The 57,671-nt window shown below is 63.3% G+C and carries 45 protein-coding genes and 4 pseudogenes (1 of these 49 running past the window's edge); 19 read left to right on the forward strand and 30 right to left on the reverse strand.

Going from position 1 to position 57,671, the window contains the following annotated elements; all coding sequences use genetic code 11:
* Nucleotides 1–319: 319 nt before the first annotated feature.
* Nucleotides 320–469 (forward strand): annotated as a pseudogene (locus MUU54_RS06810) (IS3 family transposase); the annotation flags it as partial.
* 168 nt (nt 470–637) lie between these two features.
* Here MUU54_RS06810 and MUU54_RS06815 read toward each other — a convergent pair.
* From MUU54_RS06815 to tssA, 14 genes are all read right to left on the reverse strand, one after another.
* The gene (locus MUU54_RS06815) at nt 638–1,693 is read right to left on the reverse strand and encodes a serine/threonine-protein kinase (protein WP_247243284.1); all 1,056 of its coding nucleotides are present in this window, start codon (nt 1,691–1,693) and stop codon (nt 638–640) included.
* On the reverse strand, nt 1,602–2,291 hold the full coding sequence (locus MUU54_RS06820) for a PP2C family protein-serine/threonine phosphatase (RefSeq protein WP_247243285.1): 690 nt from the start codon (nt 2,289–2,291) through the stop codon (nt 1,602–1,604). The genes MUU54_RS06815 and MUU54_RS06820 overlap by 92 nt, the downstream gene beginning before the upstream one ends.
* Nucleotides 2,292–2,295: 4 nt before the next feature.
* The gene (gene tagF / locus MUU54_RS06825) at nt 2,296–3,030 is read right to left on the reverse strand and encodes a type VI secretion system-associated protein TagF (RefSeq protein ID WP_247243286.1); all 735 of its coding nucleotides are present in this window, start codon (nt 3,028–3,030) and stop codon (nt 2,296–2,298) included.
* Nucleotides 3,031–3,042: 12 nt separating this feature from the next.
* Entirely contained in the window at nt 3,043–6,648 is a 3,606-nt protein-coding gene (gene tssM, locus MUU54_RS06830; protein ID WP_247243287.1) for a type VI secretion system membrane subunit TssM, read from the reverse strand.
* 9 nt (nt 6,649–6,657) lie between these two features.
* Entirely contained in the window at nt 6,658–7,548 is an 891-nt protein-coding gene (gene icmH / locus MUU54_RS06835) for a type IVB secretion system protein IcmH/DotU (protein WP_247243288.1), read from the reverse strand.
* Nucleotides 7,545–8,939, reverse strand: a complete 1,395-nt coding sequence (tssK, locus tag MUU54_RS06840) for a type VI secretion system baseplate subunit TssK (RefSeq protein ID WP_247243289.1) — start codon at nt 8,937–8,939, stop codon at nt 7,545–7,547. The genes icmH and tssK overlap by 4 nt, the downstream gene beginning before the upstream one ends.
* Nucleotides 8,936–9,430 carry a type VI secretion system lipoprotein TssJ gene (tssJ, locus tag MUU54_RS06845; protein ID WP_247243290.1) on the reverse strand — a complete coding sequence of 165 codons (495 nt, stop codon included), beginning with the start codon at nt 9,428–9,430 and terminating at the stop codon, nt 8,936–8,938. The genes tssK and tssJ overlap by 4 nt, the downstream gene beginning before the upstream one ends.
* Nucleotides 9,427–11,178, reverse strand: a complete 1,752-nt coding sequence (gene tagH, locus MUU54_RS06850; protein ID WP_247243291.1) for a type VI secretion system-associated FHA domain protein TagH — start codon at nt 11,176–11,178, stop codon at nt 9,427–9,429. Before tagH ends, tssJ begins: the two co-directional genes overlap by 4 nt.
* Complete coding sequence (gene tssG, locus MUU54_RS06855; protein ID WP_247243292.1) at nt 11,175–12,236, reverse strand: type VI secretion system baseplate subunit TssG; 1,062 nt, start codon at nt 12,234–12,236, stop codon at nt 11,175–11,177. Before tssG ends, tagH begins: the two co-directional genes overlap by 4 nt.
* Complete coding sequence (tssF, locus tag MUU54_RS06860) at nt 12,233–13,981, reverse strand: type VI secretion system baseplate subunit TssF (protein WP_247243293.1); 1,749 nt, start codon at nt 13,979–13,981, stop codon at nt 12,233–12,235. Before tssF ends, tssG begins: the two co-directional genes overlap by 4 nt.
* A 13-nt stretch (nt 13,982–13,994) precedes the next feature.
* Nucleotides 13,995–14,405, reverse strand: a complete 411-nt coding sequence (gene tssE, locus MUU54_RS06865; RefSeq protein WP_247243294.1) for a type VI secretion system baseplate subunit TssE — start codon at nt 14,403–14,405, stop codon at nt 13,995–13,997.
* A gap of 80 nt (nt 14,406–14,485) precedes the next feature.
* Entirely contained in the window at nt 14,486–15,967 is a 1,482-nt protein-coding gene (gene tssC / locus MUU54_RS06870; RefSeq protein ID WP_247243295.1) for a type VI secretion system contractile sheath large subunit, read from the reverse strand.
* A 91-nt stretch (nt 15,968–16,058) separates the two neighbouring features.
* Nucleotides 16,059–16,565 (reverse strand): type VI secretion system contractile sheath small subunit, encoded by a 507-nt coding sequence (gene tssB, locus MUU54_RS06875; RefSeq protein ID WP_247243296.1) that lies wholly within the window; start codon nt 16,563–16,565, stop codon nt 16,059–16,061.
* 168 nt (nt 16,566–16,733) lie between these two features.
* Nucleotides 16,734–18,407 carry a type VI secretion system protein TssA gene (tssA, locus tag MUU54_RS06880; RefSeq protein ID WP_247243297.1) on the reverse strand — a complete coding sequence of 558 codons (1,674 nt, stop codon included), beginning with the start codon at nt 18,405–18,407 and terminating at the stop codon, nt 16,734–16,736.
* A 180-nt stretch (nt 18,408–18,587) separates the two neighbouring features.
* Here tssA and MUU54_RS06885 point away from each other — a divergent pair, with 180 nt between their 5' ends.
* From MUU54_RS06885 to MUU54_RS06900, 4 genes are read left to right on the forward strand one after another with little or no spacing between them, the layout of a single operon-like run.
* Nucleotides 18,588–18,968, forward strand: a complete 381-nt coding sequence (locus MUU54_RS06885; protein ID WP_247243298.1) for an STAS domain-containing protein — start codon at nt 18,588–18,590, stop codon at nt 18,966–18,968.
* Between the two features lie 10 nt (nt 18,969–18,978).
* Nucleotides 18,979–19,416 carry an ATP-binding protein gene (locus MUU54_RS06890; protein ID WP_247243299.1) on the forward strand — a complete coding sequence of 146 codons (438 nt, stop codon included), beginning with the start codon at nt 18,979–18,981 and terminating at the stop codon, nt 19,414–19,416.
* 33 nt (nt 19,417–19,449) lie between these two features.
* Nucleotides 19,450–19,893 (forward strand): hypothetical protein, encoded by a 444-nt coding sequence (locus MUU54_RS06895; RefSeq protein WP_247243300.1) that lies wholly within the window; start codon nt 19,450–19,452, stop codon nt 19,891–19,893.
* Between the two features lie 56 nt (nt 19,894–19,949).
* Nucleotides 19,950–20,726, forward strand: a complete 777-nt coding sequence (locus tag MUU54_RS06900; RefSeq protein ID WP_247243301.1) for a MinD/ParA family ATP-binding protein — start codon at nt 19,950–19,952, stop codon at nt 20,724–20,726.
* Here MUU54_RS06900 and MUU54_RS06905 read toward each other — a convergent pair.
* The 4 genes from MUU54_RS06905 to MUU54_RS06920 form a co-directional block, all read right to left on the reverse strand.
* Nucleotides 20,723–22,024, reverse strand: coding sequence for a serine/threonine-protein kinase (locus MUU54_RS06905; protein ID WP_247243302.1), 1,302 nt, complete (start codon nt 22,022–22,024; stop codon nt 20,723–20,725). The genes MUU54_RS06900 and MUU54_RS06905 overlap by 4 nt on opposite strands.
* A 223-nt stretch (nt 22,025–22,247) precedes the next feature.
* Nucleotides 22,248–23,903 (reverse strand): sigma 54-interacting transcriptional regulator, encoded by a 1,656-nt coding sequence (locus MUU54_RS06910; RefSeq protein WP_247243303.1) that lies wholly within the window; start codon nt 23,901–23,903, stop codon nt 22,248–22,250.
* Between the two features lie 112 nt (nt 23,904–24,015).
* Complete coding sequence (gene tssH, locus MUU54_RS06915; protein ID WP_247243304.1) at nt 24,016–26,706, reverse strand: type VI secretion system ATPase TssH; 2,691 nt, start codon at nt 26,704–26,706, stop codon at nt 24,016–24,018.
* 389 nt (nt 26,707–27,095) lie between these two features.
* Entirely contained in the window at nt 27,096–27,608 is a 513-nt protein-coding gene (locus MUU54_RS06920; RefSeq protein WP_247243305.1) for an Hcp family type VI secretion system effector, read from the reverse strand.
* 426 nt (nt 27,609–28,034) lie between these two features.
* On the opposite strand from MUU54_RS06920, the gene MUU54_RS06925 reads away from it, so the two are divergent.
* The 13 genes from MUU54_RS06925 (at nt 28,035) to MUU54_RS06985 (ending at nt 46,164) form a co-directional block, all read left to right on the forward strand.
* Nucleotides 28,035–31,217, forward strand: a complete 3,183-nt coding sequence (locus MUU54_RS06925; protein ID WP_247243306.1) for a DUF2169 family type VI secretion system accessory protein — start codon at nt 28,035–28,037, stop codon at nt 31,215–31,217.
* Nucleotides 31,210–32,322, forward strand: a complete 1,113-nt coding sequence (locus tag MUU54_RS06930) for a pentapeptide repeat-containing protein (protein ID WP_247243307.1) — start codon at nt 31,210–31,212, stop codon at nt 32,320–32,322. Before MUU54_RS06925 ends, MUU54_RS06930 begins: the two co-directional genes overlap by 8 nt.
* Before the next feature lies 1 nt (nt 32,323).
* On the forward strand, nt 32,324–32,728 hold the full coding sequence (locus MUU54_RS06935) for a PAAR-like domain-containing protein (protein ID WP_247243308.1): 405 nt from the start codon (nt 32,324–32,326) through the stop codon (nt 32,726–32,728).
* A 40-nt stretch (nt 32,729–32,768) separates the two neighbouring features.
* Nucleotides 32,769–34,295, forward strand: a complete 1,527-nt coding sequence (locus tag MUU54_RS06940) for a type VI secretion system Vgr family protein (RefSeq protein ID WP_247243309.1) — start codon at nt 32,769–32,771, stop codon at nt 34,293–34,295.
* A gap of 43 nt (nt 34,296–34,338) precedes the next feature.
* A complete protein-coding gene (locus tag MUU54_RS06945) occupies nt 34,339–35,385 on the forward strand; it encodes a hypothetical protein (RefSeq protein WP_247243310.1) in 1,047 nt (348 codons plus the stop codon).
* Between the two features lie 37 nt (nt 35,386–35,422).
* Nucleotides 35,423–36,073 (forward strand): DUF3540 domain-containing protein, encoded by a 651-nt coding sequence (locus tag MUU54_RS06950; protein ID WP_247243311.1) that lies wholly within the window; start codon nt 35,423–35,425, stop codon nt 36,071–36,073.
* A gap of 9 nt (nt 36,074–36,082) precedes the next feature.
* The gene (locus MUU54_RS06955; protein ID WP_247243312.1) at nt 36,083–37,948 is read left to right on the forward strand and encodes a tetratricopeptide repeat protein; all 1,866 of its coding nucleotides are present in this window, start codon (nt 36,083–36,085) and stop codon (nt 37,946–37,948) included.
* Nucleotide 37,949: 1 nt separating this feature from the next.
* Nucleotides 37,950–38,312, forward strand: coding sequence for a hypothetical protein (locus MUU54_RS06960; protein ID WP_247243313.1), 363 nt, complete (start codon nt 37,950–37,952; stop codon nt 38,310–38,312).
* 90 nt (nt 38,313–38,402) lie between these two features.
* On the forward strand, nt 38,403–39,191 hold the full coding sequence (locus MUU54_RS06965) for a hypothetical protein (RefSeq protein WP_247243314.1): 789 nt from the start codon (nt 38,403–38,405) through the stop codon (nt 39,189–39,191).
* Nucleotides 39,181–41,343, forward strand: a complete 2,163-nt coding sequence (locus MUU54_RS06970; RefSeq protein WP_247243315.1) for an MFS transporter — start codon at nt 39,181–39,183, stop codon at nt 41,341–41,343. Before MUU54_RS06965 ends, MUU54_RS06970 begins: the two co-directional genes overlap by 11 nt.
* 24 nt (nt 41,344–41,367) lie before the next feature.
* Nucleotides 41,368–42,393, forward strand: coding sequence for an ABC transporter substrate-binding protein (locus MUU54_RS06975; protein ID WP_247243316.1), 1,026 nt, complete (start codon nt 41,368–41,370; stop codon nt 42,391–42,393).
* Between the two features lie 2 nt (nt 42,394–42,395).
* Nucleotides 42,396–44,477 (forward strand): DUF2339 domain-containing protein, encoded by a 2,082-nt coding sequence (locus MUU54_RS06980; RefSeq protein WP_247243317.1) that lies wholly within the window; start codon nt 42,396–42,398, stop codon nt 44,475–44,477.
* Complete coding sequence (locus MUU54_RS06985) at nt 44,467–46,164, forward strand: PP2C family protein-serine/threonine phosphatase (protein ID WP_247243318.1); 1,698 nt, start codon at nt 44,467–44,469, stop codon at nt 46,162–46,164. The genes MUU54_RS06980 and MUU54_RS06985 overlap by 11 nt, the downstream gene beginning before the upstream one ends.
* A gap of 69 nt (nt 46,165–46,233) precedes the next feature.
* Here MUU54_RS06985 and MUU54_RS06990 read toward each other — a convergent pair whose 3' ends face one another.
* The 12 genes and pseudogenes from MUU54_RS06990 to MUU54_RS07040 all read right to left on the reverse strand — a co-directional run.
* The gene (locus tag MUU54_RS06990) at nt 46,234–46,464 is read right to left on the reverse strand and encodes a hypothetical protein (RefSeq protein WP_247243319.1); all 231 of its coding nucleotides are present in this window, start codon (nt 46,462–46,464) and stop codon (nt 46,234–46,236) included.
* Nucleotides 46,465–46,622: 158 nt separating this feature from the next.
* Nucleotides 46,623–48,431: pseudogene (locus MUU54_RS06995) on the reverse strand (ABC transporter ATP-binding protein); the annotation flags it as partial.
* Nucleotides 48,428–50,212 carry a gamma-glutamyltransferase family protein gene (locus MUU54_RS07000; protein WP_247243321.1) on the reverse strand — a complete coding sequence of 595 codons (1,785 nt, stop codon included), beginning with the start codon at nt 50,210–50,212 and terminating at the stop codon, nt 48,428–48,430. The pseudogene MUU54_RS06995 and the gene MUU54_RS07000, both read right to left, overlap by 4 nt.
* Nucleotides 50,213–50,233: 21 nt before the next feature.
* Nucleotides 50,234–51,103, reverse strand: a complete 870-nt coding sequence (locus MUU54_RS07005) for an ABC transporter permease (RefSeq protein WP_247243322.1) — start codon at nt 51,101–51,103, stop codon at nt 50,234–50,236.
* A complete protein-coding gene (locus MUU54_RS07010) occupies nt 51,100–52,047 on the reverse strand; it encodes an ABC transporter permease (protein WP_247243323.1) in 948 nt (315 codons plus the stop codon). The genes MUU54_RS07005 and MUU54_RS07010 overlap by 4 nt, the downstream gene beginning before the upstream one ends.
* A 57-nt stretch (nt 52,048–52,104) precedes the next feature.
* Complete coding sequence (locus tag MUU54_RS07015; protein ID WP_247243324.1) at nt 52,105–53,616, reverse strand: ABC transporter substrate-binding protein; 1,512 nt, start codon at nt 53,614–53,616, stop codon at nt 52,105–52,107.
* Between the two features lie 79 nt (nt 53,617–53,695).
* Nucleotides 53,696–54,463: a FadR/GntR family transcriptional regulator gene (locus MUU54_RS07020; RefSeq protein WP_376742071.1), complete on the reverse strand. Its 768-nt coding sequence runs from the start codon at nt 54,461–54,463 to the stop codon at nt 53,696–53,698.
* 93 nt (nt 54,464–54,556) lie between these two features.
* On the reverse strand, nt 54,557–55,363 hold the full coding sequence (locus tag MUU54_RS07025) for an ATP-binding cassette domain-containing protein (RefSeq protein WP_247243325.1): 807 nt from the start codon (nt 55,361–55,363) through the stop codon (nt 54,557–54,559).
* Entirely contained in the window at nt 55,258–55,968 is a 711-nt protein-coding gene (locus MUU54_RS07030) for an ABC transporter ATP-binding protein (RefSeq protein WP_281433245.1), read from the reverse strand. Before MUU54_RS07030 ends, MUU54_RS07025 begins: the two co-directional genes overlap by 106 nt.
* The gene (locus MUU54_RS24525) at nt 55,935–56,141 is read right to left on the reverse strand and encodes an ATP-binding cassette domain-containing protein (RefSeq protein ID WP_312038806.1); all 207 of its coding nucleotides are present in this window, start codon (nt 56,139–56,141) and stop codon (nt 55,935–55,937) included. Before MUU54_RS24525 ends, MUU54_RS07030 begins: the two co-directional genes overlap by 34 nt.
* Before the next feature lie 96 nt (nt 56,142–56,237).
* Entirely contained in the window at nt 56,238–57,182 is a 945-nt protein-coding gene (locus MUU54_RS07035) for an acetamidase/formamidase family protein (protein WP_247243326.1), read from the reverse strand.
* 85 nt (nt 57,183–57,267) lie between these two features.
* Nucleotides 57,268–57,573 (reverse strand): annotated as a pseudogene (locus MUU54_RS07040) (ABC transporter substrate-binding protein); the annotation flags it as partial.
* Here MUU54_RS07040 and MUU54_RS07045 point away from each other — a divergent pair.
* Nucleotides 57,573–57,671: pseudogene (locus MUU54_RS07045) on the forward strand (ABC transporter substrate-binding protein); its annotated part runs 480 nt beyond the window's last position; the annotation flags it as partial. The pseudogenes MUU54_RS07040 and MUU54_RS07045 overlap by 1 nt on opposite strands.

A 57,671-nucleotide genomic window follows, 5' to 3' on the forward strand; every position in this document is an offset into this window, starting at 1 on the left:
GGTGGAGCAGCCCGGTAGCTCGTCAGGCTCATAACCTGAAGGCCGCAGGTTCAAATCCTGCCCCCGCAACCAACGTCCCAACAGTCCCTCAAGCCCCCGCAGCGGGGCTTCTTGCGTTTCTGGGCGCCGGAAACCGCAGCTTCTCCCATCAGTTCCTCAAGGACTGCCGTGTGTTCGAGGAAGTCCGGGTTCTTTTTGCCGCAGGCGAACGTCAGGATCGCCGCGCAGGACGATCGCCAGTTCATCACCATTAGGCACCAGCTCGATCCGCGCGACCAGGCCACGTAGGATCTGTGCGACGCGCGCCCGGGTTTCTGACGAACGGATACGCCGCAGGGTCTACCGCTCACGAGATGAAGCCCATCAGGACGTGTTCGACTACATCGAGATGTTCTACAACCCAAAACGTAAGCACGTCAGCAATTGGATGCTGTCGCCCGTCGAGTTCGAGAAGCAGCAGAAAATCTAACCGAGGGTGTGTACGAGACTCGGGGCTATTCACGCTGTCAGCTGTTTTTCTCCTTTGATTGTTTCATGATAGAGACTGCAGTGCGTATCGATATCGGAGGATGCCTGTTCCCACAACATCGAGTACGTGACAATGATTCAGCAACACTGGAACATTCCGGTTGCATCTCTAGCGCAAACCCGCTCGCCATGCCGGCTCGACCAAGGGGCCGCCGGTGAACAGGCGAGCGAACCGGCCGACGTCCGAAAGCCGCTCGCGATCGTCGAGCGCGAGCGCGGCCCTCAGCGCCTGCCATCGCCACCATGACAGTCCTTCGGGTTTGGCAATCGCTTCGTTTTCGGCGACTGCGGCCGCCGCGCCCCCAGCATGGAACGGCTTCCTGCCGGTCAGCGCGAGATAGGTAACGAGACCAAGCGAGAAGACATCGTCGCCGGAGCTAGGTTCTGCACCGGCGAGCCGCTGCGGCGAGGCGTAGGCAGGGGTCAGGGCGCCAAGACGGCCTAAAATTGCCACCGTATCCTCCTCGCTCACCTTGATGGGCCGGGCGACGGGACAGGCGATGTTGAAGTCGATCAGCTTTACCCGTCCGCCGGTTTCGATGAAGATGTTGGCGGGTTTGAGATCGGAATGGACCACGCCGCGGCCGTGGGCAAAGGCGAGGGCGGCAGCGACGTCGCGCACCAGTCGGTCGATTTGGGGCAGCGCCAGGCGGTGGCCGTCCGCCTCGCGCAGGATTTTCGCGAACGACATGCCTTCTAGGTATTCCATCACCATGAAATGCAGCCGGCCCTCGTTGTCCATGTCGTAGACGCGAACGATGTTGGGGTGGACGAGGTCGCGGAGACGCCGCGCTTCCCGGTGCATCAGCGATACGAGGTCGTCGCCGACATCGGCGCCGGCGGCCATCACCTTCAGCGCCACCACGGCGTCGGACAGGCCGGCCCTAATGGCGACGAGATCGCGGGCCTTGTAGACGCGCGACAGGCCGCCGCGCCCGATTTCCTCGAGCAGTTCAAAGCGGCTTCGCAGCGGCGTCTTGGGTATCTTCAATGCGGCGCGTCGCACAGGAGCGGCTGGCGGCGCCCCCAACCGCATTCCGGGATCTGCCTCGCGTGAAGGGGAGGTGTCCTTGTCAGCCACGGGAATAAACCCATACAAGCACGAGAGTGATGTCGTCCGTCGATCCGCCTGCCACGGATTTTGCAAGCAGCCGGTCGGCGACATTCTCGCCCCCACCGGCGAGGATGTCGATCAGCGTTTCTTCGGTCATGCCCTTGAGCAGGCCGTCGCTGCAAAGCAGGAAGACGTCGCCATCGGAGAGCTCCACGAGCCGGCGCTCCACGGCGACCTTACCTGCCGAGCCGACTGCGCGGGTCAGCGCGCCGCTTACGGCCGCATGGTCCTCACTGATCAGGTAGAGCCGGCCGCTCCGCATCAGGTAGAGGCGCGAATCTCCGACCCACAGGCAGCAGGCATAGCCTTCGCCGACCACAAGCGCGACGACCGTCGAGCCGCTGATGCCGAGCGCCGGGTTCGCGACGGCCTCGCTGTGCAGGGCGGCATTTGCCTCCTCGATAGCTATCTGGGAGGCAAGAATGCGATCTTCGAAAGCCGCCGGCCGTTCAAGCTTCTTGGCAAGCGCGGAAACAACGAGATTGCTCGCCCGGTGGCCGTCGCGGTGGCCGCCCATGCCGTCGGCCACGGCGAAGACGTGGGCGTCGACGCTCACCAGATAAGCGTCCTCGTTGTAAGCGTGGGAATAACCGCGGCGCGTGGCGGCCTCAGCTTCGACAACTGGCTGACCATCCGGCGGCTGGATCATGTCCCTACATCCCGTCCTTTGCGCGCGGCTGCCAAAGGCTCCGCCAATTGCCGTGAAACAGCGGCGCCGCGGCCGGTCCTGTCGGAATGCCGCGGGAGACAAGATATTGCGATCCCATGGTTTCGCCGAGACCGTCGTGCCACCAATGGCATTCCGCCTGTCCGCCCGCAGCGGCGGAGGGAAGGCAAAATGCCTCGGTCGCGGCCACTGTGTGCCACGCCGGTTCCCCGCCAAGCATTATCGCGGCTGCCTCGTCCTCACGCAGATGCGGTTGCGTTTCGGCCATCGTCCGCGTTCGGCGGGTGAACCCGGAGCGGGCCGCTTCCAGCGTCGCTAGAAGAAGGTCGCGTTCATGCTGTGCTTCCATGAACCCGAGCATCAGCGGCTCGATCTCATCCATGGCGGCGTCGAGCGCCGCATCCGGCATAAGCGGCGTGCCGGGGCCGCCGGTCAACAGCATTACGCTGAAGGGAAAGACGCGGCCTGCGCCGTCGACCGAGCCGGCCATCAGGCCGGCCGCGCCGGCGATACCGCAATCCGGAATACCCTCGGGCAGGAGGAACCGCCAGACGGGAGAGCGCAGCACGGCCTGCGTCCAGTCCGGACCAGCGTTCTCGCGCGCCTGTGACAGCCAATCGGATACGAAGCCCGCCCACGCTTCCGTCACGCGCGCCGACAGGCCGTGAAACACGAAGTCGCGCGCCGCCGGAACCTTGCCGAAAAATCCGACGGTTTCCACGCTCGCGGCCTCCTAGAGCGATGGAGGGCAGCGGAAGGAAGCCAGCAGTCCGCCGTTGAAGGGATTGATGAGGCTTGCTGCCCTCAACTTGAACGTGGCGCTGATTTTTTCCTTCTCTTCCTTGTTGTTCGCGACCGTTTTCGTGATTTCCTTCGAGATGCCGAATTCGAACAGTTCCTGTCCAGCGGTCCGCGACAGGTTGGAACTTGTCAGCATGCGGAAGACGGCCCAGTTGCCGGTCTTTTCCACCGTCTCCGAGGTGTTGTCGAGCAGCGTGATGCGGAGCACCGCTGTGCTCGCGTCGCGCTTGCTCGGCCAGACGTAGTCCTGCGCGCGGATCGGGCCATGACGGTATAGCATCTCGACGTCGTCGAGGATGAAGGCCGATCGCAGCGCCTTCGGATCGAGATAAACGGGCTCGACAGTGAACTTGACTTCCGGCGCGGTGCCGGCCGCGCCGAAGAAGGCGTCGCGGATCTGCTGCGCCCGGGCAAACTGGCCTAGCGCCTGTTGTGACAGCCCGATGCCGCTGCCGCGCTCGTCGATCGGCACGATCTGCCGTCCCTGAACGACGACGAAGGGCGAGAGATTGTCCTTGTAGAACTGGTCGATGATCCCGGCCGGCTTGAAGATGTCAGCAAAATCCTGCAGCGACACCTCGTCTGGCGAGGCGGCGGCGAAGGGATAACGGTCGCTCAGCATCATGTCGCAGACAGGCAGCACCTCCTGCTGCCAGCGCTGGTTGACATGGTTGTAGGCGAGCCGGCGCAACAGCATCCAGGTGCGGTTGCTGACGAACTCCACCATCGGCCTGACCGGAGTCGGCTTGGTGGAGGCCTCCGCCCTCAGGCGCGAGAAGCTGTCGTTGGTCGGGCTTTCCGCCCGCTGCAGCACAAAGTCGAACGCGGCCGCTTCCGGGCTCGGTGCCGAGGCGATGCTGGCGACCGTGCCGTAGAGGTCGGCGAACAACTGCTGTACCTGGCCGAGGCTCTGGCCGCCCTGCGGACCGACCAAGGCGGTCAGCGGCGTGAAGGCATCGTGGATAGTGGTGCCCGGCCAGGGCGCGTCGCCGAAGGCGGTGGATAGCGCGGTCTGCGCCAGCGCGTCGGTGACGGCGCCGGCCACCGGCTGGGCGACGCCCGGTGGCGTCACGGCCTGCGCCGCCTGTTCGGCTGCGCTCGGCTCGGTGCTGGCGCCCGGAAGCGGCAGTTCAGTATTCTCGCGCAGTTTCGCCAGAAGTGCGATCAGCGGTGACTGAGGGCTCGACAGGTCGCGCAGTACGCCCTGGCCTCGGTTCAGCGTGTCGAAATCGGCGACCTTCACCTGACTCACCGCATCACGCCAGACGGCGATGTAGTCGCGCACGTAGCTGGCGGCGATCTCCTTGGCCAGCTGCTGATAGGTGTTGCTATCGAGGCCGCTGTCTCCCAGCACCCAGTCGGTGCCGGTGGAACTGCGGATATATTCCGGCAGCCGGGGCATGAAGAACTGGTAGAATCCGTTCTTGGTGTAGAAGCCGGGAATAACGCCGTTGCCACCCGCGGACGCATCGACCTGCAGGACCCCAGGGCCGAGGATGTTGACGATGCTGATCGGCGGCAGCTGGTACCGTCGCTCGGCGTCCGCTACCATGCGGGCATAGATGTCGGCGGCCTGCGGGATCTCGTTGAGGCGGACGCGTGCCGCCTGCACGGTGGGCTGGTCGGTAGCCACCGTTCCCGGCAGCAGCTCGACCAGCCGCTCGCTGTGCCGGTCCATCCGTTGCCGGGCGTCAGGCGACAGCACGAAAGCAGCCTCGTTCTGGCGCTGAAACTCGGTCTCGACGCGGCCGCGTTCATATTTCTGGCCGGTGGTCAGCATGAGATAAGTCTCGAGCTGGTCGCGCAGCAGCAGGTTGTTGGGATCGGCCGAGCTCGACAGAAGCTGGATCTGGGTCTGCAGCCGGGCGACGGCGGAAGGCAGGAGATAACTGCGGAGCAGCTTGTCGTAAGTGCCGACCACGGCTGCTTCGAGTTTCGGCCGGGCGTTGATCGCCAGCACGTCCGGCAGGCCCCAGACCGGCCGCACCATGTCCCTCAACTCGCGGGTGCTGTCGAGGATCGGCAGAATTCCCTCGAGCGTCCGGCTGCCGCCGGCCTGCGCGATGTCGGCGGCGATCCTTTCGGCGGAGGCGTCGGCCCGCTTGATCAGGTCGAGCGAGAAGTCGAGGCCGGCCAGCCAGTAACCGCAGAGCAGCAGGGTCACCGCGCCGATGCCGGCATAGGCGCCGGTCCGCGCCATCGCCAACCGGCGCTCCAGTCTCGTGTTGCGGCCGACCAGGTTCTGTTCGGCGAACACGATGTCGGTCAGGAGCTTCTTGATGAAGTATGCCTTGCCCTTGCCGCTCATCGGAGGCTGGTGGCTGGGGGCTAGCGCGAAGCTGCGGCCCATGGCGCCGAGCAGGCGGTCGAAGGGCGTACCTTCCTGCGTGCCCGAGGTGAAATAGACACCACGCAGCAGCGGCTGGGCCTCGTAACGGTTGAGGCGGAAAACATCGCTGATAAAGCCGCGCAAGACGTTCGACAGCGAAGAAAACTCGTGCGGGAAACCGTAGATGCGGCAACGGCGGCCGTTGTTGCGCTCGACCGCCAGCTTGGCCGGCAGCCGCTTCTCGATCCGGTCGACGAGGTCGGCGAAGCCGGTCTCAAAGGCGCCGCCAAAGGTCATCTGGTCTTCGTCGCGCGGGAAGGTGATGCCCCAGACCTGCTCGCGGTCTGTTTCCGTGGCGTCGTCGAAAAACTCCTCGAAGCCAGCGATCAAATCACATTTGGTCAGGAGGACGTAAACCGGCAGCCGCATCTCGAAGTTGCGATGAAGCTCGCGAAGGCGCTGACGCAGGATCTCTGCATGGCGTTGCCGTTCGGACTCGCTGGCGAGCGCGATGTCCGCGATGCTGATCGCCAACAATACGCCGTTGACCGGTCTGCGACTGCGATTTTGCTTCAGGATTTTCAAGAAGCCGCCCCAGGCGGCGGCGTCCACGCCCTGGTTAACGTCCTGGGTGGTGTAGCGGCCGGCGGTGTCGATCAGCACTGCGTCGTTGGAGATCCACCAGTCGCAATAGCGAGTGCCGCCCATCCCCTGCAGCGCGGCCGTGCCGTCTTCGGCGAGCGGGAATTCGAGACCGGAATTCTGCAGGATCGTGGTCTTGCCCGTGCCGGGCGGGCCGATGATGATGTACCACGGCAGGTCGAACATGTATTCGCGCTTGCGGCGCCCGTCGAGCGGCCGGTCGCGCAGGGTCGTCAGGGTCTTTTCGAAGCGTTCGCGGATCAGTTCGACCTCATCGGACGACATGCTGCCGCCCATCGACACCAGCTCGTCATTGGCAAGCATCGAATTGATCAGCAGTGCATTGGCGCGCCGAGCGAGGAAATAGCGCAGGAACGTGACGATAAAGAACGTCGCCACGGCGCCGATCGCAACGGACAGGCGTACGATATCTCCGGCGAACGGCTGGTAGCCGGCAATGGTGATGGACGCGCCGAATACCCAGAACAGCGTCGCCAGGAACACCAGCAACATCAGGATGACGAGGTTTGACAGGCGCAGCAGATTAGAGATGTAGGTCCTCAGCATGTCGACATCCTAGCCCGGCGTAAGCGCCGCGATTTTCGACAGCACCGGTGTAAGCGCGCCCGAAAGATGGAATTCCAGCGAAAGAAAGACCACGACGAGGAACAGGGCGGCGATGGTCGCGACCATCCACAGCGGCATGAAGGCGCGCACTTTCTTGCCACCGCGCTCGCCTCTCGTCACGCGCGAGAGCGGCTGGTCGCTCGCCGCCTCGGTCGAAACGCGGCGGATGGTGCGCGAGATCTCGTTACGCAGATCCTCGAGCTGGTCGCGGCCCCGCTCCAGCACCCGGAAGCGGCCCTCGAAGCCGAGCATCAGACATGCGTGAATGAGCAGCAAAAGCGGCAGGCGCTGCGCTGCCGACTGCTTCACGCGATCAAGAATGACGAAGACCTTCTCGCCGCCCCAGGTCTCGTTGTGGTAGTGGTTGAGCAGGCTGTTCGAGCTCCATTCGCTGCGGCTGCCCCATGGGGTCATCAGCACGGTCTCGTCGATGGTCGAGCACAGCACGTAGCGCGCCGCGATGATATCGCCTGCCTCTAAACCCTGTTTCTGGGCCAGTTGCTGGAACCGGTCCATTTCCTCGATCACCTGACGGCGGAGCGCCGCCACGTCGGCGCGCTCGGTCGACGCGCGAAGCTGCGCGGCGATCAGGAGCAGCGGTGCAGCCGACCGCACCAGCCGCCGTTCCGGCGCGCTATCAAGTTGCTGTACGAGAGCGACGGCACTTTGCAGCGAATTGCCGTCGGATGCCGGCGCGGAGGGGGACGTGTCCGGTTGCTGGCGGATCACGACGGTCGGCTCGTCGCCGCCGGCATCGACCCCGCCAAGCGCGGTGCGCGCCCTCGGGCTCAACTGGCGGAATACGGTCGGGGCGTCGTGATCGTCGCCGGACATGCTCATGCGCCGGCCTCCCGCTGGATGGCCCAGAGTTCGAGTGCGAGTCCCGGATAGTCACCGCTGATATGCAGGGCGATCGCCGCGGAGTCACGGAAGCGCGCCCACAGCGGATTGCGGGTGTCGACCTCATAGTAGACGGCGTTCTGGATGAACGGGATTTCCCGCGGCGCAACCGAAAGCGGCTGGATTGCAATTCCCGGAAGCTGGAGGTTGACGAGATCGCGGATCTGCTCGACCGGGCCGATCTTGATCTGGATCGGCAATTGCTGGCGCACGATCTCCAGCGCGACGTTCGCCCTGGCGATCAGGATGAAGCGCCGGTCGACGAAGGTCATGCGATCCTCGATCTGGCCGAGCCAGATGCCGAAATCGCGCTCGCCGAGCGGGATGCTGATGGCGTTACGCTCGACGATCACGCTCAGCATGTTACGCAGGATGGCGAGCAGCGGTTCGAACGTGGCCCTCAGATCGAGGTGCTGGTAGAAGGGAAACTCCGGCGGGAGGCGCGAGGGCGCGGCATAGGCGGAGATTTCCGCGGCGAGCGCTACGATGTCGCGATAGACGCTCTCCGGATCGTGCAGGCCGATGCGCAGCGAATGGGCGAGCGTCGCCTCGAAGCGGTTGGTGATGCCGAGCGTCATGATGTCGAGCATGCCCGAGCGGCCGTCGCCGCCCTGACCTGCGGCGCCGGCGGCGAGCGAGGCGGCGCGGCTGCGCAGCAGGCCGCGGATCTGCTCGATGATCGACACCAGCCGACGGCTGGCGCCGGTCGCGGTCACCGGTGGGATGAAGCTTTCCGACAGGGTCACCTGGTTCAGCGTGTCAACCGCGTCGATCTCCGCAATGGGCAGGATGGTCATCTCGTCGAGCGGCGGGCCCTCCAGTACGATGCGTGCGTTGAGCAGCCCGACTGAGATGTCGGCCGCCGCGCGCGCCGCGCGGGTGGTGTCGATCGCCTGGACCGCGCTGTTGCGGAAGCGCTGCGTGCCACCGTCGGTTTCGGCGACCTCGACGCCGCCTGGCGTGCGGATCGGCAGCGCCAGGAACACGCGCTTGCCCTGTACCTGCGGGCCGACATGGACGGCGGCCGGAAGTGGTTGCTTCTCCGGCGCGGCGTAGGCGGTGCCATCAGCGAAGACGACGTCGATCTCCGCGAGGCGGACTTGTCCGACCTTCAGCGCGTCGAGGTCGAATTCCAGTTTGCGGATACCCCACGGAAAGGGCATGAGCGACGTCACGCGCTGGTCGAGATTGCTTTCGATCCAGCGGTCGTATTGCTGCAGATGCTGCGGCCTCAGGAACATGCCCTCGAGCCAGAGCGGCTTACCTGTCGATGTCAACCGGACCCCCTCGGGGCCGGTGGCCCCTGCAATGCCCTCGAAAAATTCACTCACGCACCCGACTTGCCGAAGGTGAACCGCGAATACTTTTGAATCCGCACGGCGAGGCTGGTGATGTAGACCATGAAACGGTTCTGCTTGCTCTTCTTGAGCTCAACGCTATCGCGCCAAGTTGCAGATTGGATGTCACGGAAGCTGACGACCACGCCGATATAGGCAGCCTCGCTGGAAATCCTGGAGTCGTACTTCTTCTCGGTACCCGGCGTAAGCTCGTATTCCCGGCTCGATATCAGGTCCGCGCCCAGCAGCTTGGCGTCGTCGTCGAAGTCGAAGAAGCTCGCATTGTTGAAGGCCTTGATGCCCTTCAGCTCGTAGATTCGGACGACGACGGGAGAGGGCTCGCCGGCCTCCCCCGGGTTTATGTTGGCATCGGCGCTGATGGAGACTTCCACCGGGGTCGGCTTCGGAAGGCCGCTGCAGGCGGCAAGCACGATAGCGAGAGACAACCCGGCCATGATGAGGAGGTTGCGACGCAAAAGACTCATTTCTTACTCTCCTGGAACTTTGACGCAGTACGCCTCGCCTGTTCTTCCTGCACCTGGGCGAAGGCCTCGGCGATGATCTGCCGGGTCATGCCATCCAGATTGCCGCTCAGCCGCTGGTGCAGTTCACTGTAGATTTCCCATTTGCCCTTGCGCGCGCCGAGTCCGCGGATACGAGCGGACCCTTCCTCCTCCTCGCGGGCAATCACTTTGGGATCCAGACGTTCAACAATGAGGCGGATAGCGCGCTGCATCGCCGCCATGGTCAGCATTACGTGGCCCTTGACGTCGTCGAGGGCCGAGGCGGCGGCCTCCGCCGGCGCCTGAAAGCCTCCGGACCGCGTGATGAAGAGTTCGTCGAGCGCCAGTTCCGCCATCTTGAAGTGCTTGAAAGGATTGTTTTCCTCCGGCTGGACCTGGGTTTCGTCCATTCGGAATTCGCTTTTCAACATCTTGCGAGCGGCGAGCAGGCTCACCAACCCGTCGGACATGGCCCGCACCATCTCGCCGACCTCGTGGAGGACAGCCGTTTCGCGGCCAGTGGGGACCGCCGCACCGGAAAAGCCCATGCCGCGGAACAAGATCTTCGCGGCTTCCTGCGAGAAGGCGGGGTGGGTGACAGCCGGCGAAGCCGATGCGGCCGTGATGGGAAGCGGATCGGCAGTAAGCATCGGCGGAATCGCCGGACGCAGGGAAGCGGCGGGAGGCGCAGAAGCCGCTGTCATACCTGGCAGCGTCGCCAGTGGGGCCCCGCTGGTTTTTTCGAGCAGCCGGGTCTTCCGTTCGGCGCGCCGCGCCTTCATCGCTTCCATGGCGTCCAGCGGATCGGCCGTACCGTTGCGCAGATCCGGCGCGGCGACTTGGTGGTCGTCGATTCGAGTGAGGTCGGCCATCAGGTCCGGGGCCAGTGGCGGGCGGGCCGCCGGGGCGACCATCGGCATGGCGGCCGGTATTGCGGACGGCACCGGTGCGGGTTGCGGCATGACCGGGGCCGGCGGGGCGACGGGAAAGAATGACGCAGGCGCGGTCTGGCCGCGGGGGGCAAGGATCATCGACAGGGGATCGAAATCGTCGGGGATCAGCTTGGCGGGCGCAGGGGCCGGCTGCACGGCGGATGTGGTTGGCATCATCGGCGGCACCGCGAAAGGCTGGCCTCCCAGCATGGTCAACGGGTCCTGATGCCGCGACATCGCCTGCGGTCCCGGTGTCGCGTTGACAGGCACTGACGGCGGTGCCTTGATCGGCGGCCTGCTCGCCGGCATCGGCGATTGGCTGGAGGCAGATCCGTTGGCGCCGTCCAGGTAAGCAAGCGGATCCTGCGAATTCTTTCCCAAGAGGTCGCCCCAAACCTCACGCTCGCGCAGCGCGTGTACCGCTCCCTGCGGCGTTGATGTCGTGGCGGCGACCGGAATCGAGACCGGATAGCTGGCGGCAGGTTTGACCTCGGCAGCCGAAAGCTCAGCCCGGATCATCAGCCGCCCGGCGCGGAACGTGGTTCCCGGCGCCAGCACGATGGTATTGCCACGGCCGAGCGGTGCGTTGCGATCGCCGACAAAGATGCCGTTGGTGCTTTCGTCGACCAGCATGAACCGGTTGTTCTCGAAAAAGATGCGGCCGTGGATCGAGGAGAGAATGCGTTCGGGATCCGGCAGCACCCAATCGCACTTCAACGAGCGGCCAAAAATGCCACCCTCCGGGCCGAAGACATGCTGCGTGGCATCGCTCCCCACGGTGAAGAGGCGCAATTTCATGCCCGGCCTCCTTCCGTTTCCGCGACCGCGTAGAGCCGGTCGTCAACGAAGACCAGCACCGCGTTTTCCAGCGCTTCCGGCTCGTCTGCGTGCAGCCAGCTGGTCCAGCCGAGCTGGCAGGAGCCGAGCTTTGCCATCGGCAGGGTTTCCGGGTCGAACTCGAACTTCAGGTCCCATTCCAGCGGCTCGCGCGTCGCCATCAGCAGGAGTTCGCAGAACTGGCGATGCCGGGCGCCATGTGGCAGGAAGGGCGAAAGTGCGTCGAATTCGGCCCGCCCGACATGGATGCGGAACTTGCCGAGGTCGTCGTCGAGTTCGTAGCCGAGGATCGCGTCCTCGCCGAGCAGGTTGTTGGCGAAGCCGAGCGTCAACCGGGACTCGGTGCCGATCGAGACCTTGCGCGGCACGAATTCCTCGATCCGGCAGGGGATCTTGAAGAAATTCGACAGCGTCGCGCCGACCACGTCGGAAGAGTTCGAAAACAGCGAGATGAGGCCGAGATGCGGGAGCAGGGCCGAGCGCGAGATCACGCCAACTTGGTCGCGGTCCTCAATCGGGAAGCCGCAAAGCGCGAGGAACCTGCGCGAGAGCGGATCGCTGCCGCCGGGCCGATAGCGCAGGTAGTAGCGATTCTTGCGCCAGATCACGTGCAGCAGGCTGATCAGGCGATGGTTGAAGAGGTCGAGAAAGTCCTCGACCGGATCCTGGGTCGTATCGGCCTCGATGATCGCTTCAGTGTAAGCGGGCGGCAGCGGCGAGGCGGGGCCGTAGAGGCCGAAGAAATTAACCCGCACGTCGAGGCGGTCGGCCGTCTCGTCGTAATCCACCTCGCTGATGTCGGCCGGGCCGAAACTCAGCGATCGCGTCGCGCGGAAGCGCAGATATTCGGCGGCGGGATCGCCGAGCCGCCCGATTGGCGATGCATCGCGGCGGCGGAGTTCCATCAGCGCCACGAGCTGGTGGAAGCGGAACTCGCGCAGCCCATCGATATTGTCGGCCGCCATCGGCGCGATGGTCGGGATATTGGGCTTCCCGACGATGACGACGGTCTCGTTCATAGCGTCGCGGCCTCGCCCCATTTCGCCGCCCAGCGGAAGACGATGTTGGAATCCAGGCCGGTCATCGAGAACCTGTGCAGGCTGTTGATGCTCGAATACGATTTGAGAAAGCGGTCGAGGATGGTGCCGAACAGGTACATCTCGCCTTCGCCGCCCAACATGCTTTCCGAAACCGACAGAGCCAGCTCGAAGCCGCGCACCGGCCGGCCGTGGGTGATGACGTCGACGCCGCGGCGCTCGAAGGCCTTGAAGCTTTGCAGTAGCGTGTCGCGCTGCAGCGCCGCCTGGCGGTCGGTCCGGGCGCGGAAATCGTAGGCGCCGACGACGGTCCGGAGCGCCTCGACGTCGATCATCGAGGAGAAGTTGCGGGCGAGGTTGGCGATCAGCGTCCAGAGCACGTCGTCGTCGATCGGGGGCGGTACCTCGGCAAGCACCGGCGTGATATTGCCAAAGGCGAGCTTTGCGGGGGTCGTCGAGGTCGGCTGGTCGACGGAGCCGACGCCGAGACGCGTGGCCAACGCGCCGCTGGAGCAAATCAGCTTCATCGACACCGTCTCGGTCTCGGGCAGGCCTACCTTGCCCAGCCGGGTGACGAAGGAAAGGTAGTGGTCGATGCCGTTGCCGAGCAGAGCCGGGCGGACCTGGGTGCGGTAATAGAGCTTGCGCACCCCATCCTCGTGCAGGTCGTGGCGGAAGCCTTCGAACGGCTCATAGGCGATGCGCCGGCCACTGCCCTGGACCCAGCCCTCCACGCTTTCCACCGTATGCACGCTGAAATGGCCGGCGTCGCCAACGGGGCGGACCGGATATTCCGAGCGCTCGTGCGAGACGGTGAGGGCGCGGCCCTCGGCTTCCAGCAGGTTCACCGCCGGCGTCGCGTTTAGCACGAACATTTCCGCGCCAATGCGGCTGGTGTCGGGGAAAGGCTGGTCGAGCTCGAAGGAAAGGCTGAAGCTGTCGGCCATGCGCTCCGCCAGGGCGTCAAGCCCGCGAAGCCGGAGGAACATGAACTTCTCCGGGCAGGAGAAGTATTCCTGCATGATTCGGAAGCCGTCAAACGAGCCTTCCGGATAAGGAAGCACCGCCTCTGCCGGGGAAAAGCCCATCGGTTCGATGCGCAGGTCGATGGCTTGCGGCGGGCCCCCCGGCGCGGAGACCGTCACGGAGCGGCGGCGCTCGAGCAAGAACAGGTATAGCTGGCGCGCCATCGCGGTGTCCTTGACATTGTTAAAGAACAGCGTCAGCGGGGCGGCGGCAAGCGGCTGCAGGCCGCTGCCGGCGACCCGGCGAATCGTCAGCGTCAGGCGGCTCGAACTCTTGCGGTTATCGAGATCGGCAGCGGCGACCTCGAAGGGCAGAACCGTGGTGTCGTAGGAGGTGATGAAAGGAACGGCGTCACCGTCGATCGGGCGCGACTGCACGCGGGTGCCGCGGGGGACATCGATCGAGATGCCGCTGGCGCCTTCGGCGAAACGGAAGCCGATAGTGGTGATCGGCGGCACGGGGCGGAGATAATGGGGCCAGACAAGCTGGAGGAGAGAGAGGGCCAGTTCCGGCATTTCCGCGTCGAGCCGCTGGCGCAGCCGGCCCACCATGAAGGCCATGCCCTCCAGCAGGCGCTCGACGTCGGGATCTGTCGAATCCCGGCCGAGATGGCGAGCGAGGCGCGGATTGGCCTTGGCGAACAGGGCGCCCATCTCCCGAAGATAGGACAGTTCGTCTCGGTAGTAGTTGTTGATCGCCATCGCATCCGCCCCGCTAGCCGTTGAAGCGGATGCGGCCGTCGGAGCCGAGCACGGAATCGAAGCGGACCCGCACGGTCCGCTCCTCGTCCGCCAGTTCGCCGTCGACGTGGAAGACGAATTCGAGGAGGCGCGTCTTGTCCTCGATGGGCTGAACGAAGACATTGCGCAGCCGGGGTTCGAAGGCGCGGATCTGTCGTTCCACGTCGCGCGCGATCGCCGTCAGCGAACTGCGATAGTCGCTCGTGGCGTTGAAATCGGAAAGGCCGAAGTCCGGGCGGGTTTCGCAACAGCCCTTGCGGCTGTTGAGGATCGTCTGGAGATTGCGCAGGATGCTTTCAAGGACGGCGGAATCTTCCGTGTATTCGGTTGTCCCCGCACTTGCGCTATCATGCCCAAGACGCTGCAGAAGACTAACTGATACCATTTCACTTCCTCTATCCCGAAGGCCGTTGGCCGGGCATGCGCATGCCCGGCCTGAACGCGGTTACCGGCGGCCTGTCGTGTTCAGGCCTTGTCCAGCTTACCCTTGAGCGACAGGGTGAAGTCGGCGCCCATGTACTTGAAGTGCGGCTGGACGGACATGCCGACGCTGTACCAGCCGGGTTCGCCCTCGACGTCCGACACGGTGATCTGCGCCTTGCGGAGCGGGCGGCGCGAGCGAACTTCGGCCGACGGATTGTCCTGGTCCGAGACGTACTGACGAATCCAGTTGTTGAGCTCCGATTCCAGCTCACCCCGGGTCTTCCAGCTGCCGATGTTCTCGCGCTGCAGGACCTTGATGTAATGGGCCAGGCGGTTGACGATCATCAGGTAGGGAAGTTGTGTACCGAGCTTGTAGTTAAGTTCCGCGGCCTTGCCTTCGGTGGTGTTGCCGAAGGACTTCGGCTTCTGTACCGAGTTGGCCGAGAAGAAGGCGGCGTTGTCACTGCCCTTGCGCATGGTGAGCGCGATGAAGCCCTGTTCGGCGAGCTCGTATTCCTTGCGGTCCGAGACCAGCACTTCGGTTGGAATCTTGCTCTGAAGTTGCCCCATGGCCTCGAAGGTGTGGACCGGCAGGTCCTCTACCGCGCCGCCCGATTGCGGGCCGATGATGTTCGGGCACCAGCGGAACTGGGCGAAGCTGTCGGTGAGGCGGGTGGCGAGCGCGATCGCCGCATTGCCCCAGAGATAGTTCTCGGTCTTGCCGGCGGCGCGCTCCTCATAGTTGAAGCCCTTTACCGGAACGGTGTCGGAACCATAAGGCGTGCGCAGCAGGAAGCGCGGCATGGCGAGCGCGAAGTAGCGGGCGTCCTCGGTCTGGCGGAAGGCGTTCCACTTGGCGTATTTCGGGCCTTCGAAGATCGATTCCATGTCCTTGAGGTTCGGAATTTCCTCGAACGTATCGACGCCGAACATGGTTGGTGCCGCGCCGGCGATGAAGGGCGCGTGGGCCATGGAACCCACGCTCGAGCAATACTGCGCCAGCTTGACGTCCTGAGCACCTGAGCCGAAGGCATAGTTGCAGACCACGGCGCCGACGGGCTGGCCGCCGAACTGGCCGTATTCGGCGGTGTAGATGTGCTTGTAGAGGCCTGACTTGGCGACTTCCGGGCTGTCTTCGAAATCCGTCAGCAGGTCATCCTTCGAGACGTTCATGATCTCGATCTTGATGTTCTGGCGGAAGTCAGTGCGGTCCACGGCGAACTTCAGTCCGCGCCAGGCGGATTCCAGGGCCTTGAACTGCTCGTGGTGCAGGATCTCGTCGACCTGGACCGACAGCTTGCGGTCGATCTCGGCGATCATCTGGTCAATCGCGGCGCTGTTGACGGTCTGGTCCGATCGCGCCGGCTTCAGCAGCTCGGCGATGAAGGCGCTCACGCCCTTGCGGGCGGTGTCGTAACCATCGTCGCTAGGCGCGAGCCGGGTTTCCTGCAGGATCTGGTCGAGCAGCGACACATCCGTCATTTCGACGGTAGTCTGCTGCTGGGCGGATTCTCTCTCAGCCATGGAACGGTTTTCCTTGAGATGAACTGGATATGCCGGAGCCTCGCCTGCGGTCGCGTCTCCGTTCGGAAGACGCGGCAGCCGGCGGCGAAACTTATTTTTCGCTCTTCGGAGCGGCCATTGCCGTCAATTCGGCAAGCAGGCGTTCACGTGCGCCGTCGTCGCCGAGAACGCCCTGTATCGCTTTGCGGAAAGCCGGCATGTTGCCGAGCGGCCCCTTGAGGGCAACCAGCGCCTCGCGCAGCTCGAGCAGCTTGCCGAGCTCCGGGCTCTGACGGACGATCGCCTCCGGATTGAAGTCGTTGATGCTCTCGAACTTCAGCGAGAGGGTCATGTCGCCGGCATCCGCCTCGTCCGAAAGCTTGTTCGGAACGCCGATATCCAGCTTCAGGTCGTGACCCTTCATCACTTCATTGAAGTTGTCCTTATTGACGTTGATCAGCTCCCGGTCTTCTACAGGCGTGTCATCGGCGCGCAGTGTGTAGTCGCCAAGGAACACCATCTTCAGGGGCAGTTCGACTTCTTCCTTCGCGTCGCCGGTTGCCGGCTTATAGCGAATATTCACGCGCTCCTTGGGCGCGACGGTCGAGTCTTTCGACATTTCAAGGTTCCCCCGCTCAAATAGTAGCAAAAGATGAATCTACAACAGAATCAGGACGATGTGTATTTTCCGGAAGATCAACCAGGCTTTCATGCCCCGCCCGGAAGCATCTTGGTGCCTGCCTATGTAACTTTTATAACAGGGATAGAAAAATCTTGTCCGGGTCTTCTAGGAGGAAGTAAGCCGTACAGCCTGAACGATATCGAGGGCGCTGAGCTGTTCTGCCAGCTTCGCTTTACCCTGCTGCACAGCGGATTCGCCCAGGATGCGGACGGCGTTCTTGTGAGCGTGGCACTGCCAGGCCAGTACCAGCAATCTGGCTGCGAGCGCCGGCTCCCACCGCGCAAGACACTGATCCTCGGCGAGCTTTCCGAGCGACTGAACGAGAGCGAAGGCCGGCTGAACCAGATCGTGACGCAAGCAGAATTCGCCGATCTCAAGCTTGGCGAGGAAGCGCTCGCGGCCGCTTGGAGCGGTGTCGGCGAAGTCGGAAAGGAGCTTCAGGCCGTCGACGATCTTTCCCTGCTGTGCCAGTCGGGCGGCATCGCCGGAGGCTTTGTCCATCGCTCCGCCGGCTGCATTGCCGCCGGCGCCGATCGCCACCTCGTCGGAAATCCAGGCCCGGGTATCGGCGTCGGCAAAGGGGGTGCCGTCGGAAAAGCTGAGATCGATCAGCGGCGGAACGCGCTGCAACAGCAGCGCCAGCGCGCCGACAATCGCCTCGCGGGCGGCGTCATAGTCGCTCCCGAGCGCGCGCATCGTGCGGAAGACGGTAAACTGCATCGTCAGCCAGTAGGGCGAGGTGACGAAGGCGCTTTCGGCGGCGAGCAGCAGGCCGTGCTGGTTGTTGGCAGCGTTCAGCGCGGCAAGTTCCTGGAGCTTGTGCCGCTGCGGTGGTGGCAGCGTCGTCTTGCCGGCTCTGTCGGGCGGGGCGGCAGTGATGCCGCTCCAGGCGCCGAAGCGCGAGGCGAGATAGACGCGGGGATCGGCCGAGGCCGCCTCGCGCAGCGCGCCAGACACCTTGATCGCTGCCGAGAACAATGAGTCGAAAGCCGGATCGACCCCCTCGGCGACAGGCATGTCGCCGATCTCGGGAGCAGCGACCGCTGTTGGCCGGGGCGGCGCCGGCGTGCTGGGCGCGGGGACCGCAGCAGGCGCGGCCTCTACTGGAGCAATAGTCACCTCGGGCTCATCTGGCGGTGAAGGAGGTGCTTCGGCGGGGGGCCGTGCAGCGGCTTCGGCCAGCGCCTTCGCCTCAATCTCGGACCGCACCTCGCGTGCGACGGGCCGCAGCGCGCGGATAAGGGGACCGAGCGCGACGGGGAATTTCTGCATCTTCTCGCTCAGCAGTTCGTCAAGCTCGACCAGCCGGTCGTGGGCGACGAGCGCGTAGGTCCTGGCCTCCGGGGTCACTGGCGGCTGCGCTTCGATGATCTGACCGAGCCGCTCCGCCATCCAGTCTACGCTGCCGGCGCGGGCGCGCTCGCGTTTCAGGCCGGGAAACAGGTTCTCCCAATGTTCGGCGACCATGCCGCGAACTATCGAGCTTCCGACGGCAAGACCTTTGTAGCCCTCCTCGTGATGCAGTCCGTAGACCAGCCGGCAGGCGAGAACGATGTCCTTGGACCGGCCGGTCAGTACCTCCAGCGTGCGTCGGTTCAACTGCCGCCAGTCGACCGCTTTCGGCCCGTCCGTCTCCATCTTACGGAACTCGGTCTCTAGCTGGTCGAAATCCGGCTCGTCGCGCAGATCGATACCGGCGGGCAGGTCCACCGAAATGGCCGCCGTGCCTATGGAGGAACGGGGATCGCCAAGGAGCACATCTAGGTCGAGATCAGGCATGCGGGGCTTGGCATCCTTCGGCAGATCAATGGTTACGAGAAACTTATTGAGATGTTCAGCAAGTGCGACAGACCCGCGATGTATTCGCAGAAGCAACTTACAGTCATAGTCATGTAAATTGTAACTTCTATGAAGGATGTCGGAAGGGTGCCGCCCGCGAGCAGGTGGGCGGACCGGCCCATGACGATGAAAGGCTTTTTCAAGATGATCGAGATCTCGGACAGTATAGACGGCGGTGCGGTCATCGTGCACCCGAAAGGGAAAATCGACACACTGACGGCGAAGACTTTCGAAGCCCATCTGAAGAAGCACATTGACGAGGGTATCGGACCGTTGCTGGTCGACCTGGCGGAGGTCGACTACGTCAGCAGCTTCGGCCTGCGCTCGATGCTGGTGGTGGCCAAGCTCCTGGCGCCCTCGGGTCGCAAATACGTGCTGTTCGGCCTCAGTCCGCAGGTGCACGAGGTGCTGCGGGTTTCCGGTTTCCTCCGCATCATCCCAGTCGTCGCCAGCCGGGCAGAGGCCCTGGCGCTGGCCGAGGCGGCTGCCGGATCGAGCTAGGACAGTCGCCATGACTGGTCAATTCCGCACGATCAAGGTGTCGAACGTCCTGGACCAGCTCGCTGACGTCCAGGACGCGCTGGAAGCCTTCGTGGAGGAACTCGGCCTCAGCGACGACTTACGCCACTCCCTGCTCCTCGTTGTGGAAGAACTGTTCGTCAACACGGTCCACTACGGCTATGACGGGGCCGAGCCTGATACGATTGCGATCTCGGTTGGGCTGCGCAAGGACGGTGACCTGCATCTCACCATCCGAGATCAGGCCCGGCCTTTCGACGTCTCGCAGCCGCCGCGCGTTCCCACCGGAGAGGAAAGCCTGGAGGAAATCCAGGTGGGCGGCCTGGGCCTCTTCCTCGTTCACGAGCTGGCGCGACAGATCCTGCACCAGCGTCACGGCAATTCAAACATCACCGAGATCATCCTGCCGCGCGGCGGGGCCGCGGCATGAGGCACATGCACTGGGCATTTCCAAGGAGCTATCATGGAGAACGGTGAGGGCGAGGCCGTCGAGGCCGAACGCCGGCGGGCGATGGGAAGCCTGGTCTCCACCTGCGAGTCGATCGCGAGCGGGCAGTTCGACGACATGGAGCAGCTCTTCGCCATCCTGGCGAACGAGACCCTGCCCACGGACATCCGCGAACTGGCCGAGACCTTCGCCAGCATGGTGGTGCAGATCGAGGCGCGCGAGTTTCACGCCCACCAGCTGATCGATGAGCTGCGCGAGACGCAACGGCAGCTCGAAGCGGCGGAACAGGCGTTGCGCCGCGAGAACAAGGATCTGAAGCAGCGGCTAAAGAAGCTAGAGGTTCAGTTCGACCAGGAGCAGGCCGAACAGGAGATCCGCGAAATCGCCGAGAGCGAATATTTCGTCGACCTGCAACAGCGCGCCAAGTCGCTCCGGCAGCGCTTCAAGCAGAAGGACTGACTTTCCGGCGACGAGCGTCGCCCTTTCTTTTCACATTTCAATCACGGCAAGGCTGCATGACCAAGATCATCTCCACCCATTCCTATCGTGGCGGCACGGGCAAATCCAACTTGACGGCCAACCTAGCGGCCGGGCTGGCGCTGCGGGGTCATAGGATCGGCGTCGTCGACACCGATATCCAGTCCCCCGGCATCCACACACTCTTCCGTGTCGACCCCCATGCCGTCCACTTCACGCTCAACGACTATCTTTGGGGGAAGTGCGGAGTGCGCGAGGCGGCGCTCGACGTTACCTCGGGCGTGGTCGACGAGGCGGGCAACCAGTTGGTGCCTGACGGCGGCAAGGTGTTCCTCGTGCCGTCGAGCATCAAGACTGGCGAGATCGCACGCATTTTGAAGGAAAAATACGACGTCGAGGATCTCAACAACGGCTTCCATGATCTATGCCGCGAGCTTGATCTCGACTATCTGCTGATCGACACCCATCCCGGCGTCAACGAGGAAACCCTGCTGTCGATCGCGATATCCGACACGCTCATGCTGCTGCTCCGCCCCGACATCCAGGACTATCAGGGCACGGCCGTGACGCTGGAACTTGCGCGAAAGCTCGAGGTGCCGCAACTGCTGCTGGTGGTCAACAAGGCGCTGGACAGCTTCGATTTCCTCGAACTGGCGCAGCGGGTATTCTCCAGTTATCGCACGCCCGTGGCAGCCGTGCTGCCGCTGTCGACCGACCTGATCCGCGTTGGCAGCACCGGGCTGGTGCGGGCCATGTATCCCGACCATCCGTTCTCCAGTGGGATCGAGACCTTGATTGACGCGATCGAGGATTAGGCTTCGAAGAGGGCCGTGGCGAAGGCCTCGACAGATTGCGGGCGCTCGTCGCGCTCGAAGGCGAGCGCTTTTTTCAGCGCCTCCCAGGCCATCGGATCGAGATCGGGGATCGGCTCCAATGTCAGCCCCTGTTCGCGCGCCTCGTTGGAGGCCCTCATCGCGAAGGGATGGAAGCCGACGAACATCTGGTAGGCAATGCAGCCAAGCGCGAAGACGTCGTCGCGCGGGTCGCGATCCGCACCCTCGAACATCTCCGGACTGGCATAGGCGGCTGTCAGTGCACCAAGCTGCCCGGCATCAAAGCCGGTGCCGTTACTCGCCGTGGCCAAGCCGAAATCGATGAGCTTCACCTGCCTGTCGTCCCCGACGAAGATGTTGCCGGGCTTTAAGTCGGAATGCACGACGCCGCTCGCATGGGCGTAGGCGAGACCGGCGCAGATGCCCTTGAGAACGTTGGCGATCAGGGCCGGCGCCATGGCCTGACCGGTGGAGGCGGCGAGCAGCCGGTTGAGCGGCTGGCCAGTCAGGAGTTCCATGACGATGAACACCTCGGCCTTGTCCCGGTCGAAATCGAAGACGGTGGCGATATTCGGATGGGCGAGGCTCTGCGCCTTGCGCGCCTCGGCTTCGAGCGTCCGCAGCGCGTTCGAATCGGTCCGGAAGGCATCGTTGAGCAGCTTAAGGGCGACATAGGGTTGCGGGCTGCCAGCTTCGAGTCGCCTCCGGTCGACCGCCGAATAGACGACGCCCATGCCGCCCCGGCCGATCTCCGCGTCGAGGATGAAGCGGTCACGCAGGATCGCGCCGACGCCGGCGCGCTGGTTCGAATAGTCGGCGAGCTTGTTGAGGGAGGTGCCGTCGCCCGCGCCTTCGCGCACCACCTTGCGCGCGGCGGAGCGGAAACGGGCGCTGCGGTAGGTGCCGAGCAGGTTGCCGAGCTGGTCCGGCCGGCGGCCGGTGGCCTCTTCGGGCGCGGGTCCGGCTGTTCCCCGCAGAGCCTTGTAGTCGCCGATCAGGTCGGAGAGCACGGCATCGTCGACCCGGCTGCGCAACTGGTCGAATCCGGGCAGCACCTCGGCTGCGGCCGGATGCCGCACGGGCGGCATGATACCAATGGAGGGCGTGGCAGAGGGGGAGGGCGTCTGAGCCGTGGAAGAATGTGCAACGACAGGCCCTTCCAGCGACGGCCACGCTGATGTGGGCACGAAGGCGTGCGGGACGGTCTCCTCCTCGAACAGAGCGGACTCGTCGCGGCCTTGCGGCGCACCCCTGCCATCCGCGGCGGTCAACTGGCTCATGAGAATTGCCGCTATGTCATCAGGCATCCGTCCGCTTTCGGCCAGGTCGGAGACAGCTCTGGCGACCGCCCGCGCATCGTCGGCCGCGGCGGCCCTAAGGCGTATGACCAGAGCGTCGTAGCTCACGCGGCCGCCCAGAAACGCGGCAAGCGCGTCCTCGGGCCCGCCCGTCTTGAGGCGTTCCTGAGGTCCGCTCGCCTTGCTTCCAAACAGTCTCAGTTGTCTATTCTTTCGATGTTGGCGCATCCGCCGCACCCGGGCGGCGGATCGAATAGCGGTTGAGCTTCTCCACCATGGTGCGCCGGCTGACCTTCAGGTTGCGAGCGGCATGGCTCTGGTTCCAGTTCGCCTCGCGCAACTTGGCTTCGATGACCAGGGCTTCGTATTGTCCCACTATCGACTTCAAATCGCCATCGGGAATGTGGGTCGGAAGCGCGTGTCTCGCTTCCTCGTCGCGAAAGCCGGTTATCTCGACCGGCAGGTGTTCGCGGCCGATCGGCTGTCCCCGGTTGGCAAGCAGTGCCGCCCGTTCGAGGATGTTCTTCAACTCGCGAACGTTGCCGGGATAGCTCCAGCGTAGCAGCGTATCCAGCGCTTCCCCCGTCAGTTCCGGCCGGTCGCCACAGCCGCCGATCGCTTCTGTCAGGAAATGATCAATCAGGCGCGGGATGTCGGAAGGGCGCTCGCGCAGCGGCGGAACGACGATCGGAAACACGTTCAGGCGGTAATAGAGATCTTTGCGGAACTCGCCGCGCTCCATCTTTTCCTCGAGATTGACGTTCGTGGCTGCGACGATGCGGACGTCGACGAGTTCCGTTTTGGTCGAGCCGACGCGGCGGACCTCGCCTTCCTGCAGCAGGCGCAGTACTTTAGCCTGGAGTCCGGGCGGCATGTCGCCGACCTCGTCGAGGAAGAGCGTTCCACCATGGGCCTCGTGCACGAGGCCGGGCTTATTGGCGAGCGCGCCGGTGAAGGCGCCCTTGATGTAGCCGAAAAGCTCGCTTTCAAGCAGGCTTTCCGGCAGCGCCGCGCAATTTTGCGCGACGAAGGCATTGCCGCTGCGGGAACTGGAGAGATGAATATAGTTGGCCATCATCTCCTTGCCGGTGCCGGTTTCGCCACGCAGCAGGATCGGAATGGAGGATCCGGCCGCCCGTTCGATCAGGTCGAATACCTTCTCCATCGGCGTGCTATCGCCGATCAGGTCCTTCGGCTTCTTCGATTTTGAGGCGGCGGCCTTGCTCATCAGCCGTGTGTTCTCCTGCTGCAGTTCCTCGTTCATCCGGCCGAGCTGACGGATGAGACTCTGGTTCTCCTCGAACAGCCGCGCATTGCGAATGGCGGCGGCGGCGTGCGAGGCGAGCCCCTGCATGGGGTGGATCACGGGCTTGGGAAGCGTCCCGGCAAAGCCGCCGGCCTTGTCCGGCAGATTGACGAGCTGCAGGACGCCGATCGTCTCCTCGCCGTCGACGGTGAGCGGCAGAATGGTGACGGAGCGGGTGCGGAAGTTGATCGCCTTGTCCGATTCGCGAATGACGCCGAAATCAAAACCAGGCGCGTTATCGATGTCGGCGACGCCGACCAGCGTCGCGGTCGATACGGCGAAGGTTGCGGGGTCGCGCAGGTTCGGCGCGAGCGATTTGTCGTAGATCGAAATGCGTGCGTCGGAGTGGTTGGCGCTGGTGATGCCGCGATAGTTGAAGCAAACTCGGTGGAGGTGGCGGGCCAGCCGGTCGAGGGTGAAGATCGCCGCGCCCTCGGCCCTCGACAGGCGCAGGGCGGCATCAAGCACGTGCACCAGCAGGGCTTCCACGCGCCGCTCCTTGGCGAGCCTGATCGTTAGCTCCAGTAGATCCTCATAGATCGTCTCGTTGCTCATCACCCAGCTTTCCTGATCGCGCCGGCCGGCATGCCGGTCGGCGCTCTCCCTTTCCCCAGAGCCGGGCCGCGCTTGAAACGGCGCCTGGCGTTTGCCGTGCCTGGTCTGGATCTCAGGACAGGCGATAGACGAACTGGCCCTGCTCCCCGACATTGATCGTTACTCCGCTAAAGGATTTGCTATCGTCACCCATGTTGCTGAGCAGCTCGGTCGCCAGCTCCGGCAGGATGGTGCGGTTGACGATATGATTGATGTTGCGCGCGCCGGTCTCGACTTCGGTGCAGCGCGCCGCGATCGCGCTCACCACGGCGTCGTCGTAGGAGAACTCCATCTTTTGGCTCTCGCGCAGCCGCTTTCCGACCTTGTTGAGCTTGAGGCGGACGATTTTTTCGAGCGGTGCGCCGATCAGTGGATAGAAAGGGATGATTTGCATGCGCGCGAGCAGCGCCGGCTTGAAATGGGCGCTGAGCGTCGGCCGGATGGCCTCTACAAGTTCCTCGACGCTCGGCCGCGCTTCGCGGGTTCCGAGCTCGGTGAGGAGGTCGGTGGCGAGGTTGGAGGTGAGTACGACAATCGTGTTCTTGAAGTCGATCAGGCGGCCTTCGCCATCCGACAGCATGCCTTTGTCGAACACCTGGTAGAAGACGTTCATGACTTCGAGATCGGCCTTCTCGACCTCGTCGAGAAGGACGACCGAGTAGGGCCGCTGGCGCACGGCCTCGGTCAGCACGCCGCCCTCGCCGTAGCCGACATAGCCGGGCGGCGAGCCGACCAGCTTGGAGACGGTGTGCTTCTCCTGGAATTCGGACATGTTGATCGAGATCAGGAAGCGCTCGCCGCCGAACAACTGGTCGGCGATGGCGGTCGCGAGTTCGGTCTTGCCGACGCCGGAGGGGCCGACGAACAGGAAGACGCCCATCGGCGCATCCGGGTTCTGCAGACCGGCCTTGGAGACGCGCACGCCGTGGTCGATCGCCTCGATCGCCTGGTCCTGACCGATCACGCGGCCCTTGAGGTTTTCCGACAGCGTCAGGATCGACTGCGCTTCGTCCTTGACCATGTTGCCGAGCGGGATGCCGGTCCATTCGGCGATCACCTGACCGACGATGTCCTCGGTCACTTCGAAGGCGACGAGCGGATTGCCCTTCTGGATCTTCTTGAGCTTGTCGGCGGCTTCGCGGAACTGGGCCCGCAGGGCCTCTTCGTCGAGACCAGCAGTCTCTTCGGCGGCAACCTGGTCTTCGCCTGCCGGTTCCGCGGGCTTGTCGCCTTCGAGGGAGAGGCCGAGCTTGCCGCGAATGCCGAGGATCTGGTGGACCAGCGCCAGTTCCTGGTCACGCTTGGCGACGAGGGCGTCAATCTCAGCTTCCAACGCGGCGATATCCTGCTCGATCGCCTCGATGCGGGCCTGGTCGCCGTCCTGGCTGGAATGATGGTCGCGCCTGAGCGCCTCGAGCGCGCGGTGCTGCTCGCCGACCCGCTTCTGCTTGAGCTCAATCACCGGCGGCGTGGAGGAGAGGGACAGCTTGACGCGGGCGCAAGCGGTGTCGAGCACGTCGACGGCCTTGTCGGGCAACTGCCGGCCGGAAATGTAGCGCGCCGACATCTTGGCGGCGGCCTCGACGGCGCTGTCGCGGATATAGACGCCGTGCGCCTTCTCGTATGATTTGCGCAGGCCGCGCAGGATTGTGATCGCCTGATCCGGCGAGGGTTCGTCGAGCTTGACGAGCTGGAAGCGGCGGGCGAGCGCCGGGTCCTTTTCGAAATATTTCTTGTATTCGCTCCAGGTCGTGGCCGCAACGGTGCGCAGTTCGCCGCGCGCCAGAGCCGGCTTCAGGAGGTTGGCGGCGTCGGCGCCACCGGCCGCGCCGCCGGCGCCGATCAGCATATGCGCCTCGTCGATGAACAGCACGATCGGCTTCGGCGAAGCCTTCACCTCATCGATAATGCCCTTGAGGCGGCTTTCAAACTCGCCCTTCACGCCAGCGCCGGCCTGCAGCATGCCGAGGTCCATGCCGATCAGCTCGACATCCTTCAGGAAGTCGGGAACATCGCCCTCGGCAATCTTCAGGGCGAGGCCCTCGACAACGGCGGTCTTGCCGACGCCCGGCTCGCCGACGCAGATCGGGTTGTTCTTGCGGCGGCGGCCGAGAATGTCGATCATCTGCTGGATCTCCCGATCGCGGGTGAAGACGGCGTCGATCTTGCCGCTGCGGGCCTGTTCGGTAAAATTGGTGCAGAATCTGGCGAGTGCCGTGTCGCCGCCGATGCCGGGAACAGCGGTCGCCTGGGACGGATCGCCGCCGCCCGACACTGCGGCGGCCGTCGTTTCCTGGGAGCCGGCTACGGCGGCCAAAAAATCCGACTTGAACCTATCGTAGGTGATGGCTTCGAGGCCGGTCAGCCAGCGGTCGTCGCCGAAGCGGTTCGGCCGAGCGAAGATCGCGGCGAACAGAGCGCCGGAACGGCACTGATCGAGCGAGAATTCGACAGAGCCGATCAGCCAGGCTTCGGTCAGCCATTCGACCAGCAGCGGCGAAAAAACGGGGCGGCCCTGGTTGCCGCTGCGGAAGGTTTCGATCACGGCCTGCAGGCGGCGCTTGAAGCCGGCGACGTCGACCTCGAAATGACGGCAGGCCGCCTGCACGTCGTGCTGCGTGTCCTCCAGGAAAACCAGCAATACATGTTCGATCGAGACTTCGTAGTGGCCGCGCGACACGGCAAGACCGGCCGCCGATTCCAGCGCTCGGCGCGCATAGGTGTTCAGGCGGTTGATGAGGCGGCGGAGATCAATGTCTATCACTGATTAAATCCCGTTTCGGGGCCGCAGGCGGCCAAGCAAGAATTTCTTAATCCGTCCGGCCGTGAAGGCCTCAATAATCCCAATGGCGATGTGCGCGCGCACCGAGAAAAGCGGCAAAAGCCGTCTTCTGCTGCTGCTATTCCCCATCGGGACCGCCGGTCCGGCGGCACCAGCCCCGCATTCGTGCGGTGCGAGAGCACCGTCGCCGCGTATCGAGACCGACGGCGGCTCGCCGGACAGTGGAAATCATCGCCCGACTAGCGGTCGCTCAGGCTACCGGTAAGGCACGCCTGTGACAGGAATTTTTCAGTCGGCGAGAACGTCGGTGGACGGATGCAAAACGAAAGGGACGGCCAACGACGGCCGCCCCCGGCATCGGCAGGACGCGATCAGACGGCCGGCTTGCGCCAATCGTCGGAAGCCGAGGTGCCGGCGACTTCGTGTGTCCAGTCGCACTGGCGGTAGGTGAAGGACCACTGCTCCTGATGGCCACGGGAGTCGTTGGCCGCATCGTTGGTGTCGGGCAGGATGACCTTGCCGCCGACGAGAACCGCGTCGGTCCACTTGATGGTGTAGTAGTGCTGCTGCTTACCGTCAGTGGCCGTGCGGAAGAACTTGAGCTCAACGTCGAGGTTTTCGCCGGTGGCGAGCGCCTGCCACAGCAGCGGCGAGGCCTTGTCGAGCGGCTTCAGGAAGGTGGCCGGCTCGTGGCGACGGGTGCCGATGGCGGTGCCGGAATTCGGGTCGCGTGGGACGATGGCGTTGCTTTCGAAGGCGTAGACGATGGATTCTCCTTCGTGGCCTTCCTGCCAGATGTTGCCGATCGACTTGTCGGTCGAAGCTTCGCTGGTGATCTCGCCCTGGGTTTTGCCGGTTATCTTGATGTATGCGATGTTTGCCATTGTGTTCTCCAGTAGGTGCTTTGACTGTGAAACTCCTATCAGCCGCAGCCGATGTTCTTGAGGTTGCAATGCTCGTGCCAGTTTGTACTGTGACAAGAAACGCTATTCAAATTCAGACAAATAGATCGACAGCATAGGTTTTATGTCGTTCAAGCTTGCGCAGTTTTCTTCTCACTATCTGTAATGACAGCGCAATTTCTTGATCGATCAACATCGTAGCCGAATGCAATCGGCGGGGTATTCTGTCTTTTCTTTTTTAGGTGATGCATTGAAAATACGGATAAATTCTAAATTGCTTATAAAACTTTCTTGATGCTGCGCGGATTTTCTCAAATTGACCAATTCGGGGCGCGGTGAAATCCTTCGCAGCCAAGCAAGGTGCTTCCGACAAACCGACTTCGGAAGCCTCCGGAGGAAGCCAAACGGATGCCCGCCATCATCAAGCCTTCACGCCTAGCTGCCGCGGTGCGCGCCGAGCCGGTGCCGCAGGGCGGCTTGCTGACCGTGTCGGCTTTTCTGCTGTCCGACTTCGAAAGTCCTCGCGACTTCCTGAGCGAACAGGCGCTCTGGCCGATGGTGGTCGAGCAGATGGGTGGAGCGATCTTCGACAAGGGCAATCTCAAGCCCTCTGGCGAGTGGATCGTCGCGGGCGCGGCGCTGGCGCCAGGTGACGAGCCGGTGAGCGGCATCGAGGTCATCGCCCGGCTTAACGGAATCGAAAAGCGCCTTTCCGTGTTCGGCGATCGTTTCTGGCGGCAGACCGATCGCGGCATTGTGCTCCTGCCGGCCATCCCGTTTCACAAGATGCCGGTCGTGGAGAGCAATGCTTTCGGCGGCCCACGCTTTGCCGCCAATCCGCGCGGCAAGGGCCACGGAGCGCGGGCGCTCCTCGACGCCGGCCTCGATGCGCCGCTGCCGAACGTGGAAGACGCGAAGCGGCCCATTCGTTCGCCTGACGACACGCCCGCGCCCGCCCATTTCGGGCCGCTGGCGCCCGACGCCGCTTCGCGCATGCGCTATATTGGCACCTATGACCAAGTCTGGCTGAAGACGCTGGCGCCACTGCGGCCGGCCGACTTCAATCCGCTTTTTCATTGCGACGCGCCGGAAGAGCAGCGGCTCACCGGCTATTTTTCCGGCTCGGAGACGTTCTCCGTCTCCGGTATGAGCCAGGGCGGCATCGCCGGGGGGCGGTTACCTGATGTGACCGTGCGCGGCTTCGCACATCGTCCGGGCGACGACAGTCTGACCGAATTCCGGATGGTCTGCGACACCGTTACGCTGTTTCCGAACATCACCAAGATGGTGCTGGCCTATCGCGGCGTGGTCAAATGCGCCGATGCCTTCGCCGAGGACATCGGCACGGTCATGCTCGCGGTCGAGCATGCCGAGGACGAGGCATATCCGCCAGCCTATTTCGGCGATGTCTTCCGGCTGCGCACCAACCCCGACGAGGCCCACAAGCACGCGCTTTCCGACTTCCAACTGATGCCGAAGCAGGATGCGAGCGTCGTCACCGCCCGCCGTGCGGCGCGACTGGAAAAGGCGAAGGAAAACCGCGAACGGTTCATGGACAATCAGGATTGGCTGGCGCGCAGGCTCGTGGCGGACCAGGGAATGTCGGCGGACCTCATTCCTCCGCGGACCGACGAGGTGTTCGATGATCTGCCGCTCGTCGCGTTGCCGACCAGCGAGGAGATCGCCAGGGGCGAACTCGATCTCGCCGAAATACTTGATGATGTCGAGAAGCTGTCGACGGCGATGAAGGAGAAGGCGCGCAAGGAGCGTGCACGTGCCGAGGTCGCGCGGCTGCAAGCCGTCGCGCATATGCCGCAAGGCCGGGTGCCGGCGGCGCTCCAGCGCCCGCTGGTCGAAGACGGCGAACTCGCCCGCTATCCGGAGCTCTCGACGGAGATGGGGCTCGATACGGACTGGCCGGAACTGACCGCCTTCGAGAACCCGGACCTGACGGAATTTCCGCAGGAGGCCGTCGATCGCTTTCACGCGGCCTTGGACAATGCTTTCAACTCGCTCACGGCTCCGGAAGACGATCAGGCGGCGGCCGACGTCCAGTTCGAAAAGGCGCTGGCGCGTGCGCTCCGCCTGCCGGAAGGGGCGATGCTTGCGGATGCACGCTCGGCGGCGGAGCAGATATCCCTCGATCTCGGATCGAACAGGATCGAGGGAAAGGACGAGATCGAGCGCAGGATCGCTGAGCGCATGGCCTCGGTCGCCAACGAGCCGGTGAAAGCCTCCTCGCCCGTGTCGGTTCCGAGCTTTCTTGTGCCCGGCGACGAGGACTTCGAGGTCGATCATGGCCCGATCGAGGAGGCCATGGCCGCCGTAACGCCCGTGTTCGGAAAGCTCCTGTCGCATCTGGATTCGGTCAAGGCCGGCGGCTCGCTGCAGGATATCATCGCTGAAGCCGCGGCAGCACTTCCGCAGCCGGAGGACGACGGGATCGCGCGCACCTTCGGTCAGCACGTCGACGAGGTCAAGCGGAAGGCCGGCGAACGGATCGACACTGCCCAGCAGGACCTGGACGACACCATGTTGAGGGCGAGGCAGCGCTCGCCGGTGGCGATCTTTCCGATGGAGCCCCTGCTGCCGGGCGTTGCCGAGCGGTTCGGCAACGCGATCCGCGACAGGATCGTGAGCGGCCACGATTTCCGCGGCGCGGATCTTGCGGGCGCCGATCTGCGCGGCATCGATCTCGCCGGGCGCGACTTGCGCGGCACGCTGTTCGAGCGCTGCAATCTTCAGGGCGCGCAATTTTCCGGTTCCAACCTGGACGGTGCGGTTTTCTCCGAGGCCGACCTGTCAGGAGCCGATTTCTCTTCAGCAAGTCTCGGAACGGCGAATTTCGGCGCGGCCGTACTTTCCGGCGCGCGCTTCGATGCCTGCACGCTGGAAGACACCAAGCTCATCCGTGTCAATTTCGAAGGCGTCTCGTGGCGCGACGGCCATCTGGCGCGACTTTCGCTGATTGAATGCAGTTTCGACGGGGCGGATTTGTCCGGCTCGACCCTTTCAGAGGTTCAGGTCCTCAAGGGCGGGGCGCGCCGCGTGAAAATGGACGGTGTGGCTCTCGATCGAGTCACTTTCATCCAGATCCCGCTCACGGCAGCGAGTTTCGTTAAGGCTCGGCTCGACCGCGTCAGTCTCGCGGAGGTCGATGCTAACGAAGCGAACTTCAAAAGTGCTGAATTCAACACCGTCGGCTTTCTCGGGCAGACTGGTTTGCGCGATTCCTCCTTCGAAGGAGTATCCGCGCGGAGCACGTCCTGGAACACCGCAGACATGACGCGCACCTGCCTGCTGCGCGCTGATCTGGACAATTGTCTTTTCAATGTATGCGATCTTTCGTTGGCCGACATGCGCCTGGCGACGCTGAAGAACTGCCGGCTCGACAAGTCGGCGCTCATTGGTGCAGATCTCTTCGCCGCCAACCTGTTTGCCGCCTCGCTCACCCAGTGCGACATGACCCGTGCCTCGCTCCGCGGGGCCAATCTCTACTACGCGGCGCTGGATCGCGCCGAACTGGCGAGCTGCGATCTCACCGGCGCCAATCTCGGCGGCACCAGAATGGAGCGAGCGGCCAATGCTTGAGATCGACATCATGCCGACCGACCGAGCAGAAATCCTCGAATATGTGGCCCACGAGCAGCCGCTGATGGCGAAGGAAGCGCACGGCGTTGATCTCGGCGGCGCGATGCTCGCCAGGGCGCGGTTCGTCAAGTGTGATCTCTCCGGTGCCGATTTCCGCGGCGCCGACCTTTCGGCAACCAGCTTCGTCGACTGCCGGCTGGTCGGATGTTCTTTTCAGAATGCCCTGCTCGACGGCACGACATTCGCCGATTGCGCTCTCGACAAGGCCGATTTCGGAGATTGCAGCCTGACCGAGACCCGGTTCGTGGCGGGTACGGCCGGGGCGGCGACGTCGCGCGGCGCTTCGCTCGACCGAACCGTTTTCGCCAAGACGGTTCTCCGGGAGGCCGACCTCGCGGACGGAACACTCGAGCGCTGCTCGTTCCTCGATTGCGAGATCTCCGGGATGAGCCTCGCCGGCTGCGTGCTCAATACGGTCACGATGACGAAGTCGGAGCTGCGCAAGGTCAATCTGGTCGGAGCCGAGATCGACATCGGCCTGTTCGCGGAAGCGGATATGTCGGGCATGGACCTGTCCGGTCAGTCGTGGCAGCATTGCACCTTCCATCAGGGCAGGTTTAAAGGAACTCGGCTCGACGGCGCGCGGCTCGACGGCAGTGTATTCAACGAATGCGACTTCACCGGAGCCTCGCTGCAAGGGGTGACGGCACCGATGACATGCTTCACCGCCAGCCGGATGGAAGGGGTGAGCCTGGCCGGCAGCCATCTGACTATGGCCAATTTCCATCGTGCCAACCTGTCGGGAGCCGTGCTGAACGATAGCGTGCTGTCTTCGGCGGCTCTCAGCGAGGCCGACTGCCGCAACACCCAGTTCGAACGCTGCGACTTGGCGCAGGCGGAGCTTTCCCACGCGGACCTTCGCGGCGCCAATCTGTCGGGTGCGAGCTTCGCCAACACCAAGCTGCATGCCGCCAGGACCGAAGGAACACTGTTCTTCGGCTCGTCCGGTTCGACTATCGGCACGGATCAGGAGAGGGCTATCGCCGAACTCTATTTGACCAGGCGTGTGATGTTGGACGGCGAAACCGTGCCGGGAGGACCGTGAGATGGTGTTCGTCAACTCGCAGGGGCCGATACCGGGCATGGATTTCTCGGTTCCGGATGTCTACCTCCAGCCAACGCCCGTAGGGCCGGTCCCTGTGCCGCTGTTCGCCATCGGCATGCGCCCCACCGACATCCCGGTCTGCCTGCGGTTCTATACAACCTGCATGCCGGCCCACAATCTGATGAATGTGGCGCCGGTGTCGATCGCCGGTCCCGGTCCGGGCGTGCTGTCCGGCATGGTGTGCTCGAAGAGCGCCAGCATGAAGGGCTCCACCAAATTCTTCATTCAATGCATGCCGGCGACGCGAGCGCTCATGGATCCCACGATCCAGAACGGCATGTCACCGAATTCCTTCGGAACGACGATCGTTCCGTCGCAGATCCGTCTACTCAATCCGAGCGGTTGACCGCCGCCCAAACCGTTTCCGACCGGGAGGCCTCGCCGAGATGAACGCCATGCAGAATGCTCAGGAAATCACGATTTCACTGCCCAATCTGGACGAGGGCGCCGTCCACGCCGATTACGTGCGTGGGCGCGAGGCTTTGAGCGAACTCTACGAATTCGAGGTCGACGTCATCTCGCCGAAGGTGCTCGATCTCGAGTCAATGCTCGGCAAGTCCGCCAAGCTGACGATCAAGGTTCTCGGCGAGACATTCGAGGCGAGGGGCATCGTGGTCGAGGCGGGCAGCCGCGATCCGACGCGAAACCGGGAATTCGTCTATCGTTTCGTCATCGGCCCGGGCATGACCCTGATGCGGCTGAGCAGCCAAAATCAGGTCTATGGCACCGATCGCGACGTGACCGTGCTCGACATCATCGAAGCGGAGCTTAGCGACGCGATCAAGTCGGGTTCGGTCACGGCCGGCAATCGCGCGTCGAGACGCATTTTGCACCGGATGCTTGCGGGCGGCGACTATCCCAAGCTCGACTTCGTGCTGCAGTACCGGGAAACCGACTTCACCTTCTTCTCGCGGCTCTGCGAGAAATTCGGCATCTTCTACGCCTTCGACCACAAGGGCGATCAGGAGGAGGTGCTGATTTGCGACCGCAACGTCCATTTCATCCAGCTGAGCGGTAAGGACCTCACCGAGGAACTGCCGTTTCGCACCGGCGAACAACTCATCGGTTCGGGCGGCTTTGCTGTCCGCTCGTTCAACTCCGCCTGGGTGGTGAAGCCGGGCCACGTGCAATTGCGCGATTACAACGACGAAACGCCGAGCGTAGACCTCAAGGTCTCGACAGGTGCCTCGTTCCCGGGGCACGGCATCGAGGTTCATTACGGCGAAAACTATGCGACGCCGCAGGACGGCCAGTCGCTGGCGAAGGTCCGCGCCGAGGTGCTGGCCGCCGAGCGGCTGCGGTTTGTCGGCCGGAGCAACATTCCTCTCCTGCGGCCCGGGGTTTTCTTCAAGCTCATCGATCATCCCGATAGCAATCTCGAACGCCACTACGTGGTGACGGAGGTCGTGCACCGAATCGCCGAGCCAACGCCGACCGGTTTCTCCTCGCCGGACAAGGTCGTCGAACCCTATTCCAATGAATTCGTCTGTATCCCGATGGATACGCCTTTCCGCCCGTCGCTCCGCACCGAGAAACCGATCGTGCACGGGCTGTTGCACGCGGTCATCGATGGTTCGCCCGACGCGGCGCGGGCGGAGATCGACGAACAGGGGCGTTATCACGTTCGCATCCTCGACGAAGAAAGCGGCCTGACGGGCGGCAATGCCAGCCATGTGGTGCGCAAGGCGGAGCCCTATGGCGGCGGCGATGGCTACGGCTCCCACTCGACATTGCTCGTAGGCACCGAAGTGCTGCTCGGCTTCATCAACGGCGATCCTGATCGGCCCACCATCGTCGGTGCCATGTCGAACCGCGAAAAGAGCAATCCGGTGTCGGACCAGAACTCCGCCGTCGCACACCGTACGCGAACGGCGTCGGGCATCATCTTCGAATTCAATGACGGTGGGCTCTGACACCGGGCATGCGCCGCGCAGAACCTGAGGAAAGGAACCAGGCATGTCTACCGCAGAGGCACAGGGGAACAGAATAATGACGGTACCGACGGCAGGAAAACCGGTCACAAAGCAGAAGTCCTCGATTCAGGATGGCTCGGCCCATCTGTTCGTGCCTTACAACGCCGGGCGTTCCCGCACCTCGGCTGACGATTCCAAGGATCCCGGCGCGATCCTTCGGCTCGGCGGCTATTCCAGCGTGGAAGCCGCCGCGCCTGACCTCACGAGCTTCTATCCGCGGCATCACCTGGACGCTGAAGGGTCGAACGCTCTCGCCAATTCGACCGGCCCTTCCTCCGACGGTTTTCGCGGCGGCATCCTCTTATCGTGCGACGGGCGGATGCTGTTGCGCTCGGGAGAGAAGTTCTACCTGCATTCGAAGTCCGATATGGACATCGACACGGAAGCAACGCTGAACATCCAGGCGGAAGACGCGATTACCATGGAGTCGCAATCCACCATCACGATCCGCTCCAACAACGCATCAAAGATTCTGATCGAGGCTCTGGGCGCAACCGCTGACTCCGAAGGAGTAACCGAGGCCCTCGTCACCATAAATGCAAATAAATCTACGAAACACATCGACGGCCACGACTACGAATTCATCAAAAGCGATAAATATACCTACACTGACGCCGATACTTACGCGATCAAGTACGGCAATTCGGAGAGCTTTACACGCGGCAATTCGAACACCATGACGCAAGGCGGCACGATGAGCATCTTTCTCGGCGGCACGCTGACCGTCAACGTCGCGGTCACCCTGGCTTTCAAGTTCGCCTTCGACGCGACCATCTACCTCGGCAAGGCCGATATCGGTCTCTGGAAGATCGATATCTGCGAGTGGAAAACGGAACTGAAGGCGGGGAAGATCGAGACCGCGGCGATCGCCGTGACGACAAAAAACCTCGTGTCCGGTCTGAATATGATCGAGGACAAGACCGGTCTGGTCACGGTCGCTTCCAATGCCATCGACTCCATGAAGGACGGCATCAAGTCCGGCATGGAAGGGATAGCCAACTTTACCAACGGACTCACCAGCTACGTTTGAGTTTCGGTCCGTCACGAGTTCGAGAAGGAATGCCGCGATGCTTTTCACTGAGCGATTCTCCGAAAATAACCATCCGGTCGAGGAGCGGACCGGGAGCGTGCAGGTTGCGCCGGCGAACGGGCTCGTGCGGGCTCTCGTTCGCGCCTTCCTGACGGGAACCGAGGCGATTGTCGAGACCGATGCCGGCGACAGCCTCGTCGTCCGGCAAGCCGCGAGCTGCCTGCTTGCTCCGGCGATCGGCGACCGTGTGCTCCTCCATGTCGAGGGTAGCGACGGGTTTATTCTCGCGGTGCTGGAACGGCAGGCGCCTTGCGCCGCGGAGGTTTCGGTTCCCGGTGCTGCCGACATGGTCCTCAGGGCCCCGGGCCGCATAGACATCGATGCCGGCGCGCTCGGGCTCAAGGCGAGAAGGCTCGACATCCTGGCGGGCGCGGTGCTGCAGGCCGGTGAAAGCCTGACCAGCCATTTCCGCCGCATCTCGGAAACCGTCGTAGACAAGATCGTCGGCGCCCGCACGGTTACGACCACTGCGCAGTCCCGTACCACGGCTGTCAAGGAAGTCGATGTGCTGGAGGCCGGGACGCTGGTCCAGACGATCGCGAGCGTGGCGACACAGAACAGCGAAATCGCCCTCATCACCGCCAAGCGCGACGTTCGCCTGGACGGCGAGCGCGTCAGCGTCGGCTAGGTGAACACGATGATCTCGATCGAAGACAGACTAGCGGCCGCAGACGCCCATAGGGAAAAGGGCAGGGTCGACAGCGCGCTGATGCTCTATCAGCTCGTCCTGGACGTCAATCCACGCAACTGTGAGGCCTTGAAGGCCGTTGCGAGGATTTATGCCGAACAGGGCCGGCTCGCGGAGGCTCTGGAGGCGATCGGCTTCGTCGTCGCCATGGTGCCCGACGATGTCGATGGCCTTACGCTTCTTGCAAGCTATGCGGAAGGTGCCGGCGACAGCGCGCGCGCGGCGGCTGCGCTCGACCAGATCGTGCTCCTCGATCCCGACGGATCGTCCACCGCACTTCTGCGCGCCAATCGCGCCGCCGATGAAGGCAATTTTCCAGCCGCCGAGCGCATCCTCGTCGACGCGCTCAGGCAGGAACCTAAAAACACGGCCATGATCATGGCGCTCTCGCGTCTCTATTTCGCCGGCGGCATGAGCGAGGATGCCCTTTCCCTCGCGGAGCGGGCGGTCAGCCTGGCGCCAGAGGACGGAGCCTGCCTGTCCCTCCTGGCGAGCCAGTTGGTGACGCTCGGCGATCATCGTGGCGCGATCGAATGCTACGAACGCGCGCTGCTCGCCGCGCCGGTCGATCTCGTCGCACTGGTCGGCCTCGTCGAGTGCCATGCGAGCTGCGGCGAGCTTTCCGAGGCGCGGCGTCTCGCGAGCCGCGCCATCGCGCTCCGGCCCGACCTTCTGCCAGCGTGGAGAGCCTATGTCAGGGTCGAAATCCTGAGAGGCGAGTGGGAGACTGCTCTCAAACGCTTCAACGAGGTGGCGCGGGCGCACGCCAAACGGGTTGACGCGTTGATCTGCCTGGCGGACTGCTATCGCCTGGCAGGAGATCATGCCGCTTGCCTGAAGCTTCTCCAGCCGCTTGTTGGCCGTTCCTCTCTGACGCCGTTGCAGATCCAGATGGCGGACAGTCTCCGCCGCGAGTCGGCTTTGGCGCTCGGCGACTTCGAAGCCGTCTTAGCGAGCGTTCCGGGTCTGGACGTTCTCGCAGCTTCCCTGGTCGCCGACGAGTATCGGCCGGTGACAGTGTCGATCCCGGCGACCACCACGATCACCGAGGTAATGCCGCTGCTTCGGCTGACACATCTTCCGAAAGTCGAACGGCCGGTCTCGTGGACCGGGTTGGATCTCTTTTCGGACATCGCCTCGCTTGCGCCAGGTGTTGCGTTCAAGCCCGTCGAACCGGGACAACCGGTGCCGCCCGGCCTGCCTCTGCCGGCTTTGATCGGTCTTGCCGACATCTCCGCCGAAACCCTCGCGGCCGCCATTCCCTACATCGAGGCGCCGACGGACCGGCGCGAGATCTGGCGCGCCGCGCTTGCCGAATTTCCGCGGCCACACATTGCCCTTGCCTGGAATGCATCACGACCGGGATTGATGCTCGACGACCTCGCGCCGATCCTCGAAGGCTTTCCGGGTACATTCATCGCGGTCGTCTGGGACGAGGGGCGCCACCAGCTGAGGGCGTTTCCGCAGGTCATCGATGCGGGAGCGGAGATCACCGGTCTCGCGGACGTGGCGGCGGTACTTGCCGAAAGCGACCTCGTTCTCGGTCCCGATTGCCTGCCGTTGCACCTTGCTGGTGCCATGGGCGCGCGAGGTCTGGCGCTGATGCAACCGGACGCGAACTGGTACTGGCACGAGCGGGATAGCCGTTCCGCCTGGTATCCATCGATCGAGGTGGTCCGCACGCAACGTGTCGGTCACTGGGCCGTTCGGCGGGAAGACATCATCGACAGTGTCGGCCGGCGGCTTACCGCATTGACGAAAGACGATGGGGCAAATCCCGAGGACGAGGAGAAAACACAGAGGGAGGTCGCCTGACGTGGCTGGCTGGAGACCGCTTGCAAGGGAACCGGACGCCCTCAAGGGGGCACTCTTCGATTATCTGCGCGACCGCGCAGGGCTCGTCTACACGAATCCCGTGCCCGGGGTCCGAAGCCTCGGTCAATTGACGACGATCATCGCCGATGGCCGCAAACTGGCGATCGAACTGTCTATGCTTCCGGAACGGCAGAGGGATTGGACCGGTCGGTCGGCGCTCGCCTTCGTCGTCTCCGGGCAGGCCGCGGACGGTCGTTTCGGATACAAAATAGAAGGTGAGGCTGTCATCGATACCGACACGCGCTGCTTCCTTTCGCTTGACGTCAAGGTAACGAACTTCGAGCGCGTCGACACGATCCGATGAAGACCATACCGATCGACGAACCACAGTCATGGAAGTGTCAATTGCCGGTGCTACATCTCGCCAACGTGATTAGGGCAAGGATCATCTAGTATGCGCATCGGCTTGCGCGTCTACGTCTATAGCATGCTTGTCATCATGGCGGCGCTGGCGCTGCTTGGCCTGATGAGCATTGTCAAGTACGAGACCATCCTTACAGAAACCTTGTCCAAGCGGCTCGCCGTCGTCGTCGAGGACGCGCGGGCCTCGGTGGAGAAAGCGGGCACGCTGGGGGTCAGTCTTAGGGCACTCGCGCAGCAGCCGACCGGACCTCTGGCGGTCGCAGCTGAACTGATGCCGGGAGAGGCCCGCGTCATCGTCGTCGATGCCCATGGCAGCCCGGTCTCCATGCCAGGCAGGGAGGGGGGGCTGCCAATTGCGCCGGCGCCGCTCGTCGAGCGCATCTCCGCTCAGGACAAGAGCTGGAACTTCCGCGACGGCGGCTACCTAATCGTCGGCAGCACGGTGGTCAACTCGTTCGGCGAGTCGGAAGGCGCGATTCTTGCGGTGCAGTCCGACCAGGCGATCACCGACCGCGACAACGCCATGCTGCGCCGGATCGTCTCCTATTCCTTCATCACGCTGGTGCCGATCGCCCTTCTGGCCGCCCTGGTCGTGTTCCTCAGCCTGAGGCCGCTCGGCCGCTCCATCCACGCCATGCGCTCGGTAGTCGAGGAGCGGGATGAAACGCGGATTGCCGATGCCCGTGGGCCACTCGCCCCGACTCTGCATTGGTTTGGACGGATCTTCGGCGATCTGGAACAGCAGCGGAAGGAAGCCAGTCAGACGCTCGACGCCATCGAAATCCTGGCCCACACGGAAAGCCGCAAGAATGGTAAATGATACCGACAGCATGATGAGCAGCGAAAGGCTGGTCGACAGCGCCGCACAGCGCATCACGCGTCACATCGGCCTTGCCGTGGCGCTGCTGGTGGTCCTGGCGAGCTGCGCCCTGTTCGTGATGACGATCCAGGCTTTCCAGAAGGACCTCGAGCCGGACATCCACGCTGCCAGCACGCAGATCGCCCAATCGGTGACGAACACACTCGACATGGCGGCAAATCTTGGGATTCCAGCAGAGGATCTGGCGGGCGTTGAGGATTTCTTCGGTCTCACCATCGAGCACAATTCGCAGATACAGTCGCTGCAGCTCAAGGATCCCTCCGGCAAGGTGCTGGCGAGCGCCGGCCGCAGCGGGGGTATCGAAGCCACGGCGAAGCTGTCGCGTCCGTTATCTGAAACCGTTCAGCCGGCCACCGACAGCGCCGTGCAGCCGGACGACCGCCTGAGCCAAATCCTCTTCAGTGGCGCGGAGCGGGTGCTCGGCATCTTCTCAAGCAACGCGCCCATGCTCGAACAGCCGATCATGAGGGACGGCAAGGTCTACGCGACGCTCAGCGTGCAGGTCGCGCCGGACTTCATCAATGGCCAGTTCCGCGACATCCTGTTCGACATGGTTGTCATCCTCATTGTCTCGCTGCTGGTCGCTTTCGAGATCATGACAGCCTTCATCCTGTTCCACATCGTCACCCCGATCCGCCGGCTGATCTTCCTGGTGGTCAATGGCGCGCACGGCAAGTTCGACACCTATATCGATCCCAAGAACAATGACGAGATCGGCCAGATCACCCGGCGCGTGTCCGACGTTGTGATCTCGCTGCACCGGCGGTTCGTGACGCTCATGTCGTCGCTTTCCGGCGCCGCCCCGTCGATCCACAATCAGCTTCAGAGCGTCTCCTCGCGCTTCAGCCTCAGCTCGGAGGGACCGAAGCGTCTCTTCATCGGCAGCTTCGTCGACGTGCGCGTGCCACTGTTCCTGTTCAGCTTTGCCGACGAATTGCAGAAGTCGTGGCTGCCGCTCTACGCCAAAAGCCTTGCCGGCCCCAATTCGCTGATTTCGCAGGAAGTCCTAGTCGGCTTGCCGATCTCGGTCTACATGGGCACAATCGCCATCGTCACTCCGTTCGCATCACGGTGGGCCGACGACTACGGCGCGCGGCTGATGTTCATGATCGGGCTCGTTCCGGCGATCTTCGGCTATGTGATCTGCGCCATGGCGCCGGATACCCTCTTCCTGGTCCTCGGCCGCGGCATCACCGCCTTCGGCTATGCCATCATCATCATCTCGTGCCAGGGCTATATCGCGGCGATCGCAACGAGCGAGAACCGCGGGCGAGCGATGGCGATGTTTGTCGGCGTGCTGATGAGCGCGACCATGTGCGGCACCGCAATCGGTGGAGTGCTCGCGGACCGCGTCGGCTATCGTGCGGTGTTCTGGATTTCTGTCGGCCTGTCACTGGCGGCCGGCCTGCTGGCCCGCTCGATGCTGATTTCCGAGCTCACGGCTGACAAGTCGCCGAAGATGAGTCTGGTGCGTGGCATCACGGCCCTGATGAGGAACACGCGCTACACGGCGATGATTCTGCTTGCGGCAATCCCGTCGAAGATCCTGCTGACGGGCTTCCTGTTCTATCTCGTACCGCTCTATCTCGCCAGCCTGGGCTCGAACGAGGCAGAGATCGGTCGCGTGATGCTGCTTTATTCCCTGACGATCATCCTGTTCGGTTCGGCGAGCGGCCGCATTGTCGACTGGATCGGACGGACCGGATTCATGCTGGCCTTCGGTGGCGTCGTATCGGCGATCGGTCTGATCGTGTTCTCCAACTGGGAGAACATCTGGGCCGTGGTGTTGATGGTGTTCATCATGGGGCTAGGCCATTCGGTGACGAAGAGCCCGCAGATCGCCTACGCACTGGAGATTGCGGAGGAGGAGGCTGCCCGGATCGGCCGAACCACCGTGCTCGGCGTGCTGCGCACGACCGAACGCATCGGCAGCGTGCTCGGTCCGCTGTTCGCCGCCTTCCTGGTGGTGCAGTTCGGGTTCCAGACGGCGATCGCGATCGTCGGCGTCGGCATCGTGGTGGCGTCCGCCTTGTTCTACATCATTATCGCGAGGGAAGGCGCCAGTGGCGCCAAGACAGCAGTGCCGGGTTGAGGCTGCCGACGGCAGGGGGAGAGAATGTTGTTCGGTCTGAAAAGAATTGCATTGGCGGCCATCTGCCTGGCTTCGTCCCTCGGCGGCTTCGCCATGGCGCAGGACACGGGCAAGCGCTTCACGATCTACATGGCCGCCTGGCGCGGTTGCGAGGAAGCCTGCCGGGGCTTCGTCGATTACATCAAGGAAAGCGGCATGCCCGCGGATGTCGTCATCCGTGACGCCAAAACCGACAAGGCCGCGCTGCCGAATTTCGTCGAGGAGGTAAAGCGGACTCGCCCTGACTTGGTCGTAACCTGGGGGACCAACGTAACGGCTCAGATGGTCGGCACCTACGACGCCCCGGACCAGTCGAAATTTATCGGCGACGTTCCGAGCATCTTCATGGTGGTCGCAGACCCCGTTGAGGCCAAGATCGCCAAGTCCTATGAATCGTCGGGCCGCCCCTATGTCAGCGGAACGCGCAACCGCGTGCCCGAAGTCACTCAGCTCAAGGCGATGCTGGAATACCGACCGTTCAAGCGCTTCGGCATCATCTACAACGAGAACGAGTTGAACTCGAAGCTCAACGCCGAGGTGGTCAAGCGGGCGGCCGACGAGCTCGACCTTGAACTCGTCATGCTGCCGATGCCGTTGATCAATGGCGAACCCGATGCCAACGACATTCCTCAACTGATCCAGGAAGCGGCCGACCGCGGCGTCGAATTCCTCTATATCGGCAGCAGTTCGTTCATCACAGTCAACGCCGACATTTATACGGAGGCTGCGATCAAGGCCGGCATTCCGGTCGCGTCGAGCTACGAGACCTCGGTGACGGAAAGCTCGGCGCTGCTCGCGGTCGCTTCGAAATACGGGATGATCGGGCGTCTGGCCGGCTACCAGGCCAAGCGTATCCTGGTAGACAAGATCAAGCCCATCGACCTGCCGATCGCCGCGCTCGACCGCCACTCCTACATCGTCAACATGAAGACGGCCGCCGCGCTCAAGCTCTATCCGCCGATGACCCTGCTCAGCTACGCCGAGATCGTCAACCCGCCCGAAGGGCAGTGACGATGGCGGACGCGTCGGGGCGGGGCGGGGCGCTGTCCAGGCGCGTCCTTTTCTGGCTGGCGGCCATGGCGTTGCTGACGGCCAGCCTGTTCGCGCTGGAACGCATGATCGAGCAGAAGCTCCGCGGCAGCCTCATTAAGAGCGTGGTATCCATGGCCGAATCTTATGTCGGTCATGCCGAGGCTTCGCTCGACTACGGTCTCCCGATCAGCGGCCCCGGCAGCGTCGAGGAGGTCCTGCAGCCGCCGCCGGCGCTGGCTTTCGGCCCCGACGCCCTGACGTTGAAGCTCGAACGGCTGGGCCTCTCCGCCTCCGGCGAGCGCGCGACGGTAAATACCGTGCGGGCCGGCGAAGGCGCCCTCGTGGTGGAGCGGGCAATCCTCGACAGCCATGGCGAAGTTTCCAGCCGTCTTCTCCTGTCGCGGTCGACTGCGGGTGAGGAGGACGCTGCGGCGTTGCGCAAGACATCGCTTGCGATCGGTATTGCCGTCTTCGGTCTGATCTTCGCGCTCCTGCTCGTCTTTCTGCCTTTGCGCCGCGCATCGCTTCTGCCGGTAATCAGTTTTCTGCCCGCGGCTTTCCTGCTGCTTGCCGGATTCGGCGGCCAGTTGGTGACGATATCGAGACAGGCCGCGGTGCTCGCGGTCGCCGAGACGGCCTCTGATCTCGAGCGCGCGGCCCGCCTCGGCATGACATTCGGCGAGTTGGTCGGAGTGCAGGATTATCTGGGCAAGCAGATCGGCAGCAATCGGGCGATCAATCAGCTGACCATCACGGGCATTGAAGGCGTGCAGTTCCAAGCAGGCATCGAAAGCCTCGGCTCGACGGTCGCGACGATGTTCTCGGCCGCCCCCTTCTCGGCTTTGGTGGACCTCGATATCAGCCAGAAACTGGCGAACGGAACGAGAGTCGATGCGCTCGTCGACGTCCAGCCGATCCTTGCCGATCTCGGCGAGCTGACGGCGATGGTGCTGGTCTTCTGGGCATGCGGTGGCGCCTTGCTGCGCAGCCTTGGCGCCAGCGAGAAGACCGAAACCGAGACGTCGCCCCTTGTCGTGGCGGTGGCACCCACGCTGCTGTTCCTGGTCCTGTTCGCGCCAGCGGATACGGTCGGGCCTTCCGTCCTGACGCTCGGCGTCAACTACCTGCTACTGGCGGCCGGCCTCACGTCCGGCCTCCTGCTTCCGCATCGTCCGGCGAATCTCGCCCTTGGCATAGCGTTTGGCGGGCTGGTGGTCGGAGTCTCGCTGGAGGCGGCATTCGCCTATGGCGGAGCGGGTCTACTCGTCGGAGTGGCGCTCACCGGCCTCGGCCGTTCCGTCCGCACGCCGCACCTGGTCGTCGCCCTGCTGCCCACGGTCGTGCTGCTCGGCGCGCATGTTCTGGATCTCGGCGCGATCCGTCCCCTGCTCGTTGGAGCCATGTTCGTTTTCGCCATCGCGTCGATCGCGGTCTTCGCCGCCACGAGCAAGCGGTCCTGGCGGCATGGGCTCGGTGGGCTATGGTCACCGGCCGGGCTGCTCGGCCTATCGTGGATCTGGGTTTGTCTGGGCCTGATCCAGGCCTCCGTCTTCCTGCTCGTCGCCGTCGCCGCGCGCCATCAGGAGCAGCAGTTCCAGGCCGGGCCGATGTCCTACGTGCTGCTTGCATTCATCCTGCACCTGATCGGCTATCGCCTGGCGGGAGCGATCGATCCCGGCGCGCGCGGCCGCTGGATCCTGCTCGAGATATCCATCGTCGCCGCCGTGCTGCTTGTCGCCGGCATCTATGTCGCAGGCTGGGACGTCGTCGTCAGCACGGCGCTTGCTGCGATGCTTTCGGGCGCGGCGGCGCGGTGGAGCGTCGGCCTGCCCTTCGTCGCGCCGAACGTGCGCGCGGCCAAGTCGGTGCTGACATGCGTGCGGTTGATCGGGCTCGCTGCTGCCACCGGGTTCGGCCTCACGCTGGACAGGCCGGAAGACGCCGCCCTGCCGGCGACGATGACCTGCCTCCTAGCACTCGCCCCGCTCGCCTATGCCATGCTGGCCGGCCTTGATCCGGATTGGCGCGCTCGCCGGAGCGCGGAGCTCACCCATGCCGCTTAGAACACGCATCGCTCTTTTCGTCGGGGTGGCGACGCTGCTCCTCAGCGTGATCTTCGTCATCCAGGTCGTGGTCAGCGTTCGCGTCACCGACCAGTCGGCCCGCCGCGACATGACGGTTCTCATCGAGGCGATGTGGCAGAACCACGTCGATGACGAGAGCGCTGTCGAAGAAGAGATCGCCAGCCGCATCCGGCGTGACGTCGAGCTTCTGAACGCCGTGTTCCAGCAGCGTCCCGACGCCGTACTGGAGCGGATGGACGCGGGAGGACTGAGCGAGGGCCGGGCCGTCATTATCCTCGACCAGCAACTCGCGCCGATCTACACCAACCTCGCGCATGTGCCGCCGGCCTATTTCCGCGATACCATCTCCCGCATGGTCCGGACCAGCGATACCGAGGGTTTTGCCCAACTGGACATGGGCGGCGGGTCGACGACGTACCGGCTGAAGATCGTACCGCTGCGGTTCCGGTTCAGCGTCGTCGGCTATGCCATCGTCGCCACGCCCCTGTCGCGGATCGTTTCGTATTTCGACCAGGGCGTCGAACTCAATGCCAAGCTGCTCGCCGCCGGCGCCGATGGTGTTCCGCCCGAGGCGGATTTCGTCGGCGAGGGCACTGCCCTGATCCCGCTGACCGACGGCTTCACCCACGGACGCGTGCTCGGCTTTCTCGCCGTCTCCAACGAGGTATCGGCCGAGCTTCGCCAGACGCGCTGGCTGCAATGGCTGACCGGCGGCCTCGTCGTGGTGTTCGTCGGTCATCTGTTGGGCGGGCTGGTCTGGATGGTGAAGCGTGCCTTCCGCCCGCTCGACGCCGCGATCGACGTAATTGACCGGCTGACTCGCGGCGAGGAGGCGCCGCCGCTCGATACCAGCACCGGCACGATCGAGATCCAGCGGCTGTCGAAAGCAGTCGAGGCCCTGCGCGCCGCCCATGCCAACCAGGAGGCACTGCACCGCCTGCAGGCTGAACTCGCGATCGCTTCGGAACTGCAGCAGGCGCTGCTGCCGCGTGGCCCACTGTTGTCGGAAGGCGTCGCCTTCCACGGGCAAATGGTGCCATCACAGGAGGTGGCGGGAGATTATTTCGACTATTTCACGATCGATGATCGGCGGGTCGGCTTCCTGATCGCCGATGTCTGCGGCAAGGGTACGCCGGCGGCTTTGTTCATGGCGATGTCGCGCACCGTGGTGCGCTCGCTGGCGATGACCGGTCGTCCGCCAGGCGAAGTTCTCGCCGAAGCCAATCGCGTGCTTGCCGAGTCCAATGACCAGAACCTGTTCGTGACGATGTTCTACGGCATCTTCGACCGGGTCGAGCACCTGCTGCTCTACGCCAATGCCGGCCATGTCTCACCGATCCTGAAATCCGGCGACGGAGAGGTCGCCTACCTGCCGGAAACCGGCGACCTCGTGCTGGGCATGATCCCCGATCTCACCTATGCGACTGTCGAGATGCCGCTTGCGCCGCGCAGCCTGCTGGTATGCTACACCGACGGCATCCCGGAAGCCTTCGACGACAGCGACAGCCAGTTCGGCGACGAGCGATTGATGATGCTGGTGCGCCAGTCCCCGAACCGCGATCCGGCCGAGCTGATGCAGGAACTGCAGACCGCGGTGCTCGACTTCGCCGGCCGCCGGCCGCAGTACGACGACATCACGCTGTGCATCGGTTCGTTCCCCGGTTGAGGGAAACAAGCGTAACAATGCTGCCACACAACGTTTTGGCATGAGGCGCGCCTGGGCACGCTCTATTAATCATCGCGCGGCAACGCCGCGAATCATGTCGTCGAGCGTTCGAATCTCAGAAAGGGCTGCGAGCACGGCTTCGGGAAACTGCTGCGAGTCGCGGAATCTGTCGCTCGACCAATCGCAGGAATCGTTGGTTGCGAGCCCCCGCAACCAACATCCCAACAATCCCTCAAGCCCCTGCAGCCGGGCTTCTTGCGTTCCCGAAAGCCGGCGTTCGTGGAACTGCGAACCGTTCAAGCACGTCCGCCTCGGCAGCGCCGAATGATGCGACGACCTTCGCCTGGAATGCTAGCCTAGAGCAGGCCGCCTTCGCCTCTCAAGGTTGTCCAACGGGATTGCGTCCGTAGTAGCGTGGAAGGCGACGCAGCTAGCAAGGCTCCGCGATCACCACCCTCCTGCACGAGATGTCCCGGCGAGACCTCGCGATAGGTGCGGCTCGGTGCGCGATAGTTGAGTGATCTAACGGGGCTCTTGAGTTCTTCCCCCGAAAGACCTCGGCGAACGCCTCTGCGAGCCGGATCGGGGACAGGTACCGCGGCAATAAGCTTCTTCGTGTAGTCGTGCTGGGGGTTCTCAAAAATCGCCGCCCGCGGCCCAATCTCGACAATCTCGCCGAGGTACATCACGGCCACTCGATGGCTCATTCTCTCCACAACTGCCATGTCATGGCTGATGAACAGGAAGGCGAGCTTCATGCTCTGCTGCAGGTCGAGCAGCAGGTTGCAGACCTGCGCCTTCACGGACACATCCAGCGCCGAGACGCTCTCGTCAGCGACGATCACTTTCGGATCAAGTGAAAGGGCGCGGGCGATTGCGATACGCTGGCGCTGGCCGCCTGAGAATTCATGGGGGTAACGGTTCATCATCGAAGCTGAGAGACCGACCCGTTCCAGCAAGTCCGCTGCCTTCTCGCGCGCCTGACTTGCTGTGCCAAGCCTGTGCTTGACGAATGGCTCGACGATCGAGGCGCCGACCGTCATGCGGGGATTGAGGCTTGAGAAGGGATCCTGGAACACCATCTGAACGCTCTTGCGCAGGTTACGGAGCCCGATCTGGTCGAGTTGGAGCACGTTATAACCGTCGAGGTGGATTTCGCCCGCAGTGGGCTCGACGAGGCGCATGATCGATCGACCGGTGGTCGACTTGCCGCAGCCCGACTCGCCCACGAGCGAAAGCGTCTCGCCCTGGAACAGTTCGAAGCTGAGATCTTCCACGGCATGCACCGAACCGCTCTGGCGGCCAAAAAGGCCGGAGCGCACGGGAAAGCGGGTGACGAGGTTCTTCACCTCTAGGATTGGTGTCTTCCCCCTGACGACCGTTCCCGCCACCTCGTCCGGTTCAGCCGTTTCTCCTGTACTGACGTCAACGACTGGAAAGCGGGTCGGCCAGCAGCGCTCGGCCATGGCACCGAGCTTGGGAACAGCCGAGAGCAGGGCGCGGGTATAGGGATGACGGCCACGAAGGAAAATGTCCTCTGTCGGTCCCGCTTCCACCTGTTCACCCCGCAACATGACGATCGTGCGATCGGCGATCTCCGCCACCACGCCCATGTCGTGGGTGATGAAAAGGACGGACATCCCTTCCTCTTCCTGCAGAGTCTTGATCAGGTCGAGGATCTGCCCCTGGATTGTCACGTCCAGGGCTGTCGTCGGTTCGTCTGCGATCAGGAGCCGAGGGCGGGACGCCAGCGCCATCGCGATCATCACGCGCTGGCGCATCCCGCCTGAAAATTGATGCGGATAATCGTCGAGGCGCGAGCGCCCGTTTGGGATCCTCACCTTTTCCAGAAGGCGCAGGGTCTCCTCTCGCGCCTCCCGTTTCGACATCCCTTGATGGCGCGTCAGAACCTCCGATATCTGCCGCCCGATCGTGAAGATCGGATTGAGGCTCGTCATCGGTTCCTGGAAGATCATCGAGACCTGGTTGCCGCGGACGCCGCGCATCTCTCTTTCTGTCAGCGACAGCAGATCGCGGCCGTCCAGCAGCACCTCTCCTTCGATCCGGCTTGCATCCGGGTTGAGGAGCCGCATCACCGAGAGTGACGTCACGCTCTTCCCGGAGCCGCTTTCGCCGACGATCGCAACCGTTTCACCGGGGCCGACGTCGAAGGTGACGTCGCGAACGACCTGCTTCCACTCGCCGTCCACGAGAAACGAGGTCGAGAGATTTCTGACCGAGAGGACACTGTCCTGCATTGCGCTCATCTCCCCACTGCGTAGGCCTGCATCAGCCGCGGCGTTGCCGCTGCCCGCAACAGTCCGTCCTTGTCGCGCCTTGCAGCCGTCAGGCGGCCGACGGTCCAGGGGTCGGCTACGGTCACCTTGTGTCCGCGGCGTCGTAGTTTCTCGATCGCCGGATTACCGATGTTGCTTTCTACCATGACTTCTCCCGGCGAACTCGTTCGCGGAAAGAATGAACCGGGGAAGTGAGAGGTGTGGAACAGCGGCATGTCGATTGCCGCCTGCAGGTTCTTGCCGTGGTGCACGTAGCGAAGGAAGAACGGCAATTGCCATTGGTCCTGCTGGTCTCCGCCCGGTGTTCCGAACGCAAGGGTCGGGCGTCCCTCATGAAGGGCGAGAGAAGGAGTCAGCGTCGTGCGCGGCCGCTTTCCGGGAGCGAGCGAGGTCGGCAGGCCCGGCTTCAGCCAGAACATCTGGGCGCGGGAGTTCAGGCAGAAGCCAAGGCCCGGCACGATCGGCGACGACTGCAGCCAACCGCCGGAAGGCGTGGTCGACACCATATTACCCCAACGATCGATGACGTCGATGTGGACCGTATCGCCACGCTTCTCCGAAAGATGCGCCATCGTCGGTTCGTAGACTGCGCCCTTGCCGCTCATCTCGTCGAGCATGGCGAGCGTCAGGTCATACTGGTGATCGTAGCCAGGAACGCGGCCGGGCCGCAGGTCATGCGATGCCTCGTTACTGATCAGCCTTCGGCGCTCAACGTTATAGCCGTCGGAGAGCAGATATTCCGTCGGCACCTGGGAGAACTTAGGGTCGCCGTAGTAAACTTCGCGGTCGGCGAAGGCGAGCTTCATCGCCTCCACCACCGTATGGACAAAGTCAGGGCCTGCCGGATCCATGGCCGCCAGATCAAAGCCCTTCAACAGCGCAAGCGACTGCAGCAGGACAGGTCCCTGGCCCCAGGCGGCCGTCTTGGCGACGGTCCAGTCGTGGTAATCATAGGTCTGCGGCGCTTCGATTGTCGCCTGCCAGTTGGCCATGTCCTCCGCCGTCAGAACCCCTTTGTGGCGATGGCCGCTTGCATCCATCACTTCAGCGGTCTGGAGGTAGCCCTCGATGGCCTCTGCCACGAAGCCGCGGTAGAAGGCGTCGCGCGCCGCTTGAACCTGTTCCTCCCGGCCGGACTTCGCCTCTGCCGCGGCGATGATCCGCTTCCATGTGTCGGCCAATATCGGGTTGCGGAAGTTCGAATGTGGTCCGGGAGCCGCACCACCCGGCATCCACGTCTCAAACGACGTCGGCCATTCCTTTTCGAAGAAGTCGCCAAGTACCTTGATGGTCGCTGAAACACGCGGCAATACAGGATGCCCGTGCTCCGCGTAGTAGATGGCAGGCTCCAGAACCTCGCGCACGGTCATGGTGCCGTAGTCGCGGAGCATCAGCATCCATCCGTCGAAGGCGCCCGGGATGACGGTCGCCAACAGGCCGTCGCCCGGGATGAGCTTTAGGCCTTCGGCGGTGTAGTGCTCGATGGTGGCGCCGGAAGGCGCGGGGGCCTGGGCACAAATGACCTCGATCCGGTCCTTCTTCTTGGAATAGAGGACGGCAGGCATGTCGCCGCCGGGGCCACAGAGATGCGGTTCGACGATCTGCAGGACGAAGCCTGCGGCAACAGCCGCATCGAAGGCATTGCCGCCCTTCTCAAGGATGCTCATGCCGACGGCAGACGCAATCCAGTGGGTCGAGGTGAAGACGCCGAAGGTTCCGAGGATTTCCGGCCGGGTGGTGAACTCAGTCATGCAATGATGCCCTTGTGAATATCATGCCTCGCGCGGATCCAGCGCATCGCGCAGACCGTCGCCCAGGAGATTGAAGCCGATCACGACGAGGAAGATCGCGATGCCGGGCCAGGTCGCCATCCACGGCGCCTGGGAGAGAAAATTCTTCGCAATGTTCAGCATAGATCCCCAACTCGGCGCGGGGGGTTGCTGCCCGAGGCCAAGGAAGGAAAGGCTGGCTTCTGCTATAATGGCGGTCGCCGTGGTGAGGGTGGCCTGCACGATGATCGGTGCGAAGGCGTTAGGAAGGATGTAGCGGACCATGATGTCGACGTGGCCAAGGCCAATGGATCGTGCCCCTTCGACGTAATCTTCGGTCTTCACCGCAAGCACCTGCCCGCGGGTCAGGCGGACGAAGATCGGCATGGCCGAAAGTCCAATTGCGACCATCGCGTTTGTGAGGCTGGGTCCGAGAAAAGCGGCCAATGCAATCGCGGTGATCAGGAACGGCATCGCGAGCAGGGCTTCGGTGACGCGGGATACGACCTGATCCACCCAGCCGCCAAAATAACCGGCGACAAGCCCGAAGGGGACGCCGATCACCACGGCGATCGCGACCGAAAACACGCCGGCCATCAAGGAGGCCTGCGCACCCCAGATCATCCTCGACAGGATATCGCGCCCGAGGTCGTCAGTGCCTAGCCAATGGGCCGCCGACGGCGCCTTGCGGATTGCGGACCAATCGGTGGCCGCCGGATCTGGAACCGGAAGCACAGGCGCAGCGAGGGCCAGGATCCCGAAAAACAGGATGATGCAGAGGCCGACAAGCGCGCCGCGGTTCGCGCGAAGCTTGCGCCATGCGCGACTGCTGCGTTGGCTTGCGACTGGCGGCGCCGTCTCGATCACAGTCATATCGTCGCCCTCAGACGTGGGTTCAGGAGAACGTAGAGAAGGTCCGCAATCAGGTTCATCAGGATGAAGCCGATCGCCGTGCACAGGACAACGCCCTGCACGACTGCGTAGTCGCGGGTGAAGACGGCATCGACGATCAGCTTGCCGAAGCCTGGAATGGTGAAGATCTGCTCTGTCAGGACGGCGCCCGCGAGTAACTCGCCGAACAGGAGTGCAGCCATGGTTACGATCGGCAGCAGAGCGTTGCGGAATGTGTGGCTCATCACCACCTCCCAGGGAGAGAGGCCCTTCGCACGCGCGGTTCTGATATAGTCTGCGCTCATCACGCCGAGCATGGAGGAGCGCGTGTGGCGCATCAGTTGTGCCGCCAGCGCCGTGCCGAGCACGAAGGCGGGCATGATCATGGTCTCGATCGAGCGGACTGGGTTCACGAATATCGACTCATATCCGGATGCCGGCAGCCAGCCGAGGTTCACGGAGACCAGAAGGATGAGCATGATGCCGAGCCAGAAGTTCGGGACCGAGAGGCCGGATAGGGCGACAAGATTGGCGAGGTAGTCGATCGGACTGTTTTTCCAGACGGCGGCAAGGATGCCCATTGGGATGCCGATGCCGAGGGCAAAGATCATCGCCATGACGGCCAGCTGGATGGTGACGGGCAGTTTGTCGCCGATGAGCTCTAGCACCGGTTGATTGGTGCGCAGGGAGATGCCGAAGTCGCCTGTCACAACGCCGCCGAGCCAGTAGAAGTACTGCATCACGACCGGGTCGTTCAGCCGGTATTTCTCGCGCAGAAACTCCAGGGTGGCCGGATCGCGCTCCTCGCCGGCCATGGCAAGAACCGGATCACCGGGGAGAAGCTTCTGCAGGGAAAAGACGAAGATCGATATGATGATCAGAGTCGGTAGAGCGACCAGCAGCCGCTTTCCGATATAGACAGCCATCGCATGGCCCTCCTGTCATGGGGAGGCCGCACGGTGTTGCCCGTGCGGCCGGAGAGCTCAGTCTGCGTCCTTGACGCCGACCAAACGGATCATGCCGTCCGGCGAGGGTGCGAAGCCCTTCACGCCCTTGTCGATCGCGTAGGCGTAAGGCTGGTGCCCGAGATAGATGATCGGCATGTCGTCGTTGAGGATCACGGTTGCCGCGTCATACTTCTCCTTGCGGACTGCATCGTCAGTCGAAGCGCGCGCATCGTTGAGAAGCTTGTCGACGTCAGGGTCGCAGTATTTGACGTCGTTGATGCCGCCCTTGCAGGTGATGAACTGGTGGATGTTGCCATCCGGATCAATACGACCGGACCAGTCGGACCGGCTCAGCTGATAGTTGCCGGCGGTCTGCTCGGACAAGAGCGTGGCGAACTCAGTTGCCTTGAGCGTGACGTTGAAGCCTGCTTCCGCGACCATCGACTGGATGACCTGCATCATCTGCGTCTGGGTCGTGTTGTTGGCGTGCTGCAGTTCGACGTCCAGCGTCTCGTGGCCGGCCTCCTTCATCAGCTCCTTTGCCTTCTCGATATCGCGAGCTTGAACGGGAAGGTTCTGGTTGAACCATGGACTAGTCGGCGGGAAGGGCTGGTTGCCGGCCTTGGCCGTGCCTTCGAAGACGATCTGGTTGATCGCTTCGCGGTCGATCGCCAGGGAGAATGCCTGGCGAAGGCGCTTGTCCTGGCCGAGAGGGTTCTCTGCACGTGCACCATTGCCGACATTGACGTACATCGCCATGTAGCCGGGCCCGATCACGTCGGCATAGGTGAGGTTAGGATCGGACTTCACGGATTCGGCGTCGGATGCCGAAATGCGCTCCGCAATGTCGAGGTCACCCGAACGAAGGTTGGCGAGACGGACAGTCGTGTCCGGAATGGGCAGATAGATCACCTTGTCGAGGAACACCTCGTCCGCGTTCCAGTAGTCCTGGAACTTCTCAAGGACGATCCGGTCCTGCTGCACGCGCTCGACGAACTTGAACGGCCCCGCGCAGACGGGATGGCTACCAAAATTCGCTCCTAGTTCTTCCGCTGCCTTCGGCGAGACGATCATGCCGGCACGGTCGGAAAGCTGCGCCAGCAGCGTCACGTCAGGGCTCTTCAGAGTGAACTTGACCTCATATTCGCCACTTGCCTCCACCTTTTCTACCGAAGACAGTTCGCTCTTTCGGCGCGATTCCGGCAGCGTCATGTTGCGCTCGATGGTGGCGACCACGGCTTCCGCGTTGAACGACGTGTCGTCGTGGAACTTGACGCCTTCGCGCAGTTTCATTGTCAGTGTCTTACCATCGTCCGACCAGTTCCATTCGGTCGCCAGCTGCGGGATGATCTTCATCTCCTGCGAAATGTCGACCAGCTTATCGCACATGGCCGTGTAGACGATGCGGCCGACGAAGGTGCGGGACTGCGCCGGGTCAAGGACGTCTGCATCGTCCTGCAGGCCGATGCGGAGATCTGCGGACGCAGCCGGAAAGGCTGCGGCGGTGCTGGCCAGCAGAAGGGCCGAGAGTAGCGTGAGTTTGGTCATCTTTCTTCCTCTGGATTGTTTTCGCGGTTTCTTTGTTTGTTGGCCGGCCGGGGCCGGCGTGGCAGTCTGAACCAACGGTTCAGGAGGCTTCGCTGAACGGATTTGCCTCCTCATGCTCAAAAGAGGTGGCCCGGATGAGTCTTTCCTGCAGCATCAGGAGGTGCTGCCGCATGGCTTCACCGGCGCGTGCAGGATCCCTCTCGGCGATGGCGTCGATGATGCCATGATGCTGGGCGAGCGAAATATTAACTGTGTTTCCGACATTACGGGCGCGTTCACGGATTGCCTGCCAGGCCTCGTCCTGCCGAACCCGGTTGAGCACGTCAAAGATGCTGAGAAAGAGCTGGTTTCCTGCGCTTTGAGCGATCTGCCGGTGCAGCGCACCATCCCAAAGCTCGCGAGAGTCGGCGTCATCGCTGTCGAGGATCTTGGACGCGAGGTGACGCATGCGCTCGATCTCTTTCGGCTTGGCCCGCATCGCGGCCAGTTGGGCGAGCTGCGGCTCGATCCGCAGCCGAACCTCCATGATCTCCATGAAGTCGGTCCCGGCGACGAGATCGCTGACGTGGTCGGTCAAACTATCAGGACGTTCGCCGATAAAGGTGCCTGCACCCTGCTTGCGCCAGATCAGGCCTTCGGATTCCAACACTTCCAGTGCACGCCTGACGGCGCGTCGTCCTGTTCCTAAGGTCTCTGAAAGTGTTCGCTCGGTGGGAAGGCGGCCGTCCTCCCCAAACTTGCCGCTCGCCAGCATCTCCCGGAGGCAGTCCAAAGCGTAGTTGGCGTTGTCGTGCTTCACCGTGCTCAAGGCTGTACCACTTCCTGCACCAATTCTTGATTGGTGCAGTGGACGCCACTTTCGGTGAGGCGTCAACCTAAAATTTGGCCACATTCGTAATTGCCGCTGATTTAGGCATAGTGACCTCAAGGTGGCACTTGATCAGCTGACGCGCAGGGCCTTGGCCTCCGTCCTGTGGCGCCGCGGGTCAGGGATCGGGACGGCCGCCATCAGGCCGCGGGTGTAATTGTCCTTCGGGGACTCAAACACCTGGCGGCGAGTGCCCATCTCGCCGCCGCGCATGACGGCCACATGATGTGCCATCTTCTCGATTACGGCAATGTCGTGGGAGACGAAGAGGTAGGCGAGCCCCATCTGCTCCTGCAGTTCCAGCATCAGGTCGAGCACGCGGGCGCGCACGGAAACATCGAGGGCCGCGACGCTTTCGTCGGCAACGATCAGCGTCGGTTCGAGCGCAAGCGCCCGGGCGATGCAGATGCGCTGGCGCTGGCCGGCGAAAATTCGTGCGGATAGCGTTCTGCGGCATCGGCCGTCAGGCCCACGCGGGTGAGAAGTGCGGCAACCTTTTCCTTGCGCTCCTGCGCCGTCCCGATGCCGTGGATGACCAGCGGTTCCGCAACGGCCTTGCCGACATTCATGCGCGGATCGCGAGGCGTAGGGATCCTGGACGATCATTTGCGCGGCGCGACGGATCGGCAGCATGATTGAAGGCGAGGACTGGAAGACATCCTGTCCGGCGATGCGCACGCTGCCGTCGAAGGGGATAAGGCCGAGCACGGCCTTGCCGGTGGTGGATTCGCCCGAGCCGCTTTCGCCGACGAGGCCGAGCGTCTCGCCGGCCTTCAGGGTGAAATTGACGTTTTTGACCGTTGGCGGCGGCGCCTTGCCGCGGCCGAACCAGCCGCTATTGCCGCCATAGGTGATGCGGAGATCGGCAACTTCCAGCACAGGCAGCGGCGGGGATGCCGGACGCGGAGTGGCGGTGACACGAGGCGGCGCGTCAGTGCCGGCGAGCGCGCCGAGGCGGGCACCGCGCTGAGCAGTTCCTGCGTATATGGTTGTATAGGGATTTCGAAGATGTCGATGACGGCGCCCTGTTCGACGATGCGGCCGTGCTGCATGATTGCCACGCGGTCAGCCATTTCGGCGACCACGCCCATGTCGTGGGTTATCATGAGGACCGAGGTGCCGAATTCTGCCCTGAGTTTGCGCATCAGCGTCAGGATCTGCGCCTGCACCGTGACATCGAGGGCGGTTGTCGGCTCGTCGGCGATCAGCACCTTCGGCTGGCAGGAAAGCGCCATGGCGATCATGACGCGCTGGCGCATGCCGCCGGAGAGTTCATGCGAATATTGGGTGAGCCGCTTTGCCGCTTCTGTCATGTGGACGGCACCGAGCATCTGCCGCGCCAGAACCTCGGCGCTATCCGCCAGGTTTTCGCGATGCTCCTTGATCGCCTCGACCAACTGCGCACCGATCGTCATCACGGGGTTGAGCGAAGTCATCGGCTCTTGGAAGATCATGGCGATATCGCCGCCGCGCACCCGGCGCATGGCGCGTTTGGACAGCGACAGCAGGTTCCGGTCGCCGAGCAGGAATCGCCGGACGAAACCTTGAGCGACGCCTTGGGCAGAAGCCCCATGGTGGCGAGCGAGGTGACCGATTTGCCGGAGCCGGATTCGCCGGCCAGACACAGGGTCTCACCGGCTTTCAGCTCAAAGTTCACGTCGTCCAGGATGCGCCTCAGCCCCTTCGGGCGTACAAGCGTCGACGGAGAGGTTGCGGACCGATAGAACGGGGGCGGAGCTTGCAGTGTCTTGGGTCACGCGAAGACTATCCTCGGGAAGTAGAAGGAGACGACCCAGTTGGGCATGTCGACGATTTCACTGATCCGCAGATCGCCACAGACCGAGCAGAGCATGTAGGCGTCGACAGAGTTCATGCCGTGCTCGGCACCCAGAAGGTCGATCATGCGCATCACGGCCTCGCGCGCGCCGGTCATCAGGTCAGGACCGATGCCGGTGGTCACTTCGTAGCCCGCGCCATCGAGATGACGAGTGACCGGACCGGTCGTCGTGAAACGCGGGGTCTTCAGCTTGGCGCCCTTGACAAGATCGAGCGTCAGTTCGACGTTCATCTGGCTTTCGATTGCGGTGCCGCAAACCTCGCCGTCGCCTTGCGCGGCATGGGTGTCGCCGACTGAAAAGAGCGCGCCTTCGCATTCGACAGGAAGATGGAGCGTGGCGCCGGCAGTCAGATCCCGGATGTCCATGTTGCCGCCGACGCGGCGCGGTGGGACGACGGAATGCAGGCCGGGCTCGGCCGGAGCGACGCCGATCGTGCCGGTAAAGGGTTTCAAAGGCACCTTCCCGCCCGGACCATAGGCCGACGGCGCCATGGAGGCGGTGTCGTATGTCCAGATGTGAAGGGCCGGATGGTCGAACTGGTCGGCAAGCAGGCCGAAGCCCGGAATATTGGCCGTCCAGCCGTAACCGCAGGGGTAGAACTTGTTGATAGTGACCTTCAGCGCGTCACCGGGTTCGGCACCTTCGATGTAGACCGGGCCGGAGACAGGGTTGATCTTGCCGAAATCGAGATTGGCCATAGTGTCGAGCGTCGCGCCAGGGCCGATCTGCCCGCCGGACGAATCCAGGCACTCGATCAGGATGGTTTCGCCGGGCTTTGCCGTCAGCGCCGGCGGAAAATCCTTGTTCCAGCCGAAATTGTGTTGAGCTCGATGGATTGTGTGATTGCACGCGACGCACATGACGATGCCTCTGATTGTTTGTGGTGTTTCCTCTGGAAGACCCTCTCTCCGACCGTGCGGAGGGAGGGCAGCGCTCATGGCAGGCTTACTGCTTCACGTAGATCGCATTGTACTTGATGACGCGGGTCGGATCGATGTAGATGTTGTCCGCACCCGCCCATGCGGGTGGACTTTGCGACCACGCGGCGCTCGTTGATGAGCGGGACCCAGGGAGCGTCAGCCATGATGTCGGTGAAGATCTTCTTCCAGGCTTCCTGACGTTCCGAAGTCTTTGCCGGGTCGGACATTGAGTCCGCCTCGACCGCACGCTTGTCGAGATTCTCGTTGCAATACCAGGACCAGTTCCAGCCGCCTTGCACTGCGCCGGCGCAGCGAGGATCGGGCCGTAGTAAGGACGTGCCCCCTATCGACAAGTTCACAGTCTAAGTCGGCCAGGAGTCGCTGGTGGCGCTTCTTCGCCTGCAGAAGGGTGAAGTCGACATCGCTGGC

This window comes from Pseudorhizobium tarimense, assembly GCF_022968135.1.
Classification (GTDB): Bacteria; Pseudomonadota; Alphaproteobacteria; order Rhizobiales; family Rhizobiaceae; genus Neorhizobium; species Neorhizobium tarimense.

Bases quoted from the DNA above. Each gene is read 5' to 3' on its own strand.
- MUU54_RS06905 (WP_247243302.1), bottom strand. From the start codon at position 22,024: ATGAGCCAGTTGACCGCCGCGGATGGCAGGGGTGCGCCGCAAGGCCGC.
- MUU54_RS06955 (WP_247243312.1), top strand. From the start codon at position 36,083: ATGATCTCGATCGAAGACAGACTAGCGGCCGCAGACGCCCATAGGGAA.
- MUU54_RS06945 (WP_247243310.1), top strand. From the start codon at position 34,339: ATGTCTACCGCAGAGGCACAGGGGAACAGAATAATGACGGTACCGACG.
- MUU54_RS06820 (WP_247243285.1), bottom strand. From the start codon at position 2,291: ATGATCCAGCCGCCGGATGGTCAGCCAGTTGTCGAAGCTGAGGCCGCC.
- MUU54_RS06920 (WP_247243305.1), bottom strand. From the start codon at position 27,608: ATGGCAAACATCGCATACATCAAGATAACCGGCAAAACCCAGGGCGAG.
- MUU54_RS06940 (WP_247243309.1), top strand. From the start codon at position 32,769: ATGAACGCCATGCAGAATGCTCAGGAAATCACGATTTCACTGCCCAAT.
- tagH (WP_247243291.1), bottom strand. From the start codon at position 11,178: ATGAAATTGCGCCTCTTCACCGTGGGGAGCGATGCCACGCAGCATGTC.
- MUU54_RS07030 (WP_281433245.1), bottom strand. From the start codon at position 55,968: ATGCGCCGGGTGCGCGGCGGCGATATCGCCATGATCTTCCAAGAGCCG.
- MUU54_RS07000 (WP_247243321.1), bottom strand. From the start codon at position 50,212: ATGACTGAGTTCACCACCCGGCCGGAAATCCTCGGAACCTTCGGCGTC.
- MUU54_RS07035 (WP_247243326.1), bottom strand. From the start codon at position 57,182: ATGTGCGTCGCGTGCAATCACACAATCCATCGAGCTCAACACAATTTC.
- MUU54_RS06885 (WP_247243298.1), top strand. From the start codon at position 18,588: ATGACGATGAAAGGCTTTTTCAAGATGATCGAGATCTCGGACAGTATA.
- tssM (WP_247243287.1), bottom strand. From the start codon at position 6,648: ATGCTGAGGACCTACATCTCTAATCTGCTGCGCCTGTCAAACCTCGTC.
- MUU54_RS07005 (WP_247243322.1), bottom strand. From the start codon at position 51,103: ATGACTGTGATCGAGACGGCGCCGCCAGTCGCAAGCCAACGCAGCAGT.
- MUU54_RS06890 (WP_247243299.1), top strand. From the start codon at position 18,979: ATGACTGGTCAATTCCGCACGATCAAGGTGTCGAACGTCCTGGACCAG.
- MUU54_RS06970 (WP_247243315.1), top strand. From the start codon at position 39,181: ATGGTAAATGATACCGACAGCATGATGAGCAGCGAAAGGCTGGTCGAC.
- MUU54_RS06965 (WP_247243314.1), top strand. From the start codon at position 38,403: ATGCGCATCGGCTTGCGCGTCTACGTCTATAGCATGCTTGTCATCATG.
- MUU54_RS07010 (WP_247243323.1), bottom strand. From the start codon at position 52,047: ATGGCTGTCTATATCGGAAAGCGGCTGCTGGTCGCTCTACCGACTCTG.
- tssC (WP_247243295.1), bottom strand. From the start codon at position 15,967: ATGGCTGAGAGAGAATCCGCCCAGCAGCAGACTACCGTCGAAATGACG.
- tssG (WP_247243292.1), bottom strand. From the start codon at position 12,236: ATGAACGAGACCGTCGTCATCGTCGGGAAGCCCAATATCCCGACCATC.
- MUU54_RS06935 (WP_247243308.1), top strand. From the start codon at position 32,324: ATGGTGTTCGTCAACTCGCAGGGGCCGATACCGGGCATGGATTTCTCG.
- MUU54_RS06900 (WP_247243301.1), top strand. From the start codon at position 19,950: ATGACCAAGATCATCTCCACCCATTCCTATCGTGGCGGCACGGGCAAA.
- MUU54_RS06930 (WP_247243307.1), top strand. From the start codon at position 31,210: ATGCTTGAGATCGACATCATGCCGACCGACCGAGCAGAAATCCTCGAA.
- MUU54_RS06910 (WP_247243303.1), bottom strand. From the start codon at position 23,903: ATGAGCAACGAGACGATCTATGAGGATCTACTGGAGCTAACGATCAGG.
- icmH (WP_247243288.1), bottom strand. From the start codon at position 7,548: ATGAGCATGTCCGGCGACGATCACGACGCCCCGACCGTATTCCGCCAG.
- MUU54_RS06980 (WP_247243317.1), top strand. From the start codon at position 42,396: ATGGCGGACGCGTCGGGGCGGGGCGGGGCGCTGTCCAGGCGCGTCCTT.
- MUU54_RS06985 (WP_247243318.1), top strand. From the start codon at position 44,467: ATGCCGCTTAGAACACGCATCGCTCTTTTCGTCGGGGTGGCGACGCTG.
- tssF (WP_247243293.1), bottom strand. From the start codon at position 13,981: ATGGCGATCAACAACTACTACCGAGACGAACTGTCCTATCTTCGGGAG.
- tssB (WP_247243296.1), bottom strand. From the start codon at position 16,565: ATGTCGAAAGACTCGACCGTCGCGCCCAAGGAGCGCGTGAATATTCGC.
- MUU54_RS06895 (WP_247243300.1), top strand. From the start codon at position 19,450: ATGGAGAACGGTGAGGGCGAGGCCGTCGAGGCCGAACGCCGGCGGGCG.
- MUU54_RS06975 (WP_247243316.1), top strand. From the start codon at position 41,368: ATGTTGTTCGGTCTGAAAAGAATTGCATTGGCGGCCATCTGCCTGGCT.
- MUU54_RS06815 (WP_247243284.1), bottom strand. From the start codon at position 1,693: ATGTCGCCGACCGGCTGCTTGCAAAATCCGTGGCAGGCGGATCGACGG.
- MUU54_RS06950 (WP_247243311.1), top strand. From the start codon at position 35,423: ATGCTTTTCACTGAGCGATTCTCCGAAAATAACCATCCGGTCGAGGAG.
- MUU54_RS07015 (WP_247243324.1), bottom strand. From the start codon at position 53,616: ATGACCAAACTCACGCTACTCTCGGCCCTTCTGCTGGCCAGCACCGCC.
- tssE (WP_247243294.1), bottom strand. From the start codon at position 14,405: ATGGTATCAGTTAGTCTTCTGCAGCGTCTTGGGCATGATAGCGCAAGT.
- tssA (WP_247243297.1), bottom strand. From the start codon at position 18,407: ATGCCTGATCTCGACCTAGATGTGCTCCTTGGCGATCCCCGTTCCTCC.
- tssJ (WP_247243290.1), bottom strand. From the start codon at position 9,430: ATGAGTCTTTTGCGTCGCAACCTCCTCATCATGGCCGGGTTGTCTCTC.
- MUU54_RS06925 (WP_247243306.1), top strand. From the start codon at position 28,035: ATGCCCGCCATCATCAAGCCTTCACGCCTAGCTGCCGCGGTGCGCGCC.